Origin of the sequence: Muricoccus pecuniae (genome assembly GCF_014199205.1) — a bacterium.
In the GTDB taxonomy this organism is placed as follows: domain Bacteria; phylum Pseudomonadota; class Alphaproteobacteria; order Acetobacterales; family Acetobacteraceae; genus Roseomonas; species Roseomonas pecuniae.
Genome location: NZ_JACIJD010000022.1, coordinates 1 through 55,523, shown reverse-complemented (window position 1 = coordinate 55,523; position 55,523 = coordinate 1). Strand labels below are relative to the sequence as shown.

Here is a 55,523-nt window from a genome sequence, read left to right as displayed (position 1 = left end):
TCCGCACCAACTCGACGAAGACGTAGGTCAGGCCGAAGGTGAGCAGCAGCGGATCGTCGATATGACGCCCATAGAGGCGGCGCACGAGGAAGCGTTCGACGAACAACCCCACGGCACCGACCAGGAGCGGCACGCCCACGAGGCAGACCCAGAAGTTGCCGCCAGCCGCCAGCAGGAAGACGCCGGCATAGGCGCCGAGCATGAAGAAGGCGCCGTGGGCGAAGTTCACCACCGTCAGCATGCCGAAGATGAGCGAGAGGCCCACGGCCAGCAGCACGTAGACGGCGCCTAGCGCCAGGCCGGTGAAGGCTTGAAGAACGAGGAGGTCCGGCGGGAAGCCGAGAATGGTCATCCGTGCCCGAGCTCCGAGCAGGAGCGCAGGTTCTCCTCGTCCGGGTTCTCGGTATGGACGATGTCAAAGACGTCCACATCGTCCCGCGCCGTCGTCTTGCTTTCCACCACCAGCACGGACTGCACGGACTGGTGGTCGCAGCCGCGGTAATACTGGGGACCCTTGTAGTAGTCGTAGCGCAGGGCGCGCATCGCCTCGACGACCTTGTCCGTCTCGGTGGTTCCGGCTGTCTTGGCGGCTTCAAGGACCGTCCGCACGCCACCATAGCCGAGGGCGCCGTAGTCGCTCGGCACCCGTCCGCCATGCTGGGCGCGGAAGCGGTCGTTGAAGCGCTTGGCGGAGGGCACGCTGTCCTCCAGCTTCCAGTAGTAGGAGGTGCCGCCGATCACGCCCTGGAAGGGGGCGGAGCCGCCTGCCAGCCGCGAGGTGTAAAGCAGCAGGGGCGCGACGAGCTTCGTATTGCGCTTCAGCCCGAAATCGGTGGTCTGCCGCACCGCAATCTGCAGATCCCGGCCGAAATTGCACAGGAACAGCACGTCCGGCCGCAGCGCCTGGAGGCGGGGGAGGAAGGCGGAGAAGTCCGTGGCGCCGATCGGATGGCGGATATCGGCTACCGTCTCGATCCCGAAGGCGCGGCCGGCACGTTGGAAACCGCGCACCATCTCGTGCCCATAGGCGTAGTCGGCGGTCAGGAACGCCACGCGCTTGCCGAGGCGGGAGAAGGCGTAGCGCCCGACGGCACCGGCCGTCATATGCGGGTTCAACGCCTCGTGGAAGGTGGTGCGGGACCAGTCGCTCCGTTCGTTGATCGCGTCCGACTGGCTGATCGAGTTGAAGATCACCCCGCGCTGCTTCGTGACGTTGTTGATCGCGAGCTGCACGGCGGCGGAGAGGCCGCCGACGACGAAATTGACCTTGTCGCTCTCCACCAGCTCCAGCGTGCGGGTCGCGGCCTCGCCGGGGTTCAGGCGGTCGTCTCGCACCAGCAACTCGGCCATGCGGCCGCCCAGCCCGCCGCTCTCGTTGAATTCGCGGATCGCGACCTCGGCGGCGCGGACCTGGTCCTGCGCCTCTGCCCCGTAGGCACCGGTGAGCGGAACTGGGAAGCCCACCTTGATCGTTCCCGCGCCCTGGGCACGCAGGATGGCCGGCGCGGCGAGGAGCCCCGCGGTGCCGAGGAGGATATGACGACGCTGCATGACGTTCCCCTACCCTGGCCTATACCTTGCCGAGCGCGCGAAGGATGCGCTCGGGTGTGGCCGGTTGCTGCTGGATCTTCGCCGCGCCGAGCGGCCGCAGGGCATCGTTGATCGCGTTCATCACCGCGGCCGGCGCCCCCGCCGTCCCGGCCTCGCCGGCACCCTTGGCGCCGAGCACGCTCTCCTTCGTGGGCGTCTCGACATGGCCGACGGCGATGTCGGGCATCTCGCCCATCATCGGGACGAGGTAGTCGGCCATGCTGCCCGTCAGCAGGTTGTCGCGCTCGTCGTAGAGGCACTCTTCCAGCAGGGCGGCGCCGATGCCCTGCACCACGCCGCCGCGGACCTGCTCGTCCACCAGCAGCGGGTTGATGACGGTGCCGCAATCCTCCACCACCCAGTGGCCGAGCAGCTTCACGAAGCCGGTGTCCGGATCGACCTCAAGGTAGGAGGCCTGCGCGCCGTTTGTGAAGGCGAAGGGGTACTGGCGCGGAAGCCAGTGGCGGATGACCGAGAACTCCGGCTGGAACCCCGGCGGCAGCAGGTCCACGCGGAAATAGCCGAGGCGCCCGACCTCGGCCATGGCCATGCGCGGCGCTCCGGCGGCGTCCACCACCTGGCCATCGCGCAGGTCCAGATCCGACGGATCCGCCTGCATCACCGCGCCGGCCAGGGCGAGGATGTTTGCCTTCAGCGCGCGCGCGGCCTGGAGCGCGCTCTCGCCACCGATGCCGGCGCCGCGACTGGCCCAGGTGCCGCCGCCATAGGGCGTGCGCTCCGTATCGCCGGTGACGACGCGCACATCCTTGACCGGGATGGAGAGCTGATGCGCGACCACCTGGGCCAGCACGGCCTCCGTCCCCTGCCCCTGCTCCGTCACGCTGCTGCTCACGGTCACGCTGCCGCCGGGATCGAGGCGGACCATCGTACCGTCCTGTGCCGAGATCGGCGCGCCGCCGATGCCGTAGAAGGCAGGGCCGGGATTGGTCAGCTCGACGAAGCTGGCGAGGCCAATGCCGCGATAGACGCCGCGCGACCGCGCCTCCGCCTGATCCCGGCGCAGCGCGTCGTAGTCCATCATCGCCAGTAGCTTGTCGAAGGACTTCTGCAGGGAGAGCGCCTCGAAGCGCAATCCGGCCGGCGAGGTGTGTGGATAAGCGTCGTCCGGGATCAGGTTCAGGCGGCGCAGTGCGGCGGGGTCCATGCCCAGCCGCTCGGCCGCGAGATCCATCAGCCCCTCGGTCACGGCCACGGCTACCGGGTGCCCCACGGCGCGGTACTGGCAGGTGGGGGTGCGGGTCTGGAACGCCACGCGCAGCCGCGCCTTGTAGGCCGGGAGCGCGTACCAGGACCCCGTGAGGTTGACGACCTGGTTCCCCTCCACCGCGGAGGTGCGGGGGTAGACGGAGTACGGGCCGATCCCCGTCACGTCATCCATCTCCAGCGCCCGCAGCCTTCCATCCGGCCCCACGGCGAGCCGCGCCGCCACTTCGTGGTCGCGACAATGGATGTCGCTGGTGAAGCTCTCCAACCGGTCCGCGATGAACTTCACGGGGCGGCCGAGTAGGCGAGATGCCACGCAGGTCGCGATCTCGTCGGGGTAGATATGGACCTTGATGCCGAAGGAGCCGCCGACATCGCCGCAGACGACTCGCACGGCCGCCTCCGGCAGGGCGAGGTGCTTGGACAGCACCTCCCGCATCATGTGCGGGGCCTGGAAGGAGTGGTGGACGGTCAGCTTCTCCTCGCCAGGCTGCCAGTCCGCCAGGATGGCACGCGGCTCCAGGGTCACGCCGGTGTGGCGGCCCGTGCGGAAGGCGGCCTCCACGACCACGCTGTCCTCCAGTGCGAAAGCCGAATCCGCGCCGCCCACGTCGACGGCGCGGGTGAAGGCGAGGTTGTCCCGCAGCTCCGGATGAAGCGGCGCCGCCTCCAGGGCCGCGGCGAGGGGAGGAAGCGGTTCCAGTTCTTCCCATTCGATGTCGATGAGGGCCGCCGCGTCCTCCGCCTCCGCACGGCTGCGGGCGCAGACGATCGCGACCGGCTCCCCCTGCCAGGTCGCCCGCTCCCCCGCGAGTGGCCCTTGGGGCGCCGATTTCAGCCCGGTGAAATGCGCCAGCGTGCCGACCCATGGGGTGCAGACGCCGTCCATGTCGGCGCGGGTGAAAACCCCGGCCACCCCCTGCATGGCACGCGCCGCCGCCGTATCCACCGAGACGATCCGGGCATGGGCAAAGGGAGAGCGCAGGAAGGCCGCGTGCAGCATTCGCGGCAGCCGCAGATCGTCCACGTAGCGGCCCTGGCCGGCCAGGAGCCGGGCCGCGTTCGGGCGGGGAACGCTGCGGCCGATATAGGAGTTCGGGCGGTCGAGATCGGAGAGGGGGTTGTCCATTAGGCCCGGCTCGCCGTCTCGATGGCGTCCACGATGGCATGGTAGCCGGTGCAGCGGCAGTAATTGCCGCTCATGTGGTCGCGGATCTCCTCCCGCGTCGGGGATTTCACGTCGCGCAGCAGCTCTGCTGCCGCCACGATCATGCCGGGCGTGCAGAAGCCGCATTGCAGCGCGTTCCGCTCGCGGAAAGCCTCCTGCAACGCCGCCACCTCGCCGGTCGCGGTCAGCCCCTCGATGGTCCAGACTTCCGCCCCCTCGCAGGCAGCGGCGAGGACGAGGCAGCCGCGCACGGCATCGCCGTTCACCCGAACGGTACAGGCGCCGCAGACGCCGTGCTCGCATCCGGCATGGCTGCCGGTCAGCTCCAGGCGCTCCCGGAGGAAGTCGATCAGGTGCGTCCGAGCGGGCGCCGTGGCTTCGACCGCCTCCCCGTTCACGGTCAGGCGAAGGATTGTCTCGCTCATGCCGCGCTCCCGATCGAGTGGATGGCGCGCCGCGTCAGGACGCGCGCGAGATGCAGCCGCATGGCGGCGGAGGCGTGATGGTCGCCGGGAGGGTCGAGGTCGCGATCCAACGCCGCAGCGGCGGCCTCGGCGGCTTCGGCCGGGGGGAGGCCCTCGGCGGCGGCGGCGGCCGAGGTGGCCAGCACCGGACGCAGGCCGCCATTGACGAAGGCGGCGCGCAGGTTGCGCACCAGCCCGTCCCTCAGCCCGGCACGCAAGGCGATCCCCACCAGGGCATAGTCGCCGTGCCGGCGCGAGAGCTCGTCGAAGGCGTGGCGCGCATCGGCGGGCGGGGGCGGGAAAGTCACGGCCTCCAGCAACTCCGTCTCGCCTAGCGCGGTCTCGTAGAGGCCACGGAAGAAGGCCTCGGCCGGCACGTCCCGCCGGCCATCCGGGCCGTGAAGATGCATCACCGCACCGCAGGCCAGCGCGACGGCCGGATACTCCGCAGCCGGGTCCGACAAGGCGAGGCTGCCGCCGATCGTGCCGCGGTTGCGGATGGCGGCGTGCGCGACGTGCGGCACGGCCTGGGCGAGGAGAGGCGCGTGCCGAGCGACCTCAGCGGAGCGCAGGATCTCCACATGGCGCGTCAGTGCGCCGATCCGCAGCCCTGCCGGCGTGACGACGATGCCGCGCAGCTCCGACAGCCCCGTGATGTCCACGAGAAGCCGGGGCTCACTGAGGCGGAGGTTGAGAGCGGCGATGAGGCTCTGCCCGCCAGCCAACACGCGAGCATCCGAACCATGCTCGGCCAGCGCCGCGAAGACCTCGCCGATGTTGCGGGCGCGAAGATACGCGAAGGCTGCGGCTTTCACCTTGACCCCATTCCTCCCTGGCGCAACACACTTCGTGGCGTGCCGCTTGTTTCCCGACGGTAAGCAAGCGATCAACAAAGTCAACAAGGTTGTCGGCGCTTGGCAAGAATGACGTCCGAGGCCCGCGAGGCGGCCATCGTGGCCGCCGCGGTCGCCTATTTCGCGGAGGCGGGATTCGGCGGCACGACGCGGGAACTCGCTCGCCGGCTCGGCGTGAGCCAGGGCCTGCTGTTCCGCTACTTCCCCACCAAAGAGTCGCTGGTGGACCGCGTGTACGAGGAGGTGTTCGGCCGAAGCTGGCGCCCCGAATGGGACGCGATCCTGGACGGCGAGGGCGAGGTCGAGGAGCGTATCGTGGCCTTCTACGCCGACTACGCCCGCGTCGTGCTGGAGCCCCGCTGGATCCGGCTCTTCCTGCTCTCGGGACTGCGTGGCTACGACATCCCCGCGCGATGGGTTCGCATGCTGCGCGCCCGCGTCTTCCGCCGCGTGACAGGTTTGCTGCGGCGCGACATGGGCTTACCCGAGGAGCCGCCGAGCGACGCAGAGATCGAGGCGGTCTGGGGCCTGCACGGCAGCCTCGTCTATCTCGGCGTTCGTCGCTCCATCTTCATGATGCGGCCGTCTCTGCCGGTGGATGCGCTGGTGGAGCAGCAGGTGCGGATGTTCGTCGCGGGATTCCGCGCGATGCTCACCGCGCGCTTGACTGACGCCGAAGCGGCCGAATAGCCTTCATCCCAAATGATCGTGCGATCAGCACGAAGAACTGAGGAAACGCCGTGCCGCTCACCCGCCTCGACCACTATTCCATCCGCACGAAGCGCCTCGACGAGACACGGCGCTTCTACACCGAGGTGATGGAGTTGAGCGAGGGCGCACGCCCTGCCTTTCCCTTCCCCGGCGCCTGGATGTACCGCGGCGACCAAGCCGTCGTGCACATCGTCGGCATCGATCCGGACGACCAGGAAGGGCTGAAGGGCTATCTCGGCGACAAGGGCGGCGCGGAGAATGGGACGGGGACGATCGACCATGTCGCTTTCGCCGCCACCGGGCTTGAGGCAATGCACGCCCGGCTGCGCAGCCGCAACCTCGCCTGGCGAGATCGCAAGGTTCCGAACCTTGGCCTCCACCAGGTCTTCGTGGAAGACCCGAACGGCGTCACGATCGAGCTGAACTTTCCCATCGAGGAGAGCCCCGGCACGGCCGGCTGAGATGCGCCGCGCGCTCGTCGTCGGCGGCTCCATCGGCGGCCTCTTCGCCGGCAATCTCCTGGCGAAGTCGGGCTGGGACGTCACTGTGGCCGAACGGACGCGCGGCCCCCTCTCCGGTCGCGGGGCGGGCATCGTGACCCATCCCGCGTTGCTGGACGCCCTGGGGCGGGCGGGCGTTCCGGCCGGCACCCCGCTCGGCGTTTCCGTTGCGGGACGCCGCGTGCTCGCGCGGGACGGCAGCATCCTCGGGGAGCATCCCTACCCGCAGATCCTGACGAGCTGGGCGCGGCTCCATTCCTTGCTGGAGGATGCCTTCGATCCTGCCCGTATCGAGCGCGGGCGGGTGGCCACCGTGGTCCGGCAAGGTACGGCGTCGGCGACTGTCCACTTCGCCGATGGCGGGATGATCGAAGCTGATCTCGTCGTTGCGGCCGACGGCATCCGCTCCGTGCTTCGTGCGCAGTTGTTGCCCGAGGTGCGGGCGACCTATGCGGGCTATGTCGCTTGGCGCGGCCTGGCAGAGGAAGCAGCGCTGTCACCCGCGGCGCGAGAGGCCATCTTCGGGCACTTCGCCTTTGGGCTGCCGGAGGGTGAGCAGATGCTCGGCTACCCTGTCGCCGGGGCGGGGGAAGCAATCTCGGCGGGGCACCGCCGCTACAACTTCGTCTGGTACCGGCCCGCTCCCCCCGAAGAGCTCGGACGCCTTCAAACCGATGGCTTCGGACGCCAGCATCCGAATGGCATCCCGCCCCATCTGCTGCGCCCCGAAATCGTGGCGGAGATGCGGGCGGCCGCGGAGAGCCTTCTACCCGCCGCCTTTGCCGAAGTAGTAGCCATCACTGCGCAGCCCTTTGTGCAGCCGATCATGGACCTCGAGGTTCCGGAAGTCGCCCACGGCCGTGTCGCGCTCATCGGCGATGCAGCTTACGTCGCGCGCCCCCACTGCGGCATGGGCGTGACGAAAGCGGCGATGGACGCGATGTCACTATCGGACGCGCTCCAAGGCGCTGACGTGCCCGCGGCTCTGACACGCTGGGCCCCGGAGCGCGTGGCGACGGGACGCGCCCTCGTGCAGCACGCGCGGCACCTCGGCGCGTACATGCAAGCCAGCCGCATCACGGCCGAGGAGGCGGCCATGGCGGAGCGTTACCGCAGCCCCGTCTCCGTCATGCGCGAGACGGCAGTGCCTCCCATCTTGGAGCTGTAACGGCCGGGGATGCCCGTCCTCCTCCTTGCTTGATCCGCATCACCGGGCTACCGCCCGCATCGCCGCGGCCGTCGCCTCATTTTCTGGGAAGAACACTTCGATCGTCACCTCGGCCAGGGTCACGTCTACGGCGGTGCCGAACACCGTCGTCGTGCTGAGGAAGCTGAGCGGTCCGTCGGCCGCTGCGAGCCGCAGCGGAACGCGATGCCGGCATGCTCCGGCACCGCGGAGCGGGTGCCGCGGGATTGCGCAGGCATCGGAAGGGTCCTCAGTTCCTCGAGAAGATCCACCAGCACGGCGTCAGCACTGGCCTGCGCGTCGTGGGCCAGCCGCGCCAGGAGATGCGCGCGCCATTGCGGGAAGTTCAGGATGCGGGGCGCCAGCCCGTCGGGGTGCAGGCCGAGGCGGAGCACGTTCACCGGGGCCGCATCAAATTCCTTCGACCGTTCGCGTCATTCGATGCGCAGCCGTTCGATCAGCTGGCGGAACACCTCGCGGTCGTGGTTGGCGAGAGCTTTGAAAGCGTCGGTATCGGCATAGGCGAAGGTCAGGTTGGCCCGGGCCAGGGCGTCGCGGAAGGCCGGGTCCTCGGCGGTCCTTCGCGCCACTTCCGTCAGCGTGGCGACTACCGGGGCGGGGGTGTTGCGGTGCACAGCCAGCCCGCGCCACACGCCGACCGACACGTCGAAGCCGCGCTCCTTCAGGGTCGGGATTTCCGGGAAGCCCGGGGCGCGCTCCTCGGCCATCACCGCCAGGACGCGCATCTTCCCCCCATGCACATAGGCGGAGGCCTCCCCGGGGCTCGTCGTCACCGCCTCCACATGGTTGCCCAGCAGCGCCGCCAGGGCCGGCGCCGAGCCGGTGAACGGGACGTGGAGGAACTCGGCGCCGACCTTCTCCTCCATCGCCGCCGACGCCATATGCCAGATCGAGCCGGCCCCGCTGTTGCCGAGCTTCACGGTTCCCGGCCGGCGCTTCGCCTCGGCGACCAGGTCCTCGATGCTTCGCCACGGCGAGTCCGCCGGCACCACCACGGAGCCCGGGTCGGCGTTGAGCAGGGCGATCATGTGGAAGTCGTCGGAGGAGAAGCGGATCCGCTTGAGCCCGGGCAGGATCGCGAGGTCGGAATAGACCAGCCCGACCTTGTAGCCGTCCGGGCGGGCGTTCAGCACCTCTTGCATTCCGATCGCACCACTCGCGCCCGGACGGTTCAGCACCAACACCGGCTGCGGCAGGTACTTCTGGGCGGCCTCGGCGAAGGCGCGCGCCACGATGTCCGTGCCGCCGCCCGGCGCCACCGGCACCACGATCTCGATCGGGCGGGACGGGAAGCTCTGGGCCGCGGCACCGGAGGCGAAGGCCGCGCAGGCTGCTGCCGAGGCGAGAGCCAGGAATTCCGAACGGCGCATGGACATCATCATGAACGTTCCCTGTTTTGTTTTCTCGTTGAGACAGTCGTTCGGGCCGCTAACCGCGGCCGAGGCATCAGAGCGACGCTTGCAGCATCGCGCGATAGTCCCGCGCATCGGCCTCGCGTGGGTTGGTCCTGTGACTGTGGTCCGCTAGCGCGCCTGTGATGATGCGATCGAACACCTCCTCCCCGACACCCAGCTCGGACAGCCGCGTCGGCAGGCCGATCGCGACCGTCATGGCGCGGACCGCGTCCTCCAGCCGATCGGACGGGGCGAGCCCCATGGCGGCACCCATTCGCGCGTACTTGTCCTGCTCCATCGACGCGGGGGCGTCGCGGTTGAAGAGGATCACCGCAGGCAGGAAGATCGCGTTCAGGGTTCCATGGTGCAGCTTCGGATTGATCCCGCCCAGAGCGTGGCTCAGGCTGTGCACGCATCCCAGGCCCTTCTGGAAGGCCATGGCGCCCATGGTCGCCGCCATGGCCATGTCGGCGCGGGCGGCGCGGTTTTGTGGTTCCCGCGTCGCGACGGGCAGACTGGCCCAGCCGCGCCGCAGCCCTTCCAGGGCGATGCCGTCCGCGGGCGGGTTGAAGGAGGGGGCGAGAAAGGTCTCGACGCAGTGCGAGATCGCGTCCATGCCGGTCGCTGCGGTCAGCATAGGCGGCAAGGTGAGCGTGAGCTGGGGGTCCACGATCGCGGCCCGCGGCACCAGGTGCGGCGACAGCAGCCCCACCTTGCGGCCGTCGTCGAGAATGATAATGGCGCCGCGCCCCACCTCGCTGCCGGTGCCCGCGGTGGTGGGGATCGCGATGGTGGGCCAGGTCTTCCCGGTGATCCGCTCCACCCCGCCCTCGATCGCGGCGTAGGACTTCAGCGCGCCGCCATGCGCCGCGAGGATGGCGACACCCTTGGCGAGGTCGAGTGCCGATCCCCCACCGATGGCCACGATCCCGTCCGCGCCTTCGGCGTGGAACATATCCGTGGCGGCGCGCACCGCCGCCTCGTTCGGGTTGCCGGGCGTGTCGTCGAACACGCCGGCCGGAGCCGCGTCCAGCAGCGCTTCGACACGCTCCAGCACGCCAAGCTGCCGGACACCCTTGTCGGTGACGATCAGCGGCCGCGCGATGCCGGCGAGCCGCAGCTCGGCGCCGAGCTGCGCGATCTCCCCGAAGCCGAAATGCACGCGCGTCACGTAGTTGATCAGGCCCATGCTGCCTCCCCCGAAATCTTGGCCGCGATTTTCCGCGGCCCCGACGGGGCTCCGCGGGGAACCGCCGGCGATGGAATCAGCGCAGGATACGCCAGTTTCGTAAATCGGGAGATTGTGGACAGCGTTATCACAATAAGAGAATCTGCCCTTGCGCTCGACATCCCTGGTCTGGTTGCTGCTGCGCCCGAGACAGCCGATGTCGACGATCAATGACGACGGCTCGCGCGAACGCGCAACGGAGGTCGTGGTAGCGTGCCGGTTTCGCGCAACATAGGCGCTTCACGAGGTGGACGGGTCTGGTGCAGCGTACGCACTTGGCGGCGCCCTGCCATGGCTTGGTGGGACCGCAGCGGCCGTGCCAGATCAGGGAGGTGCTAGCCTGGAAGGGATGGCGCTGCCTGCCACGATCTCTTTCCGCAGCCGCGCCGTGTAGCGCATCTTGGATCTCGCGCGGCGATGCGTGGCACGCGGGCACGAGGCCGCCGCCCATGGCTGGCGCTGGCGTCCCCACGCCGACTATGCCGCCCCGCAGGCGGAGGCCGCGCGTGGCCTGCCCCGCCTGCTGAACATCGGCGTCCGCCTCGGGATCTGCGACCGCCCAGCCCGCTTCCCGGCCTTCCGCAATACGCTGCGGGCGTTGGCGGCGCGTGGTAAGCGGAGCTGGGTGGCGTGGCGGGACGCGATTGCCCGCGCCTTCGCCTCAGCAATGCCGGCCGTTCACCCGTGCGAGATGCGGCGCGCCAGCGAGGGCGGTAGGCCGAGGGAGGGCTTGGGGGCGGGACGCCGATAACTGCCAGCAGTCGCCTTGCGTGACCGCAGGGAGACTAGCGCCTCTGCCTGCTTTACTGCCGCCTGCACGCCGTCCACCAACGGCACCGGAACCCGGTCCGCGACGCGTGCGGCCAAGCCCGCCAGGGGCGCGCCGGCCAGGATCACCACGTCGGCCCTGTCCTCCGCCACCGTCCGGGCGGCGAGGTCGACCAGCAGGGCTTCCTTTTCCTCCTGCACCTCGGCAATGTCCCGGAAGGCGCCATCCAGGCAGCGGATGGCGGCGCAGCGGCCGGACAAGCCGTTCCACTCCACCGCTTCCGCGTACCAGGGCTCCAGCGCCTGGGCGAAGGTCACGATGGAGAAGCGTCGTCCCAGCATGCAGGCGGTGAGCATCGCTGCCTCCGCCATACCGACCACGGGGAAATCGAACAGTTCCCGCGCGCCGCCCAGGCCGGGGTCGCCGAAAGCGGCGACGATGGCGCCATCGAGGCCCTCCGCCTCTGCCAGCATTTCCAGGGCCACGGCGCCGCCCAGCACGGCCTCCGCCCGGGTGGCGATATAGGGCACGCCGCGCGGGGCGGTGGCGGGTATCAACTCTGTCCCCGGCGCGGCGACGGTCCGGGCCGCGGCCAGCAGCAGATCAGTGACGGCCGCCGTAGTATTGGGATTCAGTAGCAGCAGGCGCATCGGGCTTCACTTCAGGTCGAGAAGGTGGATAGCGGCGCGGCGGGCGCCCATGCCGGAAGGCCCACGCCTGCGCGCCACGCATGGGCGATCTCGTCCCGCCGGGCGAACCAGACACCGTCCCGTTTTGACACATGGGCCAGGAACGCCTCGAGCCCCGCGATGCGGCCAGGCTTGCCGATGATGCGGAGATGCAGGCCGACGGACATCATCCGCGGCGCCTCCGCCCCTTCCGCATAGAGCTGCTCGAAGGCCGCAATGCAGTAACGGGCGAAGTCCTCGCCCTGCACGAAGCCGCCGCCGTTGGAGAAGCGCATGTCGTTGGTGTCGAAGGCGTAGGGCAGCACCACCATCGGGCGTCCGGCAGCCGGCACGACATAGGGCAGGTCGTCGTCATAGGCGTTACAGTCATAGAGAAAGCCGCCATGCTCCCCCAGCAGCCGCCGCGTGTTGGGAGAGGTGGCGGAGCGGGTGTGCCAGCCGACGGGGGCGGTGCCGGAAGCCGCACGGATCGCCTCCACTGCGCGGGCGATGACGGCACGCTCGCGCTCCTCCGGCATGTTGCAGTGCCGCTCCCAGCGCCAGCCGTGGCACATGATCTCGTGCCCGTCCTCCACCGCCTCCCGTGCCAGCCAGGGGGAGAGGGCGAGGGCACGGCCGCAGGCGTTCAGCGTGGCGCGCACGCCGTAGCGCGCCAGGATCTTCCGGATGCGCGGCCAGGCGGCGCGGGTGCCATAGGCGAAGTGACTCTCCATGCAGAGGTCGCGCACGCCCTCCACCCGCTCCACCGCCTCGTAGACGTGCTCATTGGCCTCGTCCCCCATGCCGAGGGAGAGCTCCGCCCCCTCCTCGACATTGACCACGACCGAGAGGGCGAGCCGCGCCCCACCGGGCCATCGCACCGGCGGCGGCGCGCCACGATAGCCGGCCAGGTCGCGGTCGCTCGCCAGCGGAAGGGCGTCCATCAGAAATCCGCCAGTCGCTTGAGGCCCACCAGCCGGTCGCCGATCACCAGCGCCAGCACGGCAAGGAGGATCAGCCCCGTGGAGATCGCGGCGATGCGCGGATCGGGGCTCTCCTCCACGTATTGCAGCATCTGGATGGGCAAGGTCTTGGTCCAGGCATCGGTGAAGAAGATGGACACGGGGTAGTTGTCCATCGAGGCGAGGAAGGCGAAGACGCCGGAGGTGAGAAAGGCCGGCAGCAGTGCCGGCGCCAGCACCCGCAGCAGCGCGCCGCCATAGGAGCGGCCGAGGGTGCGCGCCGCGTCGATCAGCGTGAAGTCGAAGAGCGAGAGCGCGCCGAGAACGGTGCGGACCACGTAGGGCAGGGTAAGGACCACGTGCGCGAGGATGAGGCTGGCGAAGGCGTCGCGCAGCCCCAAGGCGCGGAAGGCCTGCAGCATGGCGATGCCGATGACGAGCCCCGGCAGCATGAGCGGCGAGACAAGGAAGGTGGCAATGACCTCCCGCCCCGGGATGCGGCTCCGCACGAGCGCGATGGCGCAGAGCGTGCCCAGGACGAGCGAGACGGCGGTGGATAGGGCCGCCACCTGCACGGAGGTGCCGAGCGCCGACCAGAGCCCCCGCGTGGTCCAGAGCCGCTCGTACCAGCGCAGCGACCATTCCGGCGGCGGAAGGGTGAAAACAGAGGAGGAACCGAAGGAGACGGCGACGGTGACCACCAGCGGCGTCATGAGGAAGACAACGCCGATCGCCGCCATGGCCCAGACGAGGCCTCGCACGAGGCGTTCGGTCGCGGTCATGCTGCGCGCCCGAGACGGCGGGCGAACCAGGTGGAACCGACCACCACCGCCACGGCGAGCGCCAGCAGCAGCACCGCCGTGGCCGATCCCAGCGCCTCGTTCCGCATCAGCAGGAAGGAACGGCCGGTGAGGGTCGCGAGCGTCTGGAAGCGGTCGCCGATCAGCAGAGAGGGAATGACGTACATGGAGACCGAGAGGGAGAAGGTGAAGGCGATGCCGGAGATGACGCCCGGCAGGGTCAGGGGCCAGGTAATGCGGGCGAAGCGCTTCCAGGGCGTAGCGCCGAGCGTGGCGCCGGCCTCCGTCAACCGAGGGTCCACCAGCTTCGCGACCGAGTAGATCGGAAGGATCATGAAGGGCAGGAAGACGTTGGCTGCGCCAAGCACCAGCCCTGTCTCGGTGAAGAGCAGGCGTGGCGGCTCCTCGAACAGGCCGGTGGCCATCAGCGCGGCGGTCACTACGCCGTCCCGCTTCAGCACGATCTGCCAGGCGAAGGCCTTCACCACGACGCCCACGGAGAGCGGCAGGATAATGGAGAGGAGCAGTACCGCCTGCGCCAAGCCGCGCGCCCAGGAGAGGGCGAACGCCACCGGGTATCCGATGACAAGGCAGGTCAGAGTCACCAGCCCGGCGACGCGCAGCGTGTTGGCGATGATCTGCCAGTTGAAGGCGTCGGACAGGAATGCCGTATAGGGCGCCAGCGTCAGTCCTTCCGCCCCCGTGACGCTGCGGGTGAGCAGCATCAGAAGCGGGACAGCGTAGATCACCAGCAGGTAAAGCACCGCCGGAAGGGCCGACAACGCGAAGAGATCGACACGCTTGGTCATGCCACCGCGGCCCGGTCCGGCGCAGGATAGACGAGCATGTCGCGAACCGCCCAATGCAGCGGCAGCTCCGCGCCGGGGCGCAGATGGCCTGAAGGCAACTCGGAGACTTCCGCCAGTAAGGGCAGACCGTCCGCGCCCGCGAAGTGCATCTGCACCCGCGCGCCCTGGAAGACGACATCGGTCAGCGGCGCGAGAACGGCATTGCCCTCTCCCGTCCCCCCGACCCGAATGCGCTCTGGCCGCACGGCGAGCAGGACGGGGGAGCCGGGGAGGAAGCTGCCGGGCGCCCGCAGGCGGCCGAGTGGCGTCTCCACCATCAGCAAGCCGTTCATGCTCTCCACCACCCGGCCAGGGAGGCGGGAGGAGAGACCGACGAATTCCAGCGCGAAGGGAGTGGCCGGACGACTATACACCTCCTCGGGCGTGCCGAGGTGCTCGATGGCGCCGCCATGCATCACCGCGATGCGGTCCGACATGGTCAACGCCTCCTCCTGGTCGTGTGTGACGAAGATGGCGGTGGTGCCGAGTTCCCGCAGCAGGCGGCGCAACTCGATCTGCATCCCCTCGCGCAGCTTGCGGTCCAGGGCGGAGAAGGGTTCGTCCAGCAGGAGAAGCTTCGGCCGAACGGCGAGGGCACGGGCGACCGCGACGCGCTGCTGCTGCCCTCCGGAAAGCGCGGAAACCGGGCGATCGGCGAGGTGGCCGAGCTGCACGAGGGTCAGGAAGCGGTCCACCGCCGCTGCGCTCTCCGCCTTCCCGGTACCCTGCGCGCGCAGCCCGAAGGCGACGTTCTCCGCCACGTTGAGGTGCGGGAAGAGCGCGTAGCTCTGGAATACCACCCCGACGTCCCGCTTGTGGGGCGGGCGGCGGGTGATGTCCTCGCCATCCAGCCGCACGTGGCCCCGGTCCGGCCGCAGCAGCCCAGCCACGATCCGCAGCAAGGTGGTCTTGCCGCAGCCCGAAGGGCCGAGCAGCGAAACGAATTCGCCTCGCGCCACAGCCAGGTCCACCCCGCCTAGCACGCGGGTGGCGCCGAAGCCCTTTTCGGCGCCTGCGATGTCGAGGAAGGCGGTCATCGTGGCTAGAGCGCCATCTCGCGATCCCAGCGCTGCACCCAGGCATTGCGCTGCGCCGCGACGTTGGCCCAGTCGATCGAGTGCACGGGCACCTGCGGCATATCGGCCGGAACAGGCAGACCGGTGTTGGTGGGGAGGGAGAAGGTGGGACCCGCCAGCTTGGCCTGGAGTTCCGCGCCCAGCATCTCGTTCACATAGGCCATCGCCAGTTCCTGGTTCGGCCCACCGCGCACCGCGCAGATTCCGGAGGGACTGGCGTAGATCCCCTCCTGCGGCGCGGCGAGAGCGATCGGTGCGCCCTGTGCCTTCCGCTCCAGCGCGAAGGAGGAGAGAGCACCGGCAATGGCCCAGGCCTCGCCCTGCTCCAGCAGATTGAACGCCTGCGGCATCTGCGTGTAGATCGTCAGCAGGTTGGGCTTCAGCGCCCGCAGCTTGCGGAAGCCCGCATCGGCATCCGCCTGCGCCTCGGCCGGCGGCTTGCCCGTCTCCAGCGAGGCGGCGACGAAGAGGTTGGCCAGGCCTTCCGTGTTCTGCAGCGAGGGCAGGACGACACGCCCCTTGAAGCGCGGCTCCCACAGCTCCGCCCAGGAGGCGATGCCGTTGGGGAGCGCGCGGGTGTTGTAGGCGATGCCCTGCCAGGGCTGCAGGTAGTTGGCCCACATCCCGTCCATATGGATCGTGCCGGGCTTCAGCGCGTTGAGGTTCGGCACCCTTTCCGGCGTCAGCCGCTCCAGCAAGTTCTCCCGTGCAGCAAGGATCATCACCGGATCATCCATCTGGACGACGGAGAGGTAGGGCCGGCTCCGGTTGGTCTGCATCTTCTCGAGGTTCACGAGGGAGCGGGTGCCCTCGTAGGTGATGCGGCAGTTGTACTTGCGCTCGAAGAACGGGATGACCGTGGCGTCCATCCAGGGCTTGTGGCTCGCGGCGCCGCCCACGACGAGTTCGCGAGTTTGAGCCCGCAGGAGGCCGGGCATGGCGAGGGTGCCGGCCAAGGAAGCACCGGCCGCCAGCAGCGCGCGGCGAGGCAGGGTAGCGGAAGGCGGCGGGACGCAAATCTTCATGGCAGCGCTCCAAAGGCCACGGGGCCGAACCGCTCATGCAAGCCGCGGGCCATAAATGTGCACAATGCCGAGGACTGTACTATGCCGCCCGAGTTGCCTTGCCTGGTCTGCAAAATCGAATAGAGAGAAAGAATGTGCACATTTCTTCAGCCCGCAGATAATCGATGAGGCAGGCCACCTGTAAGATCAAGGCGAACCCGCGGGCCGATGAAGCCATTCATTGCGCCATCGAGGCCGCGATCCTGCATGGGCGCCTTCCCCCGGGATTGCGGCTCCGCGAGCATCGGTTGGCCGCCATCTTTGGGGTGTCGCGGGAACGCATCCGCAAGGTGCTGCACCGGCTGGCGGCCGAGCGGCGGCTGGAAATCGTGCCCAACCGCGGCGCCCGCGTCCCCTGCCCTTCCGAGGCCGAGGTCCGCGCCATCTACGAGGCGCACCGCGTGCTGGAAGCCGGCGTGCTGGCCCAGCTCAGCCGGCTGGCCAGCCCTGTCCTCCTCGACCGGCTGGACACACACCTGGTTGAGGAGCGCGCAGCAGCGCAGCGCGGCGACCGCGCAGCCTCCATCCGCCTCTCCGGTGACTTCCACCGTCACCTCGTGGACGCCCTCGGCAATGCCGAGCTGTCACGCATGCTGCGGGACCTACTCGGCCGTTCCTCCGTCATGGTCACGGTGTACGAGCCCGCGCACCACTCGCCCTGCGCGGTGGACGAGCACGGCACCATCGTGGCGGCGCTGCGGGCCGGCGATCTTGCGGGTGCCCTTCATGCCTCCCGCCATCACTTCCTGCATGTGGAGGAGCGGTTGCGACTAATACCCCCCGCGCAGGAAGCCACGGTGGACCTAGAAGCTGCCTTGTTAACCCGCTGAAGCGTGTCAGACCGCCGAGTTGCGGTGATCGAAAGGACGATGCGCGGCGGAGTCGCAGTACCCCTCATAGAAGCGACGAACATGGGGGAGCAGCGCCTTCGCCAGCCCCCGCCGCTCCACCTCGTCGTTGGCCAGGGCGCGAGACAGGTCCTCGTGCAACGCGCGCAGCACCGAATCCCGGTCCAGGCGAGTGAAGTGACCGTCCTGATACAGGACTTCCCCGGCCACCATGGTGGCGCGCACACTGCCAGACTTGGCCCGCTGTATCGCAGCATCCAGCACTGGGGTCTCAACGTCCAGGAAGGGCCATGCCAAGTGGTGCCAATCGATCATCACGAGGTCGGCGGCCCGACCCACTTCCAGCGTGCCGATGCAGCCGTCGAAACCGGTGGTGCGGGCACCACCCGCTGTAGCCATGCGCAGAACCTGCTGCATCGTCGGTACCTCGTCCCCCATCCCCGGCGTACGGTGGGCTCGAAGCACCATGCGCATTTCCTGCAGCATGTCGCGGTCGTCGTTGATCCCGGCCTCATCGATGCCGATGGCAGTGGCGATGCCTCGGGCCTCCAACCGGTTCAGCGGCGCGATGCCGCTGCGCAGGCGAAAGTTGGAGGAGCAGTTGTGACAGACACATGCGCCGGCCTCGGCCAGCCGGTCGATGTCGGCCTCGCTTAGCCAGGTTCCGTGGCCGATCGTCAGGTGGTGCGTCAGCAGACCGAAGCGATCGAGGTACTCCACCGCAGACCCACCACCGCGCCGACGGGCGTACTCCTTCTGATAGGCCGTCTCCAGGAGGTGCATGTGCATCGGCACGTTGCCGGCCGCGCTCACCTCCGCGATACGGGCGAGCATGGCGTCCGAACACCAGTGCAGGTTGGCCGGGGCGAGCTGCACTCGTACCCGCTCCTTGCCCGCATGGGTCGCGCGAAGTGCGGCGAAGACGTCGAAGTTGTCTTCCAGCCGCAGGCGGAAACGCCCGAGGTGGCTTGAGAGCGGGCCGCGCAGCCCTTCCGGAAGGCTGTCCAGCAGGGCCTGATCCGATTGGTAGGTCAGGCGGTTCTGGTCCCTTAGCGCGAAACAGTAGGAGACGCGCTGCCCGATTTCCTCATAGGCACGGATCACGGTATCGGCGGCGCGCTCCACCTCCACCGGCCCGCCGGGGATCCAGCCATGGATGTGCTGCACGGTGGTAATTCCGGTCGCCAGCATCTCGAAGGCGGAGTACAGCGTGTCCAGCCGCAAGTCGGGGCTGCGGCAGACCAGACGGGTGATGAACCACAGTTCCAGCGGCATGTCCGGGCTGCCAAGCTGAACCGGCGTCAGCCCGACATGGTGGTGGGCATTGACGAAGCCGGGCAGCACCACCTGCCCGCCATCCCCCAGCACGGCCATATCCGGGAAACGCTGCCTCAAGTCGGCGAATGCCCCGATCTCGGTGATCACGCCGTCCTCCTGGACCAGGGCGGCGTCGTCGAGCTGTTCGTGGCGGTGCCGGCCCAGCGTGCGGGTGATGAGGTGGCGCGCGCGCACCATCGTGGCTGGCAAAACAATCCTCCTTCTGAGTGCGTGCTTATCGGTAGAACAGCCTCAGACCACTCTCTTGATCGCCTGCCGAGCATGTTGTCCCTCGAACGCACCGGAAGCGGCAGAGCCCAGCCATCACAGCACTACGCGGTGGGCGACGGAAGGCTCGATCCCTGAACCCGCCATGAGAACAACGCCTCCGCGAATTGTGCTCAGCCGTGTCGCGGGCGCAGGACAACCGAGCGATCATCAGCATTGGCGGGGGTGACGTGCAGCGCCAGGAGGTGGCCGAGCGTGTCGACGGCCAGATGCAGCTTGGAGCCCCTGACGCGCTTGTGCCCGTCCCAGGCGGCTCTGGCGCCGCTCTCGGGCGTGGAGCGCAGGGTGCGGCTGTCGAGCACAGCGGCCGAGGGTTCCTCAGGGCGGCGATCGGCAAGGCAAAGCACCGCCCTGAGGTTCTGGGCCAGCATCTCGAAGCAGCCTGCCCGCAACCAGCGCTGGGCTTGGTCATAGGCTGCGTGCCAGGGCGGAAGATCGTTAGGCATGGCTCGCCAGGCCACGCCATAGCGAACCAGATAGCGCAGGCCGTTGAACACCTCGCGCAGCGGGTGCTCACGCTGCCCGGCATCCTCGGGCAGCAGCGTCAGGCAGGGCGCGACCAGCGCCCATTCCTCATCGGACACATCGGACGGGTACGGCTTGCGAAAGGGCATTCACCCAAAACGAGGGCCTCCCAAGGCCCGTAACACCCTCTGGGCGGCCACCGCGGCCTTTGACCATTACAAAAGCTTCAAGGCTCTTCCCGGAACGTCCCGCTTTCTCGGATGGGGTCCGCTCTCAATAGCCGCTGCCCCGAAAGCGGTCGGGCCGGTAACGGCCAGGCTTAGCCATTAGGATCGCCCGACACGGTGCTCGGGACCTGCGCAGCCCACACGACGAGCCGAAAGGTCTTCAGCGCTGCGCCAAAGCCCAGATGCCGCCTCGCGCCCTGAACTGCCGATCCCCCGAGGGATCTGCCGGGCCGGCGGAACGAAGGCGCACACGACACGTTGTCGTCTTCGGGTGCGCAACAGTCTCGCGTGGCCGTGAGAGGAGACAGATCGGGTGGTCCTGCAACGCGACATAGGGCTGGTCGGCTGTGGCGAGATCACACGCACTCAGCATGGCCCCTTCCTGCTCGGCCCGGCAAACGATACGGGGCTCCGCCTGGTCGCCACTGCGGACCCGCGTCAGGGTCTCGGCACCGGGCTTCGACATTACCCTGATCACTGCGCCATGCTGGACGGTGAGCCGGCGCTGGCTGCCGTCTCCATTGCCTCGCCGACCGGCACCCATTTCGGGGTGGCTAGGGACGCGCTGCTTGCCGGCCGCCACGTCCTGCTCGAGAAACCGCCCACCACGACCCTCGCCGAACTCGAGGAACTCGCGGCCATCGCTACCAAACAAGGCCGCGTTCTCGTCACCTCCTACCACGCGCGACACAATGAAGCTGTCGAACGGCTGCGAGAGAGGCTGGCCGGCCGGCTGCCGCCCCGCCGCATCGCCATCGAATGGCGCGAGGATTTCCACCGATGGCACGCTGGCCAGACTTGGCCCTGGCGCGCCGGAGGCCTCGGGGTGTTCGATCCCGGGATAAATGCGCTCTCTATCCTCTGCCATGTGCTGCCGGGCCTTCCCTTCCATGTCCAGCGGGCAAGATTCCGCGTTCCCCCGGGCGCGGAGACGCCGGCCTTCGTGGACATGCGCCTCACATGGCAAGGCGGCGATGGCCAGGCCGTATTCGAGTGGCGTAGGGGCGGCGAGGATGTCTGGGACATCTCGATCGACAGCGTGGACCAGGACGGGCGCACGGAGGCGCTGCTGCTACGAGGCGTACGTACGCTGCTCGTGGACGGTGCGGCCGTGGTTACCGGCGGGGAGGACGCCGAGTATGCCGGCGTGTATCGCGCGTTCCACGATGCGCTGGAGCGCAACGAATCCTCGATCAGCACGCAGGAAATGCGCTTGGTCGAGGATGCCACTGCAGCAGCCGAGGTAGAGCGCACGATGGACGCCATCTGAGGCGCCAGGATTTTGTCGCAGGGTTTGCCCGGCCCCGGAAGCAGACCGTTCCGAGCCATGTCGTGGCCATCGATTGGGCCAGCGGACGATGTCAGGCACCGCCATCATGCCCCGAAGCAGACATGCTTATTGTGTCGTCCGACGTCAGCGGCGAGGACGTTCATGAGCGAGGAGCCGACGCTTCTCTCACTCCTGCCATGAGCGGACGGTTGCCTCTATCGCTCCTGAGCCGGGTGCAATGGAGCAAGAGGAAGTCGCAGGCAAAGGCTCCGGGCAGGGAGCACCTCGCTCCATTGCTCGATCAGGCGCTTGAATGCTTTGCCGACACGTCTTGGCTTACGATCGAGGTCGTAGAGCCCGACCGGATGCACGTGACCGGAATGCTCCCGCAAGGCCCTGTCCCAGTCGATTTGGTCAGTCAAAGAATACCAGGTGAAGCCCAGTACCGGGATGGGAGTTTCCCAAAGCAGGAGCAAGTTGGCCCACTGCTTCCAAAGCCAGTCCGTGGAGTCGCTTTCGGGGGCGTCCACAAGGTTGGTTTCGGTGTGCATGAGAGGAAGGTGATAGCGGCTGTAATATTGCTGGATGATCGTCGCGTAGCCGTAGACCTCTCCGGATGCACGGGTGCTTCCATCATCCAGAACCAGATGTTCGTTGGTTTGATAGTAGTCGGTCCCGAGGACACAGTGCCGCTTAAGATCGGTGCTCCGAAAAGCCGCATACTCCTGGCGCGTCATCCCGTTGTCCATCAGGTACTCGTACATCGGGGCGTCCACGGCATGCCCGTAGTTCAGGTCCAAGGACAGGAAGCGCTCGGCGTTGCGATGGCGGGCTTCGGCCCAGGCCGCAGGCGATGCCGCGTGGTATTGCTCCGTGGACTCGCTCTGGATGAAGATCGCGTCAGCCCGCACGGTAAGGATGGCCCTCATGGCCGCGAGATTGGCTCCCACAAGGTGCTTCATGGCGGTCACGAAGCCAAGCTCGCTGCTCAGCTGCTCGTTCCACCATCCATAGCGGCCAGAGAACAGGGCACAGACATACATCTCGTTCACGGGCGTGTAGAGCTGCACCCAGGGGAAGCGCCTGGCGAAAGCTTCTGCGTAGCCCGCGAACAATCGTGGGAAGTCAGGGTTCTGGAAGTTGCCAAGCCAGTCAGGCACCCCGAAATGGCAGAGGTCCACGATCGGGTAGGTGCCCTGCTCTCTCAGGGCGGCGAGGGTCTCGTCCGCGAAAGTCCAGTCGTATCGCCCTTCGCCGAGCCACGTGGTGTGTAGGGGTGGTCCGTAGCGCAGGAAGCCGCAGCCGAGTTCCTTCACCAGCGAAAAGTCCTCAGCCCAGCGACGCGTATGCCCGCTGGCAGCCATTTGGTCGACCCGTCGTCCGTTTACCGTGGGGATGCTGCTCTCTATGCCGGTTGCAAACATGAAGAACGGCACTGAAGGGCCAAAACATGGCTGTTGGGGGAGAGCCGGACGTGTGGACATGATCCCTCCTCATTCCGACAAGCTCTGTCGTTTCCGATAGGATTGCAGAGCGGGCACGGGAAAGCGAAGAAAACGGCAGATCTCCGCGCTTGTCGCTCAAGAGCCGCCAATCCGCTCTCAGCCACACCCGGCCATGACGGCTCTGTACCCACCTAGGCCGTTGCGCAGCCTGCTTGCGATTCCCGCAAGCAGCCACCGCAGTCCCGAGGGTTCTAATCAGGAAACTCGCTCCACCTGGAACGACGAGAGCCCGGCCTGCATGACGCTAGCCCCGGTGGTGGTGCTCACCTCTCCTTCACAGCCCACTCTCCTCAATCCGAGCGCGCCGGAGAGCCAGTCACGAGCCTCTCGGCTGCACTGACCAAGCTCTGTCTCGTCACGGGCTTCTCGAGACGCAGGCGCTTCAGGTGCTCGGGATCACCGACAATGCGCCCATCCCCGGCCGCGAACAGGTGGGGCAAACCGTGCTCGTTCAGCCTGTCAGCGATGGAGGTAGGCGGTTTCGCCACGACCGAGATCCACATCCAGCGGCCTTCACGGCTCCTCGATGAGTTCGCGGTGCCCGCTCAACGCTGGGCACGGGTCCGATAAGCTCCGCACCCGCTCCGCTCAGCCACTCCTCCATGACCTCGGCAATGAGGAACTCATCCTCCACCATCGGAGGGCGGCGCAGGAAACGCCGGATCCCGCGGGTCACGGGAGGCACGTGGAAAGACGCCGCCGCCCGTCGTTACCCCTGGCTACAGAAATGCAGCGATGCAGGGCTGTATTGAAAACAGTGGCGGATTTACTTGCATTTTATGCACGACTTTGTGATCTTCAACGCAGAAGCCTGTCTACTTGTGACGCGATGTGAACATTCCCCCGGCGGCTTCGTGCAAGGAGGGCATTGGCATGCGGGGCGCGTTCCTTCCTGCGACCAGCATCGCTCGTCGTCACGCCTCCCCGGCAGCCTGCGGGGCTGTCTTGGAGGCTCATCCCTCGTATGCGCCAGGCAGTTAAGGAGATGGTACCGGCAGCCCCTCAGCCCGATCTGATACGCGGGCGCAGGCTCCTGCCAGCACTGCGCCCCCAGGCGCCCATGGTCCTAGTCCTCGGCCTGGCCCTGGCCCTGGCAGCGCTGGGCTTCTTCGTCTCCGCCGTACTGGTCCCCGCTGCCCTGCTCGGCTTGGCAGCCGGCCTGGTTCTGGGCACCGGCCTCTTCGGTGGCGCGCGCACCAAAGGGGGGCAGGCGCAGCCCAGCCCCTCCGAGCGCATGGCGCTCGACCTCGCCGCCGTCCTCATCCGCACCCCAGAGGGCGTGATCCGCTACTGGTCGCCGGGAGCCGAGCGCCTGTTCGGCTACTCGGCGGCCGAGGCGGTGGGCCGCGTGTCCCACGAGCTGCTCGGCACGCGCTTCATGGATGGCGGCCGCCGTTCCGCGATGGCCGAGCTGATGCGGGCCGGGCACTGGCACGGCGAGCTGCGCCACCGCCGGCCCGACGGGGTGCAGACCACCGTTGCCACGAGTTGGGACCTGCGCAGCGACGGCACCGAGATCCTTGTCGTGGAGGCGAGCACCGAGGCCTCGGCCCTGAAGGCTGCGGAGGAGGAGCTGCGCGCCTCGGAGGGGCGACTGCGCCTCGCGCAGGAAGTGGCGGAGATCGGGACTTTCGAGTGGCCCCCGGGCACGGAGGAGCAGGACTGGTCACCCGAGCAGCACGCCCTCTTCGGCACGAGCCCGGATGCCGGGAAGCGCCCTACGGTGGAGAGCCTCGTCGCCCTGGCCGTGCCCGAGGACCAGGCCTCGCTCCGCGCCGCCCTCGCCCGCGCGGAGGAGACCGGCGAGTACGAGGCAGAGTTCCGGATCCGTCGCCGTGGCCGCGATGCCGGGGAGGAGACGCGCTGGCTCTATGGCCGCGGCCGGCGCATGCCGGGCCATGTGGGCAGCCGCGGCGCGATCGTCGGGATGCATGTGGACACCACGGCCCGCAAGGATTCCGAGATACGCCAGACGCTCCTGATCCGCGAGGTCGACCATCGCGCGAAGAACGCCCTGACCGTCGTGCAGGCCATCCTCCGCCTGACGCGCGCGCCCGACCAGGAAACCTATGTGCGGACGGTTGAGGGCAGGGTCGCTGCCCTGGCCCGCGCGCAGACCCTGCTGACCCAGAGTGGCTGGTCCGGCGCCGATCTCCGCACGCTGCTCGAGGGCGAGCTGGCCCCTTTCCTCGCGGCCGAGGGCCTGGGCCCCACGGCGGTGATCTCCGGCCCGACGGTGATGGTGCCGCCCGTCGTCGCCCAGCCCCTCTCGATGGCGGTGCATGAGCTGGCGACCAATGCGGTGAAGCATGGCGCCCTGTCCGTGCTGGGCGGGGTGGTGCGCATCGAATGGGCGGTGACCTACGGCACCGGCCGCAGACTGGCACTGCACTGGCAGGAGACGGGCGGCCCCTCCCCGCTCGCCAACCCCGCCCATTCCGGCTTCGGCACGCGCGTCCTCCAGACCACGGTGCGGAGCCAGCTCGGCGGCAGTCTCGCCCAGCAATGGCTGGAAACGGGGCTCGACTGCCGCATCGACATCCCGCTACCCAGCACGGCGCAGCCCTAGTTATGGCACAGAAGCGAGCGTCATGCCCCTGATCCTCATCCTCGACGACCGAGCGACCAACCGTGCGATCTTCGCGCGGCTGGCGGCGCTCATCGCGGACGAGGTGACGGTGGAGAGCTTCGCCAACCCGCTCGACGCGCTCGAATGGCTGGAGAGCAACAGCGTCGACCTCATCATCACCGACTACTCGATGCCGGAGATGAACGCGGCGGAGTTCACGCGGCGGCTCCGGGCCCTGCGCACCGGCGCCACCGTCCCGGTGCTGGTCGTCACCGCCCATGACGACCGCGGCTTCCGCCAGGCGGCGATGGAGGCCGGCGCGACCGACTTCCTGCAGAGCCCCGTGGACCACTTCGAGTTCGTGGCCCGGTCGCGCAACCTGCTGGCCCTGCAGCCCGCCGCGCTTCCGAGGCCCGTGCCGGACCCGGTCATCGACGACTTGCCGGCGCTCGTCGCCGCGACGGATCGCGAGGGGCGGTTCCTCTTCGTGAACACCCGCATGGCGCAGCACCTCGGGCGGCCCGCGGCCGACCTGGTGGGACAGGGCGTCTCCCAGGTCCTGGATGCGAGGCGGGCGGCGCTCAGCCTTTCCAAGGACCGCGCCGTGCTCGATGCCGGCCAGGGCATCGCCTCCTTCTGGGAGGTGGCCGAGGACCGGTCGATGCTTCTGACCACGAAGGCGCCGCTCCGCGCGGCGGACGGCACGGTGGTGGGCGTCCTCAGCACCTCGATCGAGGTCCATCCCTCCTGCGAGATGCCCCAACCCGGCAGTTCCGGGGACTAGCGCGCATGCTCGGCCTGCGGGAGGGTTTGGCCCGCCTGCGGGGCCGCCCGGACTCCGAGCACGAGATGAGCCTCAACCGGCTCGGCTTCGCGGTCCTCCTGCTGATCTGCCAGTACCTCTTCCCCAGCCCTGACCCACAGGCCGCGCTGCTCGCGGTCGGTGTCTGGTGCGCGGCCGCCGCTGCTGTCTTCGCCCACATCCTCGCCTTCCCCGGCATCTCCACGCCCCGACGCGGGGCGGCGCTCCTGCTCGATGTCGGCTGCCTCTCCTGGTACCTGCAGATCGGCGGGGAGGATCACTCGGCCTTCGTGGCCATCTATCTCTGGATCATCTTCGGCAACGGCTTCCGCTTCGGCCTCCCTTGGCTCCGGGCGGCGACGGCGGTTGGGGTGGCGGGCTTCGCCGTCGTTACCGTCCTGACACCCTTCTGGCGGAGTCAGCCGCATCTCGCGGCCGGCCTGCTCGGCGGCTTCGTGGTCCTGCCGCTCTATGCGGGCTCGCTCATCCGCAAGCTGTCGGACGCGCGCAGCGCGGCTGAGGCGGCGAATCGGGCGAAAAGCCTGTTCCTCGCCTCCGTCAGCCACGAGCTCCGCACGCCCCTGAACGCGATCGTCGGGATGGGCGACCTCCTGCACCAGTCACGGCTGGACACGGATCAGCGCGACATGGCGGCCACGATCCTCGCCGCCGCGCGCGCGCAGCTCGCCCTCGTCGACGACCTGCTCGACCTCTCGCGCATCGAAACCGGGCGGATGAGGGTCGATCTGGAGCCCTTCAGCGTGGCGGAGCTGCTGCTCGACCTCAGGCGGCTCTTCGCTTCCCAGGCCGAGGAGCGCGGCCTCGCCTTCGGGCTGCACTGGGCGGCAGGCACGCCCGAGATGGTTCGCGCGGACCGCCGGCACCTGCGCGAGATCCTCATCAATCTAGGCGCCAACGCGCTCAAATTCACCGAAGCGGGCGGCGTATCGGTCGGCGTCCGGGGCGACCCCGTCGGGCCAGGGCAGGTGCGGCTGCGCTTCGAGGTGTCCGACACCGGGATCGGCATCGCCCCGGAAGCCCAGGGCCGGATCTTCGAGAGCTTCACCCAGGCTGACGCGAGCATCATCAACCGCTTCGGCGGAACGGGGCTGGGTCTTGCGATCTGCCGGCGGCTGGTCACGCTGCTCGGCGGCGAGATGGGGGTTGAGAGCGCGCCCGGCCAAGGCTCGACTTTCTGGTTCACGATCGACGCCGCGCGCATTGATGCCCCGGCCGGCAGCGCCGCCCCGGGCGGCCGGGTGGCGCTGCTGGCCTCGGAGGCGGTCGCGGCGCGCCTCGCCACGGCGCTGGAGAGGGCCGGCATCACCACGAGCCGCGTGACGGAGCCGGCCCAGGCGGAGTCCCTCCCCCTGCTGGCGGAGGCCGGGCTCCTACCCTTGCAGCCCGCGCCGGACGGGCCCGGCCTGGCCCCGCCCGCATGGGGGAAGCGCCCGGTCGTGCTGATCGGTCCGCCGGGGGACACCGGCCTGCCGCGCGGCGCGGCGCGCTGGGCCGGCGGGGTCGTGCCGCTGGATGGCACGGCGCAGGACTTGGTCCGAACCCTCCACATGGCGGGTGCAACGCTGGAGACCGCGCGGCCGGAACCCGTGCGCGAGGCGGCGGGGCCCCGGCTGCGCCTCCTCGTCGCTGACGACAACCAGGTGAACCGCAAGGTCGTCGCGCGCATCCTCGAGCGCGCCGGTCACGATGCCGTGCTGGTGAATGACGGAGAGGCGGCGCTGGACGCCCTGGCGGATGCCGAGCGCCCCTACGACCTCGTCCTGATCGATGTGAACATGCCGGTGATGGACGGGATCGAGGCCACCAAGCTTCACCGCTTCAGCGAGGTCGGCGACGGGCCCCGGCTACCGATCCTCGGCCTTACGGCGGACGCGACGCCGGAGACACGCGCGCGCTGCCTCGATGTCGGGATGGATGGGGTGATCACGAAGCCGGTCGAGCCCGAGGCGTTGTTGGAGGCGATCCGTCGCTTCGTTTCCGACGCGCCCGCCTCCCCCGAGGCCCCCGCGCCGGCCAGACCGCCGCCCTCCCCGGTCCTGGACCCCGAGGTGACCGCACGCCTCGTCAGCCTCGGCGGCGAGACTTTCGTGGCGGAGGTTGCCGAGGATTTCCTCTCGGAGGGCATGCAGATCCTGGAAGAACTGTCGGCCGCGGCCGGCACTCTCGATGGCGTTGCCTTCCGCCGCCAGGCGCACGCGCTCTGCAGCATCTCTGCCAACATCGGCGCGGTGCGCCTCCACGCGCTCTGCCGCGAGGCGCAGCGCCTCTCCGGCGTGGATCTGCGGGCAAGGGCACGGGGAGACGCGGCCGCCATCGCCGACGAGTTCGATCGTGTCCGGGCGGCGCTTGAGGAGGCGCGGGCCGGGTAGGGCTGCCTCAGCGGGCCGGGGAACCCGCCACGCGACGGTCCTGCGCGCCGGCGAGACGCAACATCTTGCGGAGATCGGCCTCGCCGAGCTTCAGCGCCGCCTCAGCCCAGCCATCCACGACATGGCGCAGCTCATCGAGGGTCACGGGCTCCACGCGCCGACGGGTCTCGAAGAGCGCGCGATGGGCGTTGAAGCGGCGCCCCGTGCGCTCGACATACTCTCGCACTGCCTCCTCGCCCTCGCCGTCCTCGGCCAGCACGTCAACGAGCCCCATCCCGTGCAGCTCCGCGGCGCCGTACATCTTGCCCGAGAGGATCATGCGCTCGGCCGCCACACGGCCGATCCGGCGGGAGAGAAACGAGTACGCGCCCATGCCGGGGAAGAGGTTGAACAGCACCTCCGGCAGGCCGAACTTCGCGCTCCGCTCGGCGACGATCACGTCATGGGCGAGCGCGCACTCGAAACCCCCACCGAGGGCGTCGCCCTGAACGAGGGCGATGGTGGTCACGGGCAGGCCAAAGGCGGTGTGGTTGCGGTGGATCGCCTCGACCGCGACATGCCCGTAGTGGCGCAGTCCATCGAGGTCTCCCGCACGGATAAGCTGTGCGAAAAGAGCGAGGTCGCCCCCGAGATTATAAATGCCGTGGACGGAGGAGCCGAGCACCACGTGCCGCACGGCATCCGGCGCGGCCCGCATGACGTTCGTCAGGTCGGCATGCATCCTGTCAATGTCGCGCAGCAGGCCGTTGGTGAAGCTGGGTCGGCCGAGCGGGGCCATGCGCGCCCACCAGATTGCGCTCTCCGCATCCAGCTCACCCCGAAGATTCTCGTAGTTCAAGGAAACCGGGATAGGCGTGGTGGCTCTGACGGGCGTCAGTTCGCACGCCGAGAAGCGCGCCGTTTCAGCAGCGACATGCGCGATATAGGCCATCAACTTCCCCCATTTCTCGCCCGTTTGACGGCGAGCCCTCGCGACTGAACCGCAGTAACTCTCGCAATTGTGATGTTATAAGGCATCAAATTTTCGAGATCAATCGACTAATAGGATATTTATTTTAAGCAAAATAATATCAAAAATATCTCGACATCGATGAATTAATATTTTTTTTGATGAATGCACTAAAATAGGATTTCCAGAGGAGGGGTCAGTGAGGTAGGTTCTCACCGCTCCGACTAACAAGCCCCACGAGGTGCTCCGCGCCAGATGTTCATGGCGCATCGGCAGGGGTTGGGCTGAGGCAGAGACGCTTTGGCTGGCTGGTGATCGTTCGAGGTGCGTTCGGTACGGTCTCAGGCGCGGGCGGACGATATTGTAATGCCGACTCCACCCCTCGATCAGAACCTTGGCCTCGGTGAGCGTGTTGAACACCTCCGTGTTGAGCAGCCCATCGCGGAGCTTGCCGTTGACGCTCTCGAAATAGCCGTTCCCCCAGGGGCTACCGGGCTCGACGATTGCCGTGCTCGCGCCCACCCCGCCGATCCAGCCCCTCACGGCCGTGGCTGCGAAGTCAGGCCCGTTGTCCGAACAAATATTGCCCGGTAGGTCGCCCAGGATGAACAGGTCGGACAGCACGTCGGTGACGTTGGCGTCCTTGAACTGGCGGCCCACGCGGATGGCCAGGCACTCGCGGGTGAACTCGTCCACCACGTTCAGCATGCGGAACTTGCGCCCGTCCCGCGTGCGGTCCTCCAAGAAGTCATAGGCCGCGACATGGTTCGGCCGCTCTGGCCGCAAACGCTGGCAGGATCCATTTTAAGCCAGCGCCGTCCCCGTTTGGGCTGGCGGCCGGTACAGGAGCCGAAAGGTTCTCTGGGTCATGCTACGGCAGCGGAAGACGAAGCAGCCGCTCCGGGTGTCGCTTCACCCGCCCCTGAAGGCGGAGATCGCCACCGCTTGCATGGCAAGAGCAACCTCATCGCGCCCTCGCCTACGGGTCGGGCCTGGGGCCTGCACAACTTTGCCCGGGCCTTCAGCTCCGCCCGGATCGAGGCGGGCTTGCCGGACAACCTGCAGTTCCGGGACCTCAGCCGGACGTCGATGGTCCGCCTCGCTGAGGCCGGAGCCACCGTGCCCCAGATCGCGGCCATCTCGGGCCATTCGATCGAGCAGACGCAGAAGATCCTGGAGCACTACCTGCCGCGGAACCGTCAAATGGCGCTCGGCGCCATGGATCTGCTCGTAGAGCGAAGCGGCTCTATCCGCCGCGGCTTCGTGCTGCTGCAGGGTGGGCAGGCGAATGGAGAAGGGGCGCCCGCGGCTACCGGGACTGACGCCGCAACTGAACTGTAAAATAGCCTGTAAAAATCGCGGCGTCGGAAGGACCACCCGCTCTCGTAAACCGCTGAGATCGCTAGCAAAAAAATGGTCGGAGCGGCGGGATTCGAACCCACGACCCCCAGTCCCCCAGACTGGTGCGCTACCAGACTGCGCTACGCTCCGTTGCCGCGGGGTCTAGCACCCGCCCGCAGGCGCCTCAACCCCGCTCCACAGGATTTTGCCGGAAGAGGTGAAATCCGCGCTCAGCGCGCGGCCAGGGCGCGCAGGGCAGCGGCGATGCTCTCCAGCTCGTCCAGGCAGGCGCGCAGCTCGGCGGCCTCGGACGGGATTTCGGGGACGGGGCTCTCCTCTCCCTCGGCCGCGCTCTCGACGCCCTCAAGGCCACCCTCGCGCAGGAGGCGCTGCACGCCCTTGATCGTGTAGCCCTGGGTGTAGAGCAGGTCGCCGATCCGGCGCAGCAGGTTGATGTCCTCCGGCCGGTAGTAGCGGCGCCCCCCTCCCCGCTTCAGCGGCTTGAGCTGAGGGAACTTCGTCTCCCAAAAGCGTAGCACGTGCTGCGGGATGTGGAGGTCCTCCGCCACCTCGCTGATCGTGCGGAAGGCATTGGGGGACTTGCGACGAGTCGTCGCGTCGGCCCCGCCCTCGCTCATGGCCTCGGGCTGGTTCGGAGTGAACTCGCCAAGCACGCTCATGCCGCTCATCGCCCTCCTGCTCAGTCCTCGCCCCGGGGCGGCGTCTCGCCGTTGATCCGGGCCTTCAGCACCTGGCTGGCGCGGAAGGAGAGGACGCGACGCGGGGTGATCGGCACCTCCACGCCCGTCTTAGGGTTACGCCCGATCCGCTGGGCCTTCTGGCGCACCGAGAAGGTGCCGAAGGCCGAGAGCTTCACCGCCTCGCCACTCTCCAGCGTGGTGGAGATACGGTTCAGCACGTCCTCGAGCAGGGCCGCGCTCTCGTTCCGGGAGAGGCCGACCTGCATGTAGATCGCCTCGGCCAGCTGCGCGCGGGTGATGGTGTTCAAGCGGCCATGCCCCCTCTCGCCGACAGGGGGGATTGGACCGCCGGGAGAGGGGGGCCGTCAATCGACTCACCGGCTAACTGTGGACTCCGGCACGCAGTGTTGCCGAAATGCCGAGGTGAGTCGGGGGGGCTAGAAGCGCGCCAGCGCCGCGCCCCAGGTCAGCCCGCCACCGATGGCTTCCATCAGCACGAGGTCGCCGGCGCCGATGCGCCCGTCCCGCGTGGCATCGGCCAGGGCGAGCGGGATGGAGGCGGCGGAGGTGTTCGCGTGGCGGTCCACCGTCACCACCACCCGCTCCGGCGGTAGGCCCAGCTTGCGGCCCATCGCGTCGATGATCCGGGCATTCGCCTGGTGCGGGACGAGCCACTGCACGTCGGTCTGGTCGAGCCCGTTCGCCTTGAGCGCCTCATCCACCGCGGAGGCGAGCTTGGAGACGGCGTGCCGGAAGACTTCGCGCCCGGCCATGCGGACGAGGCCGCCCTCGACCTGCAGGATGTCGCCGTGCCGGCCATCCGAGTGGAGATGGGTGGAGAGGATGCCCGAATCGGTCCCCTCCCCGGCCACCTCGGTGGCGCGCAGCAGCACCGCGCCGGCACCGTCCCCGAAGAGGACGCAGGTGCCGCGGTCCGACCAGTCGAGGATGCGGGTGAAGGCCTCGGCCCCCACCACCAGGGCGGAGCGGCAGGCGCCCGTGCGGATCATCGAGTCGGCCACGCCCAGGGCGTAGATGAACCCCGTGCAGGCCGCCGAGATGTCGAAGGAGAAGCCCTGCCGGATGCCCAGCTTCTCCTGCACCCGCGTCGCGGTGGAGGGGAAGGCGGAGTCGGGCGTCGCGGTGGCGAGGATGATCGCATCGACCTCGGAAGCGTCCGCCCCCGCCCGCGCCAGGGCCTCGCGGCAGGCGGCCGCCCCCATGTCGGCGGTGGTCTCGCCCGGGGCGGCCATATGGCGGCGGCGGATGCCCGTGCGCTCGCTGATCCAGGCATCGGAGGTGTCGAGGTTGTATTCGGCCGCCAGCTCGTCGTTGGAGAGGCTGCGCGCGGGCAGGTAGCCGCCCGTGCCGGCGATGACGGAACGGATCATCAGCCGGCCACGACCTGCGAAGGCTGCTTCTGGCTCAGCAGGGCGACGCCCGTGCGGATGCGGTCCGTGAAGCCGTGCGTCACCATGTCCATTGCCACGTCCACGGCGTGGGCGAAGCCGAGCGCGTCGGTCCCGCCATGGCTCTTCACCACCACGCCGTTCAATCCGATGAGGACGGCGCCGTTGTAGCGCCGGGGATCCATCCACTGCCGCAGCCGGTCGAGCGCCGGGCGGGCCAGGAGGTAGCCGAGCCGCGCGGGAATGGAGGAGTTGAAGACCTGGCGGAGCAGGCTGCCGACGAGCTTCAGCGCCCCCTCCCCCGTCTTCAGCGCGACATTGCCGGTGAAGCCGTCCGTCACCACCACGTCCACCGTGCCGGCGGTGATGTCGTGGCCCTCCACGAAGCCGTGGAAGTTCGCGCCGACATGGCTCTCGCGCAGGATCTCGGCCGCCTGCCGGATGCGCTCGTCCCCCTTCAGCTCCTCAGAGCCGACATTGAGGAGGCCGATGGTCGGCGCCGTCAGGCCGAGCACGGCGCGGGCGAAGGCGTCGCCCATCACCGCGAACTCGACGAGGTTCCGCACCTCGTAGGAGATGTTCGCGCCGAGATCGAGCAGCACGACATCGCCCCGCGCCGAAGGGCCGATCGCGGCGAGCGCCGGCCGGTCGATCTCGGGCATGGTGCGGAGCACGATCTTGGCGAGCGCCATCAGCGCGCCGGTATTGCCGGCGGAGACGACTCCGTCCGCCTCGCCCGCCGCCACCGCGTCGATCGCCAGGCGCATGGAGGCCCGGCGCAGGCGCAGCGCGGCCGTAGGCTTCATGTCGCCGGGGATGTGGTCCGGCGTGTGGCGGATCGTGCAGGCAGCGGCCGCGCGCGGGCGCGTGGCGAGCCCGGCCCTCAGCCGGGGCTCGTCACCCACCAGCAGGAAGCGGGCGCCCTTGTGACGCTCCGCGGCCTGCTCCAACCCGTCCAGCACGGCGTCGGGGGCATGGTCGCCCCCCATCGCGTCGACGGCGAGCGCGAAACGCTCCGCCGGCCCTGCGGCCCCGGATGCGGCCACTCTCGGCGCTCCCCCAGCTATGTCGGACGGGTGGTAGTCGTCGCTCAGGCGCGAACGGCGGCCTTCAGCGGCTTGCCGGCGGCCACGACCTCGCGGCCGTCATAGAAGCCGCAGGAGGAGCAGACGTTGTGCGGGCGGCGCAGCTCGCCGCAGTTCGGGCAGTCCGCATGGGCCTCGCGGGAGAGCGCATGGTGGCTGCGGCGCATCCCACGGCGGGACGGCGAAACTTTTCTCTTCGGAACGGCCATCGGTGCCGGGCCTTTCTATGATGCAACACGTCACGCGAACGGACGGGATTCTCGGGAGGCGCGCGCCTTACCATCCGTGCCCCCGCGGGGCAAGGGTTACGGCGCATTCCCCCCCTTCAGGCCACGCAGGGCAGCGAAGGGAGAGGCGCTCTCGTCGGTCGCTTCCTCGGGCAGGGAGGCCCCGGGGGCGCGGGGATAGGGGTCGAGGGCCAGGGCTAGGCTCTGGGCCAGCGCCTCGCCGAGATCCACCGTGCCGTCGGGCTCGGATTCGATCTCGTCGGGCCCCTCGTCCAGCTCCTCCCCGGGCTCCTCGCCGGGGGGCAGGATGCGCCAGTCGATCTCCTCCTCCACCCGCTGCGGCACGGGGTCGAGGGTGACGACGCAGGCCTGCACCACCTCCGCGCGCATCGTCCCCCGCGCGCGGAGGGCGCCGCCGGGGGCGGGTGCGAGCCGCAAATCCGCCGAGAGCGAGTCGAGCCCGATGATGCCGAGCCGCGCGGCCAGCGCCTCGCGCTCGGCCGGGCCGGCCTCGAGGCGCTCGGTCCGGCCCTCGGCGCCGATGACGGCGGGACGGATGAGGTGGCTGAACTCGCGCTTCATGCGGCGCTCCCCAAATCGGTCCCCTTGAAGTCGGCGCGGCCGGCCACGAAGCCCTCGAAGGGCTGGGCCGCGAGGGAGGTGTCAAGCGCCAGGGCGTGGCGCGCCAGTCGCCCGGCCGCTCCCTCCGGCGCGGCGCCGGACCATACGTTGCGCGCCAGCGCCGCCTCCAGCGCCGCCCCATCCTCCGCCTCCAGCGCGGATTCATAAGCTAGCGCGCGGCCGTGGAAGGCCTCCCACATGGCGCGCACGCGCTTGCCGATGGACATGTCGCCCACCCCCATCTCGCGCAGGTTCATATCCATGTCGGCGAACATCGCGTCGAACACGGCCTGGGCGAGGGCGGGGCCGCGAGGATCGGGGTCGCGGTGGAGCCGGCGGACGAGCAGGGCGGCGTAGAGGGCGATGATGTCGAAGCGACCCTCCAGCGTATCGGGCACGGCCTCCTCGCCGAAAAGCGCGGGGTCGCGCGCTGCCGAGACGGCCGCGGTGTAGAGGGCAAAGCCGGCCCGCTCATGCGTGCGGCGGCGGAGAAGGCCGAAAAGGGCCATGGGAGGCGGTTCCTCACGCCGGCCCTCTCCCCCTGCGGGGCACCGCCCTCTGTTGACCGGGCGGCGGGGCGGTGGCAATCGAACCCGCGAGATGGCCCCCATGTCCTCCCCCGTCAATCCGTCCGCCCCCCGCCGGCCCCGCCCGGTGGCCGGATGGCGCGCCGCCCTGCTCGCCGCGCTGGCCATGGTGCCCCTGGCCGCGCCGCTCGGCGGCTGCGCGCTGTTCGGCGCGCCGGATGAGCCGCGGGGCAACCGGGTGGATGCGGAGCTTCTGCGGGACATCACCCCCGGCGTCTCCAGCCGGGCCGATGTCTCCGCCCTGCTCGGCTCGCCCAGCGCCACCTCCACCTTCGACGCGCGCGAGTGGTACTACATCAGCGCCACCACCCATCTCCGCCCCGCCCGCGTGCCGGGGATCGACAACCAGCGCGTGGTGGTCGTCCGCTTCAACGAGCGCGGCATCGTCGAGGGCGTGGAGCAGAAGGGCGAGACGGAGATGCGCAACGTCGCCGTGGTCGAGCGCACGACGCCGGTGCCGGGCAACGACCGCTCGGTCCTGCAAGCCCTGTTCGGCAATATCGGCCGCTTCGGCCCGGCCCCGACCCAGCCCGTCACGCCCGGCGCCGGCGCCCCGGCGCCCTGAGGGCGGGCAGATAGCCCTCCCGCATCCCTGCCCGCGCCCGGTCGTTCATCCCGCATCCGATGAGGGGATGCGAGAGGACGCGCCGATGGTCGACACCACCTTGATCCGTGAGCACATGCCCGTGGTGGACTGCCACGGCGAGCCGATCGGCACCGTCGACACGCTGGATGCCGGACGGATCAAGCTCACCCGCAGCGGCAGCCCGGACGGCCAGCACCACTTCATCCCGCTCGCCCAGGTCTCGATGGTCGACGACGACAAGGTCACGACCCAGACGACGCGGGAGGAGACCTTCGCCCTCATGCGGTCCGGCCAGGAGGCGCAGCGGGAGGAAAGCTGAACCCCGCCCCGGCCCCGCGGCTTCAGGCCGCGGGAAGCCGCGCCTTCAGGCCAGGCGCGCGGGGCGGCGCGAGACGCGCCAGAGGGCGAAGGCCAGCGCCGGCAGCACCAGGAGGTTCAGCACGAACCAGCCGCCGGCCGCGTGCAGCAGGCCCGAGCCGAAGGCGGTGCAGGCGACGGTCCCGAAGACGATGAAGTCGTTCGCCGTCTGGGCGCGCACGCGCTCGGCGGGGCTGTGCGCCTCGGCGAGCAGGGTGGTCGCCCCGGTGAACATGAGGTTCCAGCCGAGGCCGAGCGCCACCAGCGCGGCGGTGAAGTGGTGGAACTCCTTGCCCATCAGCGCCAGCCCGACGCAGGCCGCGTTCAGCACCACCCCGGCCATGATGACGGGCCGGGTGCCGAAGCGGCCGATCAGCCGCCCCGTGACGAAGCCGGGCGCGAACATCGAGACGGCATGGGCCTGGATCACGGTCGCGCTCGCGGGCACGCCGAAGCCACAGAGCATCATCTCCAGCGGCGTCGAGGTCATCAGCAGGTTCATCACGCCATAGGCCACCGCGCCCGCCAGCGCCGCGGTGAGGAAGGCCGGACGGGCCACGATCTCCATCACCGGCGTCGCATTCGCCGCGCGCGGCGGGGCGGGCGGCAGGGCAACGACCGAGAGCAGCGCCATGCAGACCAGCGGCATCACGGCGAGGATCAGGTATGTGCCGAGGAAGAGAAAGGGCGCGAAGAGGTCCTTGCTGTGCTTCACCAGCTCCGGCCCCAGCGCCGCGGCCATGACGCCGCCCGCCATGACCAGCGCGATGGCGCGGGGCCGGTAGTCCGGCGTGGCCACCTCGGCGGCGGCGAAGCGGTAGTGCTGGGCGATGCCGAAGCCCAGGCCCGCCGGGATCGCGCCGAGGCAGTAGATCAGGAAGCTCGCCTCCCAGATGCCGAAGGCGAAGGTGAGGCTGCCGAGAAAGCTCCCGGTCGCCCCCAGCAGGAACCCCGCCCGCCGCCCGAGCCGCGCGAAGACCATGCCGGCGGGGATGGAGGCCGCCATGGTCGCCGCCATCTGCAGCGCCATGGGAAGGGTGGCGAGGGCCTTGTTCTCCACGAGGCTGTAGCCGATCAGCGCCCCCATCGTGGCCTGGCCGACGACGGCCGAGTTCATCAGCGCCTGACAGAAGAAGAGGAGGCGGACGTTGCGGCGCATGGCGGCACCGGTGGCGGGAACCGCTGTGGTCGCTGACATCAGAAGTGGCTCCATCCCCCCCGGGGCAGGTCGATCGCCTGCCCGTCCGTTCCCAGTACCCTGGCCTCCGGCGGCCCCGGCGTGAAATGCCCGATGCGCGTGGCCGGGGTGCCCGTGGCGCGGGCGGCGGCCAGGATGCCCGGCGCATCCGCGGGATCGGCGGCGAAGAGCAGCTCGTAGTCGTCTCCCCCGGTGGCGAGGCGGGGCAGCCAGGCCGATTCCGCCTCCACCACCGCGGCGGCGGCCGGGGAGAGCGGCAGGGCGGCGAGGTCCAGCACGGCCCCCAGCCCGCCGGCGCGCAGCAGGTGGCCGAGATCCTGGGCCAGCCCGTCCGACACGTCCATCGCCGCCCGCGCCAGCCCGCGCACTGCGGTGCCGAGGGCGAGCCGCGGCTCGGGCAGGCGGTAGCGGCGGGCGAGATGCCCCCCGGCATCGCCCGGCAGGCGCCCCTGCAGCACGGCGAGGCCGAGTGCCCCGTCCCCGATCGTGCCGGAAACCCAGAGGTCGTCCCCCGGCCGTGCCCCGCCCCGCCGCAGCGCCGAGCCCGGCGGCACCGTGCCGATGATGGTGAGGGAGAGGCAGGCCGGGCCGGGGGTGGAAACCGTGTCCCCGCCCAGCACATGCAGCCCGAAGAGCCGCTGGTCCTCCGCCAGCCCCGCCGCGAAGCCCTCCAGCCACCCCGGCGTAGTGCCGCGCGGCAGGGCCGTGGTCATGAGATAGGCGAGCGGCTCCGCCCCCATGGCGGCGAGGTCCGAGAGGTTCACCCGGAGCAGCTTGCGCCCGATCGTCTCCGGCGGGTCGTCCGGGAGGTAGTGGACCCCTTCCACCATGGCATCGGCCGCCAGCACCAGCTCCCGCCCCGGGGGCGGCGCGAGGAGGGCGGCGTCGTCGGAGAGGTCGAGCGCCCCCTCCCCCGCCAGCCCGCGGAAATGGCGGGCGATGAGGGCGAATTCGGGGGGCAGGCTCACCGGATCAGCCGCGCGGCTGGAACTCGCCCCCGCGCATCTGCCGCGCCAGGGCGTCGAGCACGCCATTGGCGAAGCGGGGCTCCTCGCCGTCGAAGAAGCCGTGGGCGATGTCCATGTACTCGTTGATGACCACCTTGGCCGGGGTATCGGCCGCGTCCCAGAACTCGGCGGCGGCGGCGCGCAGGAGGGCGCGCAGCACGGGGTCCAGCCGGTCCAGCGTCCAGGTGCCGGAGAGGTGGCCGGAGATGGCGGCGTCGATCGTCTCGGAGTTGGTCGCCGCGCCGCGCACGATCTTGCTGAAGAGCGGCACGTCGGCCTGCGGCACGCGCCCGTCCTCGAAGCCGGCATCGCTGCCCAGCGTCCCGATGCGGTGGCGCACGAACTGGTCGATCACCGTCTCCGCGCTCTCCCCGCCCGCCTCGGACTGGAAGAGGGCCTGCACGGCGGCCACCCGCGCGCCCGTACGGGGGCGGCCGGCATTGGGGCGGGGGTTGCGCTTCGGGCCCTGGCTCATGCGACGGTCTCCGCGAGGCGTCGGGCGAGGGCGATCTGCCCGATCATGGCGTTGGCCGCCTCCACCCCCTTGTTGTGCCGGTCCGCCGATGAGCGGGCGATGGCCTGCTGGATCGTGTGGACGGTGAGCAGCCCGAAGCCGATGGGCGCCGCCGTCTCCACGGAGATGTCCATCACCCCCCGGCAGGCCTCCCGGCAGATATGGTCGTAATGGTCCGTCTCGCCCTTCACCACGCAGCCGAAGAGGAGATAGCCGTCGTAGCGCCCGCTGCGGACGGCCATGCGAAGGGCGGCGGGCAGCTCGAAGGCGCCGGCGACCTCCACCACCTCGGCCTCCGCGCCGATCCCGGCCAGCACGGCGAGGGCGCCGTCCACCATGCCGCCGACCACGTCGGCGTAGTAGGGCGCCTGGATGACGAGGACACGCGGGGCCGGGCCTTCCAGCTCGGGGGGTGCGCGGAGGGGGGCGTCGGCGGTGCTCAAGAGGCGGCTCCGATCGGGCGGATGTCGGTGATGGTCAGGCCGTAGCCTTCGAGGCCGACCACGGGGCGGGGGTGGTTGGAGAGGAGGATCATCTCCCGCACGCCGAGATCCGCGAGGATCTGGGCGCCGATGCCGTAGTCCCGCAGCTCCGGGGCGCGCTTCTCGCGGCCGGCGCGCACCCGCTCGGACAGCGCGTCCGGCTTCACGTCGCGGATGAGGACGACGACGCCGCGGCCCTCGCGCCCGATATGCTCCATCGCCTGGTGCAGGTCCTGCGGCCCGTTGCGGCCGGTGATGTCGGCCAGGAGGTTCACGGCGTGCACGCGCACGGGGACCGGCCCGGGGCGGGAGAGGTCGCCGCGGACCAGGGCGACGTGCTCCCCGTATTCGAGCGTGTTGGCATAGATCACGACCCGCCAGGGGCCGCCCGGCGCGTCCTCCATCATTCCCTCCTCCACGCGCCGCACCAGCCGCTCGGTCCGGCGGCGATGGGCGATGAGGTCGGCGATGGTGCCGAGCTTGAGGTTGTGGTGCTGGGCGAAGGCGACGAGGTCGGGCATCCGCGCCATGCTCCCGTCCTCATTCATGATCTCGCAGATCACGCCGGAGGGGTTGAGGCCGGCCAGCCGGGCGAAGTCCACCGCAGCCTCGGTATGCCCGGCGCGCACCAGCGTGCCGCCCTCCCGCGCCACCAGTGGGAAGACATGGCCGGGGGTGACGATGTGCTCGCGCCCCAGCTCGGGATTGATGGCGACCGCCACGGTGCGGGCGCGGTCGGCGGCGGAGATGCCCGTCGTCACCCCGTCCCGCGCCTCGATGGAGACGGTGAAGGCGGTCTGGTGGCGGGTGCCGTTGCTCTGCGCCATCAGCGGCAGGCCGAGCTGCTCCACCCGGTGCCGCGTCATCGCCAGGCAGATCAGGCCGCGGGCGTGGCGGGCCATGAAGTTCACGGCATCGGGGGTGGCGAACTGGGCGGGGATGACGAGGTCGCCCTCGTTCTCCCGGTCCTCGTCGTCCACCAGGATGAACATGCGGCCGCGCCGCGCCTCTTCCAGCAGCTCCTCGGTGGGGCTGATGAAGTCGGCGAAGCTCGTCACCTGCGGCTGGGCGCTCATGCGCTGAACTCCCTCAGGCGGGCGACGTAGCGCGCCAGCATGTCGATCTCGATGTTCACCCGCGCGCCCGGGGCCAGCGCCCCGAGCGCCGTCACCTCCGTGGTGTGGGGGATGAGGTTCACCCCGAAGGTATCCCCCTCCACCGCGTTCCCCCCAACCTGGTTCACGGTGAGGGACACGCCGTCGATCGTGATGCTCCCCTTCTCCGCCACGAAGCGGGCGAGGCCCGGCGGGAGGCGGAAGGTGAAGCGGTTCGAGCCGTTCTCGGGCGTGACGGAGACCACCTCCGCCACCCCGTCCACATGGCCGGAGACGACGTGGCCGCCCATCTCGTCCCCCATGCGGAGGGAGCGCTCCAGGTTGATGCGCGCGCCTTCCACCCAGGTGCCCAGGGTGGTGCGGGAGAGGCTCTCGGCCGAGATCTCCACCTCGAACGCGTCCCCGTCCAGCGAGACGACGGTGAGGCAGCAGCCGGAGCAGCAGATGGAGGCGCCGATCGCCACGCCGCCGAGCCAGCCCGGCGGGGTGGCGATGCTCACGCGCATGTCCCGCCCCGACCCGATCGGGGTCAGGCGGCGGATCGTGCCGATGGCGGTGACGATTCCGGTGAACACGGGGGCTGTTCCCATCAGAGGGTGGGCGGATGGCGGGTGCGGAGAGGGGATTGGCGCGCGGGACGCCCCGTGACAAGGGGGCGGCCGCGCGGGTCAGCCCGGCGGGGCCGGGGCTGGAAGGAAGTCGCCCTCCACCAGCCAGCAATCCCCCGCCGGCCGCTGCCCGGTGACGCGGAGCCGCGGCATCCCGGCGAGCCCGTCCACGCCGAGGGAGGCGAGGCCCGAAAGCCCGTCCCCGCCCATCAGCGCGGGGGCGGTGAAGAGGGCGAGCCGGTCCACCAGCCCGGCGCGGAGAAGGGAGGCGGCGAGCATCGCCCCGCCCTCCACCATCAGCCGGGTGATCCCCCTGGTGGCGAGGGCGCGCAGCAGCGCCTCCGGCTCCAGCCCCCCGTCGGGCGCGGGAGGGACATCGAGGAACTCGGCGCCCCGCGCCTCCAGCGCCGCCAGGGCAGCGGGGTCATGGCCCGGCGCGGTGGCGATCCAGGCCGGGGCCGCGGCGGAGAAGAGCCGGGCGCCCAGGGGGGTGCGGAGCCGGGCGTCCGCGATCACGCGCACGGTCGGCACGGGGGCGTAGCCGGGCAGGCGGCAGGTCAGCTCGGGGTCGTCGGCGAGGAGGGTGCCGCTGCCGGCCATCACCGCGTCGTGGCAGCCACGGAGGGCGTGGGCGAGCCGCCGCGCCTCCGGCCCGGTGATCCACTGGCTCTCCCCCGTCCGGGTCGCGATGCGGCCGTCGAGGGTGGTGGCGAGCTTCAGCGTCACCATCGGCAGCCCGCGCGCCAGCCGCTTCACGAAGCCGGCACTGACCGCCCGCGCCTCCGTTTCCAGCAGACCCGTCTCGACCTCGATGCCGGCGTCCCGGAGGCGCTGGAGCCCTACCCCGTCCACCCGGGGGTCGGGGTCGCGCAGGGCGACCACAACCCGCGAGACGCCGGCCGCGATCAGCGCGTCCGTGCAGGGCGGGGTGCGTCCCCAGTGGCAGCAGGGCTCGAGGGTGACATAGGCCGTGGCGCCGCGGGCCGCCTCCCCCGCCGCGCGCAGGGCCTCGGTCTCGGCATGGGGGCGGCCACCCGGGCGGGTATGGCCGCGCCCGACCACCCGCCCGTCCCGCACGATGACGCAGCCGACGGAGGGGTTGGGCCAGGTGTTCCCCAGCCCCCGCGCCGCGAGGGCGAGGGCCGCCCGCATATGCTCTAGATCCGACACGGCGGGCGGTTTGCGCGCGGCCTCCCCGCTTGTCCAGGGCACGCGGGATCAGCTGTTGTCGAGCGATCCGAGGAAGGCGTTGAAGTCCTCGGCGTCGCGGAAGTTCTGGTAGACGCTGGCGAAGCGCACATAGGCCACGGGGTCGAGCTCCCGCAGCACCTCCATCACGCGCTGGCCGATGGCCTTGGAGGTCAGCTCCTCCGCGCCCTCCGACTCCAGGCGGCGCTGGATGCCGGTGACGATGCGCTCCACCTTCTCCTCGTCCACCGGCCGCTTGCGCAGCGCGACGCGGATGGAGCGGGCGAGCTTCTCACGGTCGAAGGCGACGCGGCGGCCGTCGCTCTTCACCACGGTCAGCTCGCGCAGCTGCGCCCGCTCGAAGGTGGTGAAGCGGGCACCGCAGGCGTTGCAGGAACGGCGGCGACGGATCGCCGAGCCGTCCTCCGCCGGACGGCTGTCCTTCACCTGCGTGTCCTCGGACTGGCAGAAGGGGCAGCGCATCCGGCGGGCTTAGACTAGCCCCGGTAGATGGGGAAGCGGGCGCAGAGGGCGTGAACCGCATCCCCCGCCGCCTTTTCAGCCGCCCCGTTGCCCTCGGGCGAGTTGGAGCGGGAGAGGCCGTCCAGCACCTGCCCGATCAGGCGGCCCACCTCGCGGAACTCCGCCTCCCCGAATCCGCGGGAGGTGGCGGCCGGCGAGCCCAGCCGCACGCCGGAGGTGACGAAGGGCTTCTCGGGGTCGAAGGGGATGGCGTTCTTGTTCACCGTGAGGTGCGCGCGGCCCAGCGCGGCCTCGGCGGCCTTACCCGTCAGGTTCTTCGGGCGGAGGTCCACCAGCACGAGGTGATTGTCCGTGCCGCCGGTGACGAGGCCGAAGCCCCCCTCCCGCAGCTCGTCGGCGAGCGCTCGCGCATTGTCCACCACGGCGCGGGCGTAGGAGCGGAACTCCGGCCGCAGCGCCTCGCCGAAGGCCACCGCCTTGGCGGCGATGACATGCATCAGCGGCCCGCCCTGGGTGCCGGGGAAGACGGCCGAGTTGAGCTTCTTCGCCAGCGCCTCGTCATTCGTGAGGATCATGCCGCCGCGCGGCCCGCGCAGCGTCTTGTGGGTGGTGGTGGTCACCACATGGGCGTGGGGGAAGGGCGAGGAGTGCGCGCCGCCGGCGACCAGCCCCGCGAAATGGGCGATGTCCACCATGAAGAGGGCGCCCACCTCGTCCGCGATCTCGCGGAAGCGGGGGAAGTCCCACTCGCGGGCATAGGCCGAGCCGCCAGCCAGGATCAGCTTCGGGCGGGACTCGCGGGCGATGCGCGCGACCTCGTCCATGTCGATCCGCTGGTCCTCCTGCCGCACGGTATAGGGCGCGACCTTGAACCACTTGCCCGAGAGGTTGACGGGCGAGCCGTGGGAGAGGTGCCCGCCGGCCGCGAGATCGAGGCCCATGAAGGTGTCGCCGGGCTGGAGCAGGGCGAAGAAGACGGCCGCATTGGCCTGGGCGCCCGAATGGGGCTGGACGTTGGCGTAGCCGCAGCCGAACAGCTTCTTCGCGCGCTCGATCGCCAGCGTCTCGGCGACGTCCACCACCTCGCAGCCGCCGTAGTAGCGCTTGCCCGGCAGGCCCTCGGCGTACTTGTTCGTCAGCACCGAGCCCTGCGCCTCCAGCACGGCGCGGGAGACGATGTTCTCGGAGGCGATCAGCTCGATCCCGTCCTGCTGGCGCACCAGCTCGCGGGAGAGGACGTCCGCGATCTCGGGATCGACCTCGGCGAGGGGTGCGTTGAAGAAGCGGTCGGTGCTGGCGGCGGGGAGGAGATCGTTCATGGGGTACGGGTCCAGTCCGGCGAGAGCTTCAGGACCCGGCGGTCATGGCGGCCGCCGGCATAGGGGGTGGCGAGGAAGGCCTGCAGGGCCTCGAGCGCCGGTTCCGGGCCGGTCATGCGGGCCCCGAAGGCGATCACATTGGCATCGTTGTGCTCGCGCGAAAGGCGTGCGCCCGTGACGTCGTGCACCAGGGCGCAGCGGATGCCGGGCAGCCGGTTGGCCGCGATGGAGATGCCGATGCCCGTGCCGCAGACGAGGACGCCGAAGCGCGCCCGGCCGGCATGGACGGCCTCGGCCACGGCCTGGCCGAAATCGGGGTAGTCCACGCTCTCCGTCCCATGGGTGCCCATGTCGAGGACGGAATGGCCGGCCGCCTCCAGCGCCTGGCGGAGGGTGGCCTTGAGCGCGAGGCCGGCGTGGTCCGCGCCGACGGCGATCGTGAGGGGGGAGGACATGCGGCCCTGTACCACGGGTCGCGCCGGGGGTGGAACGGCGGGGCTAGTCCCTGCGGGCAGATCCGCCATGCGCCGCTCCGAGGTCCCCCGCCACGGAGGCGCCGTGCGTTTCCAGGAAAGCCGGCACGCGGCGGAGCGCGTCGGCCCTGGCCGAGGGGTCGGTGCCCATCCTGGCCGTGCCATCCCCCCGCGCTGTCATATCAAGTCCTGACAGCACTCTCTGGCCACCGCCGGGCTGGTCGAAGCCGTGGGGCGCCCCGGGATACTCCACCACCTCCACCGGCGCCGGGCGGGCCCGCTCCGCCGCGAGGCGGCAGGGAGCCGGCGGGGTCCAGTCATCGGCGCCGCCGAGCAGCATCAGCACAGGCGCGGCCGGGCGCCAGGGCGGAGGCGGCTGCCCCGGCCTGGAGCAGCCGGGATAGAGGGCCACCGCGCCGCGGAGCAGGCCGTGCGGCACGGGCTCGCCGATTGCGGCCAGCGCCGTGCTGCCCCCGTGCGACCACCCCAGCAGGAAGGACCCGCCCGGCAGGGCCCAGGTCTGGGAAGCGGCCCAGACCGCCGCCGCATGGGCATCGGCCCGGCGGGTGGTCTCGGGCATGATCCCGCGCTCCCCGCCCGAGCAGACCTGCGCGACGCCCCGGCTGCCGAAGCTGTCGGGGAAGAGGACGGGATGCCCGCGCGCCGCCAGCCGGGCCGCCCAGTCCGTCTCCCTCGCGGACAGGGACGGCGCCCCGCCCGGCCCGCCGATCCCACCGCAGCCGTGCAGCGCGATGACGGGAACCCCCGGCGTGCCGGCGGCGGGCCGGACCAGCAGCCCGCGCAGGGAGACGCCGCCCGGACCGGGAATGACCACCGGTTCCGCCCCGAGGGCGGGCGCCGAGGCCAGGAGAGCGAGGGAGAGGAGCCGCTTCATCCCGGAGCAGCGCCGCGGCGCCCGGCCGGTTGCCCTTCCCGGCCCGCCATTCGGCGCCTCCGATCCGGGCGCCGCCGGCGCCCTCGTTCCCCACGCCGTTGCCCGCTTGGCTCCGCGCGCCATCGGCCGCTTGGCTCCGCGCGCCGTTGGCGCGACAAGACCCCATGCGCCACCACGCCCCCTTCCCCATCGGACGCCCCCGCCGCAACCGCCTGGACGACGCCACGCGCCGCCTCGTGGCGGAGAACCGCCTCTCCGTGGACGACCTCATCTGGCCGGTCTTCGTCACCGAGGGGCAGAGCCGGCGGGAGGCGGTGGCGTCCATGCCCGGGGTGGACCGCGTGTCCCTCGACCTCCTCTCCGACCATGTCGGAACCGCGGTGGAGCTGGGCATCCCCGCCGTCGCCCTCTTCCCCGTGACCCCGGCGAGCAGGAAGGACGCCGAGGGGAGCGAGGCGAAGAACCCGGAGAACCTGATGTGCCGCGCCGCGCGGCAACTCGCGCGGGACTTCCCCGGCCTCGCCCTGGTCGGGGACGTCGCGCTCGACCCCTACACCGACCACGGCCATGACGGCGTGATCCGCGACGGCTACGTCCACAACGACGAGTCCGTCGAGGTGCTATCCGCCCAGGCGGTGGTCCAGGCCGAGGCCGGGATCGGCATCATCGCCCCCTCCGACATGATGGACGGGCGCGTGGGCGCGATCCGCCGCGCGCTCGACGGGCGCGGGCTGATCGACACGCGGATCATGGCTTATTCGGCGAAATACGCCTCGGCCTTCTACGGCCCGTTCCGCGACGCGCTGGGCTCGGGCGGCGCGCTGAAGGGCGACAAGAAGACCTACCAGATGAACCCCGCCAATTCCGAGGAGGCGCTGCGCGAGGTGGCCGCCGACCTGGCTGAGGGCGCGGACATGGTGATGGTCAAGCCGGGCATGCCGTATCTCGACATCATCCGGCGCGTGAAGGACGAGTTCTCCGTGCCGACCTTCGCCTACCAGGTCAGCGGCGAGTACGCGATGATCATGGCCGCCGCCGGCCATGGCTGGATCGACCGCGAGCGGGCGATGATGGAGAGCCTCATGGCCTTCCGCCGCGCCGGCGCGGACGGCGTGCTCACCTATTTCGCGATCGAGGCCGCGAAGCGCCTGCGCGCCGGCTGAACCGGCGCGCAGGACGGCTCGTCAGGCGCCCTGGCGCCGGACCGGGCGGCGGCCCTGCGGCTGCGGCGCGGGGACCGGGGCGTCGAAGGCGCTGCGCAACTCGGCGCCCACGAACTCCTGCGCCTGCCGCGCCTTGGTCAGCACGGCGTCGGCGCCGAAGAACTCGTGCGTCACGCCGGGATAGACCATGTGCTTCACGGGCACGTTGGCGGCGCGCAGCTTGTCGGCGAGCAGCGTGCCGTCGGACTGCAGCGGGTCGATCTCCGCATTCACCAGCGTCACCGGCGGCAGCCCGGCGAGGTTCGCCTTGCCGATCAGGTCGAGCCGAGGGTCCTGCAGGTCCTGCGGGCCGCGGGTGTAGTTCCGCACGAACCACTCGATCATCGCGCGGTTCAGCGGCTTCGCCGCCGCGAACTGCTCGTAGGAGGGCGTGTTCAGGTTCACGCCGCCGACGGGATAGATGGCGGCGACGGCGCGCGGCGCCGGGAGGCGGGTGTCCCGCGCGTAGATCGCGGCGTTGAGGGCGAGGTTGCCGCCCGCGCTCTCGCCGGCGATGGCGATCCTGTTCGGGTCCGCGCCGATCGTCGCCGCGTTCCGCACGGCCCAGACATAGGCGACATTCGCGTCGTCATGCGCGGTGGGGAAGCGGAACTCGGGGCCCTGGCGGTAGTGCACGGAGAGGACGAGTGCCTCGCTCAGCCGGCAGAGGGCGCGGGCGGAGGAGTCGTAGGTGTCGATGTTCGCGATCACCCAACCACCCCCGTGGAAGTAGACGATCAGCGGCAGCGGCCGGTTGTGCGTGACGATCGGGCGGTACAGCCGCGCCAGCAGCGGCGTCGGCGAGGTGGTGAGGGTCATGTCCTCCTGGCTGCCGATCACGCGCCCGGGATTCGTGTTCGCCAGCTCGACCGCGCGCGCCTTGACGGCATCGGCGTAGGAGGGCTGGCGCCGCGCCTCGGCCGCGCTCAGGGACTCGATCGGCCTCGGGTTCATCCCCGCCAGCGTCCGCAGCAGCGCGAGCTGCTCCGGGTCCGCGCGGCCGGACGGATCGGCCGGCATGCCCGTGGTCCCCGGCCCCGTGCCCGCGCAGGCCGAGGTGAGGGCCGCGAGGCCGAACGGAAGCATCAGCGTCCCGCGGCGGGAAAGTGTCGTCATATGTCGCGTCTCCAGCACTGCCTCTTCGGCATCGGGGGCTGGAACGTGATCAATCCGTTCGGGTTGCGGCACCACTTCCCGAGAGGAAATCGACAATCAGATCGGTCTGCACGGGATCGACGAGCCCGGGCGCGTGGCCGCAACCCGGGATGGTGGCGAGGGTGACGCCGGGGCGCTCGGCCATGCGCGCCGCCGTTCCCTCCTCCAGCAGGTCGCTCTCGGCGCCGCGCAGCACGAGCACGGGCGGCGAGACCGCCTCCCAGACCGGCCAGAGATCGACATCCGCGATCTCCCCGCCCAGCATCGGGCCGGCGATGGCGGGATCGTAGTGCAGCACGAGGCGCCCACCCGGCGCGCGGCGCGCGCTCGTCTCCGCCATCTGGCGCCAGGTCTCGTCGGAAAGCTGGCCGAAGCCGGCATGGACGAGGCGCAGATGCGTCTCCACCTCGTCCAGATCGGTGAAATCGGGACGCAGCGAGAGATAGGCCGCGATCCGCCGCAGCGCCGCCGCGGGCAGGAAGGGGCCGACATCGTTCAGCACCATTCGCCGCGGCGCGAACTCCGGCATCCCGGCCACCGCCATGCCGATCAGCCCGCCCATGGAGGTGCCGACCCAGTCATAGGGCCGGGGCAGCGCCTCCAGGAACTGCCGGAAGGCGAGGGCATAGACGGGAACGGCGTAGAGCGTGCCGTCCGGCAGCCAGTCGCTGTTGCCGCGCCCGAAGACGTCGGGGCAGATCACGCGCCGCCCGAGCGAGGCGAGGCGCTTCGCCAGGGCGTCGAAGTCGCGGCCCGTGCGCGTGAGGCCGTGGACGCAGACCACCGGCATGCCGTCCGGCGGCCCCCATTCCACCCAGCGCAGCACCGCCGTCGCCGGGCCGAGGGCGCAGCGGAAGGCGCCGGGAATGGGCCCCTCAGGCGACGCCATCGGCCCGCAGCTTCGCCATCTCCTCCGCGCTCAGGCCGAGGCGCGCCAGAACCTCCTCCGTGTGCTGGCCGAGCACGGGCGCCGCGCTGCGATAGGAGGGCGGCGTCGCCGAGAGCCGCACGGGGTTGGCGATGACCTGCACGGTCTCGCCGCTCGCGTGATCCATCTCCACAATCACCTCGCGCGCCTTCACATGCGGGTCCTCGAACACGTCGCGCAGCGTGTTGATCGGGCCGCAGCCGATCTTCGCCGCTTCCAGCGCCTCCACCCACTCCTTCGTGCTGCGCGTGCGCATGACGGGGGTGAGGGTGTCGGTGACGAGCTGGCGGTTCTCCACGCGCTTCGCATTCGTCGCGAAGCGCTCATCCGCCAGCAGGGCCTCCTGGCCCGTGAGCTTGCAGAAGCGCTCGAAGGTCGGGTCGTTGCCGACGGAGAGGACGATGTAGCCGTCCTGACTCGGGAAGACCTGGTAGGGGACGATGTTCGGGTGCTGGTTGCCCAGGCGCGGCGGGTTCTCGCCAGTGGCGAGATAGTTCATGCCCTGGTTCGCCAGCCAGGCGACATGGGTGTCGAGCATGCCGATATCGATCCGCTGCCCCTGCCCCGTGGCGTTGCGGTGGTTCACCGCCGCGAGCACGCCGATGCAGCCGTAGAGCCCGGCGAAGAGATCGGCGACGGGGATGCCGACCTTCTGCGGCTCGCCCTCGATCTCGCCCGTGAGCGACATGACGCCGCCCATGGCCTGGATCAGCGCGTCATAGCCCGGGCGCGGCGCGTAGGGGCCGGTCTGGCCGAAGCCGGTGATGGAGCAGTAGATCAGCCGGGGATACCGGTCCTTCAGGTCCTCCCAGCCCAGCCCGTACTTCGCCAGCGCGCCGACCTTGAAGTTCTCGACGAGGATGTCGCACTCGGCGAGCAGCCGGTGGATGATCTCCTGCCCCTCGGGCCTCGCGATGTCGAGCGTGACCGACTTCTTGTTGCGGTTCACGCCGACGAAATAGGCGCTCTCCGTCGTGCGCGGCACATAGGGCGGGGCGAAGCCGCGGGTGTCGTCGCCGGCCCCCGGGCGCTCGATCTTGATGATCTCGGCGCCGAGATCGCCGAGCATCTGCGTGCAGGTCGGCCCGGCGAGGACGCGGGTGAGGTCGAGCACCTTCAGCCCGGCGAGCGCGCCGGGCGCGATGGTATTAGACGCGCCGGAAGGCGCGGTCGATCCGGACATGCTCACGATGCTTTCTGCGCGCTGCGCGCCTTCTTCGGCGGTGCGAGCAGCGCGTCCACCGCGCCGGAGCGCACCACCGTGCCCCCGCGCGCGAAGGCCTCGTGGTTCCGCTCGATCTCTTCACGGTCGTAGAGGTAGTTCACCATCAGCCCGTATGATTCCTGGATTCCTCGCGGCGCGGTGTTGCCGAGCCAGTTGATTCGTTCAAGCCGCGCGCCGTTCCCGAGATGGAAGCGCGCCACGGGGTCCATCCGGTCCCCGGGGCTGGTGAGGTACTCGGCACAGAGGCGCAGCAGCGGCGCGCGGAGCGCCTCGGCGCGCGCCGGGTCCTTCCACCATTCCGCCTCGGCCAGCGCGGGAGCGAGATCCACCTCGCTGTTCCCGTCAGCGAGGCGCTTCTCCAGCCACCGGCGGAAGCCGGGGATGGGGGAGAGGGTGGAGAAGCGGGTGAGCTGCGGAAGCTCCGCCTTCAGGTCCTCCACCACCTGCTTGATAAGGAAGTTGCCGAAGGAGATGCCGCGCAGCCCCTCCTGGCAGTTGGAGATGGAGTAGAAGATCGCGGTGTCGGCCACCGCCGCCCGCGCCTCGGCCCCGGCCTCGTGCTCGGTGTCGAGAAGCGGCTGGACCGAGTCCGCGAGGCCCTCGACGAGCGCGACCTCGACGAAGATCAGCGGCTCGTCCGGCAGGGCGGGATGGAAGAAGCCGTAGCAGCGGCGGTCGGCGGCGAGGCGCCGGCGAAGGTCGTGCCAGCCGGCGATCTCGTGCACGGCCTCGTAGCGGATAATCTTCTCCAGCACGGCCGCCGGCGTCTGCCAGTCGATGCGGCGGAGCTGGAGGAAGCCGCGGTTGAACCAGGAGACGAAGAGGTGGTGCAGGTCCGATTCCAGCGGCTTCAGCGCCGGCTCGGCGCGCAGCTCGTGCAGGAGTTGCCGACGCAGCTCCACCAGCGCGGCCGTGCCGCCCGGGGACATGTTCATCCGACGCAGCAGCTCCTGCCGCGGCGGCTCGGAGGCGCGCGCCAGCCGGTCCGCGTTCCGCGGGGTGGGATCGGCCAGATAGGCCTCGGCGGCGGCGCGCAGCGGCTCGGGCTTCGGGTCGAAGCCGGTGGCCATGAAGAGGTGGAAGGCGGCGCGGTCCGCGGGGGCGAGGTCGCGCAGCGCGGCCATCACCTCCCGGGCCACGGCGGCGCCGGAGGCCTCGCCGCGCTCGGTCAGCAGCGCGCTGGCGAGGCTCTTGGCCCGCTCCAGAGGCGGGGTGGAGTCGCTCGGGACCGAGGCGAAGAGGCGGCCGCGGTCCGCGATGGAGGACCAGAGGCGCTCGATCCAGGAGCGGGCTGCGGCGGGGGCGGGCTCGGTATGGGCCTCAGCCTCCGTGGTGTCGCGCTCGAGGGTCGTCGCGGCTTCGGACATCGGGTCCTCCGTTGGGCGCTGCCGGGCGCCGGGTGGGGTCCGGCGCCATGCGCGCCGGGTTTGGCTCTCCCGCGCCGAACGGCGCCGGGACTGCGAGATTGACCGCCGCCGGGCCCGCCCGCAAGGCACGGTTGCGCCAGTGCCCGGCCGGGCGGCTTGCGGTGCCTCCCGGCTGGGAGCACCCTCCCCGCCCCTGCCGGGACAGAAGGAGGAAACAACGTGCTCGACCGCCCGCACCCCACGCCCGAGGCCCCGACGATGGACCCCTTCGTCCTCGCCAAGGCGCTGTCAGGCCAGCACTTCATCGGCGGCCGCTACGTGCCCGCGCGCTCGGGCAAGACCTTCCCCGTGGTGAATCCCGCGACCGGCGACGAGGTGGCCCGCGCGGCCGAGGGCGACGCGGCCGATGTGGAGGCCGCGGTGGAGGACGCCGCGCGCGCCCAGAAGGAATGGGCCAAGACCCCGGCCCGCAAGCGTGGCGCGCTGGTCGCGCAATGCGCCGCCATCCTGCGCGCCCATGTCGAGGAGCTCGGCCGGCTGATCGCGCTGGAGACGGGCAAGGCGCTGCGGACCGAGAGCCGGGTCGAGGCGAACACCGTCGCCGACATCCTGGAATTCTTCGGCGGCCTCGGCGGCGAGCTGAAGGGCGAGACGGTGCCCTTCGCGCCCGAGGTTCTCTCGGTGACGGTGCGCGAGCCGCTGGGCGTGGTCGGCGCGATCATCCCGTGGAACGTGCCGATGCTGCTGATGGCGCTGAAGGTCGCGCCCGCGCTGGTGGCCGGCAATTCCGTGGTGGTGAAGAGCGCCGAGGAGGCGCCGCTCGCGGTGCTGCGCATCTGCGAGCTGATGAACCGCGTGCTGCCGGCAGGCGTGTTCAACATGGTCTCAGGCTTCGGCCCGGAATGCGGGGCGCCGCTGGTGGCACATCCGAAGGTGCGGAAGGTCACCTTCACCGGCTCGGTCGAGACGGGGAAGATCGTGTACCGCACGGCGGCGGAGAAGCTCATCCCCGTCACGCTGGAGCTCGGCGGCAAGTCGCCGATGATCGTCTTCGCCGATTGCGACTTCGAGAAGACGCTGGCCGGCGCGCTCACCTCCATGCGCTTCACGCGCCAGGGGCAGAGCTGCACGGCCGCCAGCCGCATCTATGTCGAGCGCCCGATTTTCCAACGCTTCGTTGATGCCATGGCCGAGCGCGTGGACAAGATGGTGATGGGCGACCCGCTGGACGAGAAGACCGACATCGGCACCATCATCTCCGAGGGCCAGTTCGAGAAGGTCAGCGGCTTCATCGAGGAGGGCCGCGCGACCGCGGGCGCGAACGGCCGCGCCTGCTCCGCCATGCCCACCGATCCCGCGCTCCGGAAGGGCCTTTTCATCCAGCCGCACATCTTCACGGGCCTGGACAAGGAGAGCCGCCTGGTGCGCGAGGAGATCTTCGGCCCCGTCACCTGCATCTTCCCCTTCGACGACGCGGAGAGCGTGCTGGAGGAGGCGAATGACAGCGAGTACGGCCTGGCGGCGAGCCTCTGGACGAACAACCTGAAGGTCGCGCTCAACCTCGCGCACAAGCTGGAGGCCGGGCTGGTGCAGGTGAACCAGAACCTCGTCGTCCAGGCCAACCTCTCCTATGGCGGGGTGAAGTCCTCCGGCCTGGGCAAGGAGGCCTCGCTGGAGGCGATGCTGGAGCATTTCACCCACAAGAAGACAATCATGGTGAACATGGGCTGATGAAGTATAGTGTGCAGGGTTGGGGGAATTTGGAGAGCACAGAAAGCCAGCTTCTCCTTGGTTTTTCTTCGACTTAGGGGATGTTAAAGCAAGGGGGCGCAAGAGAACAAGCTTGTGTCCCCTCCCCCTTGCTGAATACTGTGCATAAATCTTGCAAATGCGCCTACGCTGGCGTCATTTCTGCTCCAGCAAACCTTGCAATACTTGCAACATAACAATAATGCGCGCCGTCACCTTGGCGTGCTATCATGACGTTGACAGCCCCTCACACATTCTCGACAGCTGCGCCGTTCCCAGGGGCCGTATATCGCGTGCCTACGTCCCCACGCATTGCGTCGCGCAGGCAAGGGCACCGAGCGACGATGAGATCGCATAGCAAGTGGCCCATCAGTAGATCGGAATCCGAAACATTTATTTTCCTTGCTCCGACGCGTGAATGAGTTAAATCGCGTCTTGGATCAGCTCCCAACATCGGGGGCAGGTTCGATGCTGGAAGGCCGCTGCCGGCGAAACAGCCGCGGTCAGTAACAACACCAACAGCCGAAAAGGCTGATTCGGTCACTGCTCCCAGAACCATGTCGTGCAGACATGTGTCGATAAGAGGCAGGGTCGGCGCGGTGACGTTGGGGTCTTGCGACCCCGAGCTGGCGTAGAGAGGCACAACGCCCGGCGGCAACTACATTTGCCGTCGATTCCAGCGACCACCGACCATACCCCTTGGGGCGTGGCGGGGTCGCTGTGGCCTGATGTACCCCGTCATCCCACGCGTCCTCCGTCCATGCTCCGCGACAGGAGCGAGCAATGGCAAGCGGAACGAAGCCGAACAAGCGCAGCACGGAACCTCAGGAGGACCGCAGGAAACGGCCGGCCAGTGCGTCGGCACCAAATCTCGACGGCGCCACAGAGGTCGCGGGCATCGAAAGCGGCGCAGTCGGTTTAGGGCCGCATCCTAGCGAGAAAACAGACCTCAGGCAGGACGACCTGCACGCGGACGAGCCGTCTACCGCCGCGCCGGCTGTTGAGCTGGGCGACCTGATCGGTGCGCCTCCATCTGCCCGTAGCGCGGAAGTTGCCCCGGTTACCTTCCCACTCAGGCTGACTTACGACGGACCAACACCGGCCGCGTCACCCGCCGAACCGGCGTCGGCGGACAGCACGCCGGCCGCCAAGATCGAGGAAGTTAGCGCCGCCGGAGACGGTGTTGGCCAGACGCGCGAGGCTTTGCCGACCGCGCTAAGCGGGGAGAACCAAGCACAGCAGCCTTCGGCTTCGACCAACTCAGCCGATCTGGATCGCCAGCACGGCGTTGCAGACGCAGCTCGAGCCACCGTGGAGCAGAAGGTTGTCCCGGTTAACATTGCGCGCCGGACGGAGGGCACGGCAGGGACCGGAGGCGGGGCGGAATCCCGCCTGACCGACCTGCTCGCCCCCGAGGCGAGCACCGGTGGCCACTCCAGCGATAAGATCGGCCCCGACAGCGCCCTCGATGCCAACATCGACCGCGACGAGGACCTCCCGGACCGGGACGAAGAAGAAACTGTAGAACTCCTGGACACTCTGCCGGTGCCGATGCAGGTCACTACTGTCTGTGTGCCCGGAGCACGGGCGGCGGGCGGGCTGTACGAAGAACTCTGGAAAGTCATCGGAGAGTGCCAGCAACTCCACCGTGGACACACCATCCAAAGCTACCGCGCGGAGTGGCAGCAGGTGGCAGTTGCAGCCATCGCGGGCCAGAACAACGGCGACTTCAAAGTTGTCCAACGCATCATCGAGCGGCGCGGCCTCAACCTGAATAAGTCGGCCAACCAAGACTGGCTGTTTCGTGCCTACGCGGCACGCGAGGACTGGGATAACCGACGTCCTGGAGACCGAGCCAAGGCTAGCGTCTGGGCACAAGCCACCAAGAACCTTGTCGAGATCATGCGCATAGAGGCTGCGGAGGCACGGGACGGGCGGCTCTTCACTGCTCGAGGCGCCGATGTGCGCGAGGTCATGCGGCTCATCAAGGAGATCGGCGGGATCAAGAAGCTGAAGGACTGGCAGCCCTTGGATGAGGGCGACACGGAGAAGAAGAAGGGAGGCGGGCGGAAGCTCAAGATTGTGCTCGACCCTGAGGCAGTGGCAAGCGAGCGCGAGCGTCGCGCGAACGCGGGGCTTGGCGCCGAGGACACAGCGACCCTGATCATATCCGGCCCAGACGGCCGCGAGAAGCTCCGCCTGGACGGGGACGCATTGCCGGCGAGCACGCGCAAGGAGCTCGCCAATCGCCAGCCGGGTAACCCCGAAATCGAGGCTTTAGGGACGGCGTTCGCGTTGGGTGCGGCGTGCGTAATACCGGAAGGAAAAGAGGCGCGCCGCCATCGCATCATCCGAGGCGCCTCGATTGTGATCACCACGACGAACATGGCGGCAAGCGTCGTAGTGAAGTTCAGGCCGACGCCGGACATCGCTGAGCTCCTCCTGATCGGTAAGCGGTGGTTTGAGGCCGTATTGTCCTGGAGCGTGCTGACGGCGAGGTAGCGTCACGGATGGTGAGGTGACGCGATGTTGGAGCGTGTGGCT

The 55,523-nt window shown here is 69.8% G+C and carries 52 protein-coding genes, 1 tRNA gene and 3 pseudogenes (1 of these 56 running past the window's edge); 14 read left to right on the top strand and 42 right to left on the bottom strand.

Features of this window, described 5'->3' with window-relative positions; all coding sequences use genetic code 11:
- The 5 genes in view from FHS87_RS18910 to FHS87_RS18890 are tightly spaced (at most 19 nt apart) and all read right to left on the bottom strand, a layout consistent with a single transcriptional unit that may run on beyond the window.
- Positions 1 to 352 carry the beginning of a branched-chain amino acid ABC transporter permease gene (locus FHS87_RS18910; RefSeq protein WP_184520947.1) on the bottom strand. The gene continues 539 nt to the left of window position 1, outside the view, so only the first 352 of its 891 coding nucleotides appear in the window; the start codon lies at positions 350 to 352; the stop codon falls past the left edge of the window.
- The gene (locus FHS87_RS18905; RefSeq protein WP_184520946.1) at positions 349 to 1,551 is read right to left on the bottom strand and encodes an ABC transporter substrate-binding protein; all 1,203 of its coding nucleotides are present in this window, start codon (positions 1,549 to 1,551) and stop codon (positions 349 to 351) included. Before FHS87_RS18905 ends, FHS87_RS18910 begins: the two co-directional genes overlap by 4 nt.
- A 19-nt stretch (positions 1,552 to 1,570) precedes the next feature.
- A complete protein-coding gene (locus tag FHS87_RS18900; RefSeq protein WP_184520945.1) occupies positions 1,571 to 3,943 on the bottom strand; it encodes a xanthine dehydrogenase family protein molybdopterin-binding subunit in 2,373 nt (790 codons plus the stop codon).
- Positions 3,943 to 4,407: a (2Fe-2S)-binding protein gene (locus tag FHS87_RS18895; RefSeq protein WP_184520944.1), complete on the bottom strand. Its 465-nt coding sequence runs from the start codon at positions 4,405 to 4,407 to the stop codon at positions 3,943 to 3,945. Before FHS87_RS18895 ends, FHS87_RS18900 begins: the two co-directional genes overlap by 1 nt.
- Positions 4,404 to 5,261: an FAD binding domain-containing protein gene (locus FHS87_RS18890; protein ID WP_184520943.1), complete on the bottom strand. Its 858-nt coding sequence runs from the start codon at positions 5,259 to 5,261 to the stop codon at positions 4,404 to 4,406. The genes FHS87_RS18895 and FHS87_RS18890 overlap by 4 nt, the downstream gene beginning before the upstream one ends.
- A gap of 108 nt (positions 5,262 to 5,369) precedes the next feature.
- Between FHS87_RS18890 and FHS87_RS18885 the strand changes: the two genes are divergently transcribed.
- The 3 genes from FHS87_RS18885 to FHS87_RS18875 are packed head-to-tail and all read left to right on the top strand — an operon-like array spanning position 5,370 to position 7,679.
- Positions 5,370 to 5,990: a TetR/AcrR family transcriptional regulator gene (locus FHS87_RS18885; protein WP_184520963.1), complete on the top strand. Its 621-nt coding sequence runs from the start codon at positions 5,370 to 5,372 to the stop codon at positions 5,988 to 5,990.
- Positions 5,991 to 6,040: 50 nt separating this feature from the next.
- Positions 6,041 to 6,472, top strand: coding sequence for a VOC family protein (locus FHS87_RS18880; RefSeq protein WP_184520942.1), 432 nt, complete (start codon positions 6,041 to 6,043; stop codon positions 6,470 to 6,472).
- Position 6,473: 1 nt separating this feature from the next.
- Complete coding sequence (locus FHS87_RS18875; protein ID WP_184520941.1) at positions 6,474 to 7,679, top strand: FAD binding domain-containing protein; 1,206 nt, start codon at positions 6,474 to 6,476, stop codon at positions 7,677 to 7,679.
- Between the two features lie 125 nt (positions 7,680 to 7,804).
- On the opposite strand, the pseudogene FHS87_RS18870 reads toward FHS87_RS18875, so the two are convergent.
- From FHS87_RS18870 to FHS87_RS18830, 9 genes and pseudogenes are all read right to left on the bottom strand, one after another.
- Positions 7,805 to 8,104 (bottom strand): annotated as a pseudogene (locus FHS87_RS18870) (MmyB family transcriptional regulator); the annotation flags it as partial.
- Between the two features lie 27 nt (positions 8,105 to 8,131).
- A complete protein-coding gene (locus tag FHS87_RS18865; RefSeq protein WP_221300129.1) occupies positions 8,132 to 9,088 on the bottom strand; it encodes a tripartite tricarboxylate transporter substrate binding protein in 957 nt (318 codons plus the stop codon).
- Between the two features lie 76 nt (positions 9,089 to 9,164).
- A complete protein-coding gene (locus tag FHS87_RS18860) occupies positions 9,165 to 10,511 on the bottom strand; it encodes an iron-containing alcohol dehydrogenase (RefSeq protein WP_246418530.1) in 1,347 nt (448 codons plus the stop codon).
- Between the two features lie 507 nt (positions 10,512 to 11,018).
- On the bottom strand, positions 11,019 to 11,759 hold the full coding sequence (locus FHS87_RS18855; RefSeq protein ID WP_184520940.1) for an aspartate/glutamate racemase family protein: 741 nt from the start codon (positions 11,757 to 11,759) through the stop codon (positions 11,019 to 11,021).
- 11 nt (positions 11,760 to 11,770) lie between these two features.
- The gene (locus tag FHS87_RS18850; protein WP_221300127.1) at positions 11,771 to 12,721 is read right to left on the bottom strand and encodes a polysaccharide deacetylase family protein; all 951 of its coding nucleotides are present in this window, start codon (positions 12,719 to 12,721) and stop codon (positions 11,771 to 11,773) included.
- Complete coding sequence (locus FHS87_RS18845) at positions 12,721 to 13,521, bottom strand: ABC transporter permease (RefSeq protein WP_184520939.1); 801 nt, start codon at positions 13,519 to 13,521, stop codon at positions 12,721 to 12,723. The genes FHS87_RS18850 and FHS87_RS18845 overlap by 1 nt, the downstream gene beginning before the upstream one ends.
- Entirely contained in the window at positions 13,518 to 14,348 is an 831-nt protein-coding gene (locus tag FHS87_RS18840) for an ABC transporter permease (protein ID WP_184520938.1), read from the bottom strand. Before FHS87_RS18840 ends, FHS87_RS18845 begins: the two co-directional genes overlap by 4 nt.
- A complete protein-coding gene (locus FHS87_RS18835; protein WP_184520937.1) occupies positions 14,345 to 15,424 on the bottom strand; it encodes an ABC transporter ATP-binding protein in 1,080 nt (359 codons plus the stop codon). Before FHS87_RS18835 ends, FHS87_RS18840 begins: the two co-directional genes overlap by 4 nt.
- Positions 15,425 to 15,429: 5 nt before the next feature.
- Positions 15,430 to 16,488: an ABC transporter substrate-binding protein gene (locus tag FHS87_RS18830; protein WP_184520936.1), complete on the bottom strand. Its 1,059-nt coding sequence runs from the start codon at positions 16,486 to 16,488 to the stop codon at positions 15,430 to 15,432.
- A gap of 164 nt (positions 16,489 to 16,652) precedes the next feature.
- Here FHS87_RS18830 and FHS87_RS18825 point away from each other — a divergent pair, with 164 nt between their 5' ends.
- A complete protein-coding gene (locus tag FHS87_RS18825) occupies positions 16,653 to 17,357 on the top strand; it encodes a GntR family transcriptional regulator (RefSeq protein WP_184520935.1) in 705 nt (234 codons plus the stop codon).
- 6 nt (positions 17,358 to 17,363) lie between these two features.
- Here FHS87_RS18825 and FHS87_RS18820 read toward each other — a convergent pair whose 3' ends face one another.
- Positions 17,364 to 18,902, bottom strand: coding sequence for an amidohydrolase family protein (locus FHS87_RS18820; RefSeq protein ID WP_184520934.1), 1,539 nt, complete (start codon positions 18,900 to 18,902; stop codon positions 17,364 to 17,366).
- 212 nt (positions 18,903 to 19,114) lie between these two features.
- Positions 19,115 to 19,594 (bottom strand): annotated as a pseudogene (locus tag FHS87_RS18815) (IS5 family transposase); the annotation flags it as partial.
- Positions 19,595 to 19,985: 391 nt separating this feature from the next.
- On the opposite strand from FHS87_RS18815, the gene FHS87_RS18810 reads away from it, so the two are divergent.
- Positions 19,986 to 20,942, top strand: a complete 957-nt coding sequence (locus FHS87_RS18810) for a Gfo/Idh/MocA family protein (RefSeq protein ID WP_184520933.1) — start codon at positions 19,986 to 19,988, stop codon at positions 20,940 to 20,942.
- Positions 20,943 to 21,157: 215 nt separating this feature from the next.
- Here the strand turns inward: FHS87_RS18810 and FHS87_RS18805 are convergent, their stop codons facing one another.
- A complete protein-coding gene (locus FHS87_RS18805; protein WP_221300125.1) occupies positions 21,158 to 22,426 on the bottom strand; it encodes a family 1 glycosylhydrolase in 1,269 nt (422 codons plus the stop codon).
- A gap of 1,081 nt (positions 22,427 to 23,507) precedes the next feature.
- Between FHS87_RS18805 and FHS87_RS18800 the strand changes: the two genes are divergently transcribed.
- From FHS87_RS18800 to FHS87_RS18790, 3 genes are read left to right on the top strand one after another with little or no spacing between them, the layout of a single operon-like run.
- Positions 23,508 to 25,016 (top strand): sensor histidine kinase, encoded by a 1,509-nt coding sequence (locus tag FHS87_RS18800; RefSeq protein ID WP_184520932.1) that lies wholly within the window; start codon positions 23,508 to 23,510, stop codon positions 25,014 to 25,016.
- A 22-nt stretch (positions 25,017 to 25,038) separates the two neighbouring features.
- Positions 25,039 to 25,800: a response regulator gene (locus FHS87_RS18795; RefSeq protein WP_184520931.1), complete on the top strand. Its 762-nt coding sequence runs from the start codon at positions 25,039 to 25,041 to the stop codon at positions 25,798 to 25,800.
- A gap of 5 nt (positions 25,801 to 25,805) precedes the next feature.
- Complete coding sequence (locus FHS87_RS18790) at positions 25,806 to 28,208, top strand: ATP-binding protein (RefSeq protein WP_184520930.1); 2,403 nt, start codon at positions 25,806 to 25,808, stop codon at positions 28,206 to 28,208.
- 7 nt (positions 28,209 to 28,215) lie between these two features.
- Here FHS87_RS18790 and FHS87_RS18785 read toward each other — a convergent pair whose 3' ends face one another.
- Positions 28,216 to 29,058 carry a crotonase/enoyl-CoA hydratase family protein gene (locus FHS87_RS18785; RefSeq protein WP_376766446.1) on the bottom strand — a complete coding sequence of 281 codons (843 nt, stop codon included), beginning with the start codon at positions 29,056 to 29,058 and terminating at the stop codon, positions 28,216 to 28,218.
- A gap of 447 nt (positions 29,059 to 29,505) precedes the next feature.
- Positions 29,506 to 29,993 (bottom strand): annotated as a pseudogene (locus FHS87_RS23915) (integrase core domain-containing protein); the annotation flags it as partial.
- 109 nt (positions 29,994 to 30,102) lie between these two features.
- Between FHS87_RS23915 and FHS87_RS18775 the strand changes: the two are divergent.
- The gene (locus FHS87_RS18775) at positions 30,103 to 30,498 is read left to right on the top strand and encodes a site-specific integrase (protein WP_184520927.1); all 396 of its coding nucleotides are present in this window, start codon (positions 30,103 to 30,105) and stop codon (positions 30,496 to 30,498) included.
- A gap of 73 nt (positions 30,499 to 30,571) precedes the next feature.
- Here FHS87_RS18775 and FHS87_RS18770 read toward each other — a convergent pair.
- From FHS87_RS18770 to FHS87_RS18735, 8 genes are all read right to left on the bottom strand, one after another.
- Positions 30,572 to 30,648: transfer RNA gene (locus FHS87_RS18770), tRNA-Pro, on the bottom strand.
- 80 nt (positions 30,649 to 30,728) lie between these two features.
- A complete protein-coding gene (locus FHS87_RS24645; RefSeq protein ID WP_221300123.1) occupies positions 30,729 to 31,178 on the bottom strand; it encodes a MerR family transcriptional regulator in 450 nt (149 codons plus the stop codon).
- Positions 31,179 to 31,198: 20 nt separating this feature from the next.
- Positions 31,199 to 31,507 carry an integration host factor subunit alpha gene (locus tag FHS87_RS18760; RefSeq protein ID WP_184520926.1) on the bottom strand — a complete coding sequence of 103 codons (309 nt, stop codon included), beginning with the start codon at positions 31,505 to 31,507 and terminating at the stop codon, positions 31,199 to 31,201.
- A 129-nt stretch (positions 31,508 to 31,636) separates the two neighbouring features.
- The gene (locus tag FHS87_RS18755; protein ID WP_221300122.1) at positions 31,637 to 32,590 is read right to left on the bottom strand and encodes a beta-ketoacyl-ACP synthase III; all 954 of its coding nucleotides are present in this window, start codon (positions 32,588 to 32,590) and stop codon (positions 31,637 to 31,639) included.
- Positions 32,590 to 33,654, bottom strand: a complete 1,065-nt coding sequence (plsX, locus tag FHS87_RS18750) for a phosphate acyltransferase PlsX (RefSeq protein ID WP_312862044.1) — start codon at positions 33,652 to 33,654, stop codon at positions 32,590 to 32,592. Before plsX ends, FHS87_RS18755 begins: the two co-directional genes overlap by 1 nt.
- A gap of 44 nt (positions 33,655 to 33,698) precedes the next feature.
- Entirely contained in the window at positions 33,699 to 33,902 is a 204-nt protein-coding gene (gene rpmF / locus FHS87_RS18745) for a 50S ribosomal protein L32 (RefSeq protein ID WP_184520925.1), read from the bottom strand.
- 96 nt (positions 33,903 to 33,998) lie between these two features.
- Positions 33,999 to 34,502, bottom strand: a complete 504-nt coding sequence (locus FHS87_RS18740; protein ID WP_184520924.1) for a YceD family protein — start codon at positions 34,500 to 34,502, stop codon at positions 33,999 to 34,001.
- Positions 34,499 to 35,050 carry a ubiquinol-cytochrome C chaperone family protein gene (locus FHS87_RS18735; protein WP_184520923.1) on the bottom strand — a complete coding sequence of 184 codons (552 nt, stop codon included), beginning with the start codon at positions 35,048 to 35,050 and terminating at the stop codon, positions 34,499 to 34,501. Before FHS87_RS18735 ends, FHS87_RS18740 begins: the two co-directional genes overlap by 4 nt.
- A gap of 100 nt (positions 35,051 to 35,150) precedes the next feature.
- On the opposite strand from FHS87_RS18735, the gene FHS87_RS18730 reads away from it, so the two are divergent.
- Both FHS87_RS18730 and FHS87_RS18725 read left to right on the top strand, forming a co-directional pair.
- A complete protein-coding gene (locus FHS87_RS18730; protein WP_184520922.1) occupies positions 35,151 to 35,693 on the top strand; it encodes an outer membrane protein assembly factor BamE in 543 nt (180 codons plus the stop codon).
- An 85-nt stretch (positions 35,694 to 35,778) separates the two neighbouring features.
- A complete protein-coding gene (locus tag FHS87_RS18725; RefSeq protein ID WP_184520921.1) occupies positions 35,779 to 36,033 on the top strand; it encodes a DUF2171 domain-containing protein in 255 nt (84 codons plus the stop codon).
- 45 nt (positions 36,034 to 36,078) lie between these two features.
- Here the strand turns inward: FHS87_RS18725 and FHS87_RS18720 are convergent, their stop codons facing one another.
- From FHS87_RS18720 to FHS87_RS18670, 11 genes are all read right to left on the bottom strand, one after another.
- Positions 36,079 to 37,269 carry an MFS transporter gene (locus tag FHS87_RS18720; protein ID WP_184520920.1) on the bottom strand — a complete coding sequence of 397 codons (1,191 nt, stop codon included), beginning with the start codon at positions 37,267 to 37,269 and terminating at the stop codon, positions 36,079 to 36,081.
- Entirely contained in the window at positions 37,269 to 38,237 is a 969-nt protein-coding gene (thiL, locus tag FHS87_RS18715) for a thiamine-phosphate kinase (protein WP_312862043.1), read from the bottom strand. The genes FHS87_RS18720 and thiL overlap by 1 nt, the downstream gene beginning before the upstream one ends.
- Positions 38,238 to 38,241: 4 nt before the next feature.
- Entirely contained in the window at positions 38,242 to 38,751 is a 510-nt protein-coding gene (nusB, locus tag FHS87_RS18710) for a transcription antitermination factor NusB (RefSeq protein ID WP_184520918.1), read from the bottom strand.
- Positions 38,748 to 39,233 carry a 6,7-dimethyl-8-ribityllumazine synthase gene (gene ribH, locus FHS87_RS18705; protein ID WP_184520917.1) on the bottom strand — a complete coding sequence of 162 codons (486 nt, stop codon included), beginning with the start codon at positions 39,231 to 39,233 and terminating at the stop codon, positions 38,748 to 38,750. The genes nusB and ribH overlap by 4 nt, the downstream gene beginning before the upstream one ends.
- A complete protein-coding gene (ribB, locus tag FHS87_RS18700; protein ID WP_184520916.1) occupies positions 39,230 to 40,348 on the bottom strand; it encodes a 3,4-dihydroxy-2-butanone-4-phosphate synthase in 1,119 nt (372 codons plus the stop codon). Before ribB ends, ribH begins: the two co-directional genes overlap by 4 nt.
- Positions 40,345 to 40,962 (bottom strand): riboflavin synthase, encoded by a 618-nt coding sequence (locus FHS87_RS18695; protein WP_184520915.1) that lies wholly within the window; start codon positions 40,960 to 40,962, stop codon positions 40,345 to 40,347. The genes ribB and FHS87_RS18695 overlap by 4 nt, the downstream gene beginning before the upstream one ends.
- Positions 40,963 to 41,055: 93 nt before the next feature.
- The gene (ribD, locus tag FHS87_RS18690) at positions 41,056 to 42,147 is read right to left on the bottom strand and encodes a bifunctional diaminohydroxyphosphoribosylaminopyrimidine deaminase/5-amino-6-(5-phosphoribosylamino)uracil reductase RibD (protein WP_184520914.1); all 1,092 of its coding nucleotides are present in this window, start codon (positions 42,145 to 42,147) and stop codon (positions 41,056 to 41,058) included.
- A gap of 66 nt (positions 42,148 to 42,213) precedes the next feature.
- Positions 42,214 to 42,666 carry a transcriptional regulator NrdR gene (gene nrdR / locus FHS87_RS18685; RefSeq protein WP_184520913.1) on the bottom strand — a complete coding sequence of 151 codons (453 nt, stop codon included), beginning with the start codon at positions 42,664 to 42,666 and terminating at the stop codon, positions 42,214 to 42,216.
- A gap of 14 nt (positions 42,667 to 42,680) precedes the next feature.
- Positions 42,681 to 43,985: a serine hydroxymethyltransferase gene (gene glyA / locus FHS87_RS18680; RefSeq protein ID WP_184520912.1), complete on the bottom strand. Its 1,305-nt coding sequence runs from the start codon at positions 43,983 to 43,985 to the stop codon at positions 42,681 to 42,683.
- Positions 43,982 to 44,440 (bottom strand): ribose 5-phosphate isomerase B, encoded by a 459-nt coding sequence (rpiB, locus tag FHS87_RS18675; RefSeq protein ID WP_184520911.1) that lies wholly within the window; start codon positions 44,438 to 44,440, stop codon positions 43,982 to 43,984. The genes glyA and rpiB overlap by 4 nt, the downstream gene beginning before the upstream one ends.
- Before the next feature lie 43 nt (positions 44,441 to 44,483).
- Entirely contained in the window at positions 44,484 to 45,353 is an 870-nt protein-coding gene (locus tag FHS87_RS18670) for a dienelactone hydrolase family protein (RefSeq protein ID WP_184520910.1), read from the bottom strand.
- Between the two features lie 164 nt (positions 45,354 to 45,517).
- On the opposite strand from FHS87_RS18670, the gene hemB reads away from it, so the two are divergent.
- The gene (gene hemB / locus FHS87_RS18665; protein WP_184520909.1) at positions 45,518 to 46,516 is read left to right on the top strand and encodes a porphobilinogen synthase; all 999 of its coding nucleotides are present in this window, start codon (positions 45,518 to 45,520) and stop codon (positions 46,514 to 46,516) included.
- Positions 46,517 to 46,537: 21 nt separating this feature from the next.
- Here hemB and FHS87_RS18660 read toward each other — a convergent pair whose 3' ends face one another.
- From FHS87_RS18660 to FHS87_RS18645, 4 genes are read right to left on the bottom strand one after another with little or no spacing between them, the layout of a single operon-like run.
- Positions 46,538 to 47,671 (bottom strand): alpha/beta hydrolase, encoded by a 1,134-nt coding sequence (locus tag FHS87_RS18660; protein WP_184520908.1) that lies wholly within the window; start codon positions 47,669 to 47,671, stop codon positions 46,538 to 46,540.
- Positions 47,672 to 47,720: 49 nt separating this feature from the next.
- Positions 47,721 to 48,599, bottom strand: coding sequence for an alpha/beta fold hydrolase (locus tag FHS87_RS18655; RefSeq protein WP_184520907.1), 879 nt, complete (start codon positions 48,597 to 48,599; stop codon positions 47,721 to 47,723).
- Positions 48,586 to 49,821: a CaiB/BaiF CoA transferase family protein gene (locus FHS87_RS18650; RefSeq protein ID WP_184520906.1), complete on the bottom strand. Its 1,236-nt coding sequence runs from the start codon at positions 49,819 to 49,821 to the stop codon at positions 48,586 to 48,588. Before FHS87_RS18650 ends, FHS87_RS18655 begins: the two co-directional genes overlap by 14 nt.
- A 2-nt stretch (positions 49,822 to 49,823) precedes the next feature.
- Positions 49,824 to 51,230 carry a malonyl-CoA decarboxylase gene (locus FHS87_RS18645; RefSeq protein ID WP_184520905.1) on the bottom strand — a complete coding sequence of 469 codons (1,407 nt, stop codon included), beginning with the start codon at positions 51,228 to 51,230 and terminating at the stop codon, positions 49,824 to 49,826.
- Between the two features lie 219 nt (positions 51,231 to 51,449).
- Here FHS87_RS18645 and FHS87_RS18640 point away from each other — a divergent pair, with 219 nt between their 5' ends.
- Positions 51,450 to 52,961, top strand: coding sequence for an aldehyde dehydrogenase family protein (locus FHS87_RS18640; protein WP_456306624.1), 1,512 nt, complete (start codon positions 51,450 to 51,452; stop codon positions 52,959 to 52,961).
- Positions 52,962 to 53,762: 801 nt separating this feature from the next.
- Complete coding sequence (locus tag FHS87_RS18635; protein ID WP_184520904.1) at positions 53,763 to 55,481, top strand: hypothetical protein; 1,719 nt, start codon at positions 53,763 to 53,765, stop codon at positions 55,479 to 55,481.
- The last annotated feature ends 42 nt before the right edge of the window (positions 55,482 to 55,523 follow it).

Bases quoted from the DNA above. Each gene is read 5' to 3' on its own strand.
- FHS87_RS18660 (WP_184520908.1), bottom strand. From the start codon at position 47,671: ATGACGACACTTTCCCGCCGCGGGACGCTGATGCTTCCGTTCGGCCTC.
- FHS87_RS18835 (WP_184520937.1), bottom strand. From the start codon at position 15,424: ATGACCGCCTTCCTCGACATCGCAGGCGCCGAAAAGGGCTTCGGCGCC.
- FHS87_RS18655 (WP_184520907.1), bottom strand. From the start codon at position 48,599: ATGGCGTCGCCTGAGGGGCCCATTCCCGGCGCCTTCCGCTGCGCCCTC.
- FHS87_RS18805 (WP_221300125.1), bottom strand. From the start codon at position 22,426: ATGTCCACACGTCCGGCTCTCCCCCAACAGCCATGTTTTGGCCCTTCA.
- FHS87_RS18830 (WP_184520936.1), bottom strand. From the start codon at position 16,488: ATGAAGATTTGCGTCCCGCCGCCTTCCGCTACCCTGCCTCGCCGCGCG.
- FHS87_RS18855 (WP_184520940.1), bottom strand. From the start codon at position 11,759: ATGCGCCTGCTGCTACTGAATCCCAATACTACGGCGGCCGTCACTGAT.
- FHS87_RS18740 (WP_184520924.1), bottom strand. From the start codon at position 34,502: ATGAAGCGCGAGTTCAGCCACCTCATCCGTCCCGCCGTCATCGGCGCC.
- FHS87_RS18865 (WP_221300129.1), bottom strand. From the start codon at position 9,088: ATGCGCCGTTCGGAATTCCTGGCTCTCGCCTCGGCAGCAGCCTGCGCG.
- FHS87_RS24645 (WP_221300123.1), bottom strand. From the start codon at position 31,178: ATGAGCGTGCTTGGCGAGTTCACTCCGAACCAGCCCGAGGCCATGAGC.
- ribD (WP_184520914.1), bottom strand. From the start codon at position 42,147: ATGCGGGCGGCCCTCGCCCTCGCGGCGCGGGGGCTGGGGAACACCTGG.
- FHS87_RS18900 (WP_184520945.1), bottom strand. From the start codon at position 3,943: ATGGACAACCCCCTCTCCGATCTCGACCGCCCGAACTCCTATATCGGC.
- hemB (WP_184520909.1), top strand. From the start codon at position 45,518: ATGCGCCACCACGCCCCCTTCCCCATCGGACGCCCCCGCCGCAACCGC.
- FHS87_RS18895 (WP_184520944.1), bottom strand. From the start codon at position 4,407: ATGAGCGAGACAATCCTTCGCCTGACCGTGAACGGGGAGGCGGTCGAA.
- glyA (WP_184520912.1), bottom strand. From the start codon at position 43,985: ATGAACGATCTCCTCCCCGCCGCCAGCACCGACCGCTTCTTCAACGCA.
- rpiB (WP_184520911.1), bottom strand. From the start codon at position 44,440: ATGTCCTCCCCCCTCACGATCGCCGTCGGCGCGGACCACGCCGGCCTC.
- FHS87_RS18720 (WP_184520920.1), bottom strand. From the start codon at position 37,269: ATGTCAGCGACCACAGCGGTTCCCGCCACCGGTGCCGCCATGCGCCGC.
- FHS87_RS18905 (WP_184520946.1), bottom strand. From the start codon at position 1,551: ATGCAGCGTCGTCATATCCTCCTCGGCACCGCGGGGCTCCTCGCCGCG.
- FHS87_RS18800 (WP_184520932.1), top strand. From the start codon at position 23,508: ATGGTCCTAGTCCTCGGCCTGGCCCTGGCCCTGGCAGCGCTGGGCTTC.
- FHS87_RS18730 (WP_184520922.1), top strand. From the start codon at position 35,151: ATGTCCTCCCCCGTCAATCCGTCCGCCCCCCGCCGGCCCCGCCCGGTG.
- FHS87_RS18645 (WP_184520905.1), bottom strand. From the start codon at position 51,230: ATGTCCGAAGCCGCGACGACCCTCGAGCGCGACACCACGGAGGCTGAG.
- FHS87_RS18650 (WP_184520906.1), bottom strand. From the start codon at position 49,821: ATGTCCGGATCGACCGCGCCTTCCGGCGCGTCTAATACCATCGCGCCC.
- FHS87_RS18755 (WP_221300122.1), bottom strand. From the start codon at position 32,590: ATGATCCGTTCCGTCATCGCCGGCACGGGCGGCTACCTGCCCGCGCGC.
- FHS87_RS18850 (WP_221300127.1), bottom strand. From the start codon at position 12,721: ATGGACGCCCTTCCGCTGGCGAGCGACCGCGACCTGGCCGGCTATCGT.
- FHS87_RS18735 (WP_184520923.1), bottom strand. From the start codon at position 35,050: ATGGCCCTTTTCGGCCTTCTCCGCCGCCGCACGCATGAGCGGGCCGGC.
- FHS87_RS18790 (WP_184520930.1), top strand. From the start codon at position 25,806: ATGCTCGGCCTGCGGGAGGGTTTGGCCCGCCTGCGGGGCCGCCCGGAC.
- rpmF (WP_184520925.1), bottom strand. From the start codon at position 33,902: ATGGCCGTTCCGAAGAGAAAAGTTTCGCCGTCCCGCCGTGGGATGCGC.
- ribB (WP_184520916.1), bottom strand. From the start codon at position 40,348: ATGAGCGCCCAGCCGCAGGTGACGAGCTTCGCCGACTTCATCAGCCCC.
- FHS87_RS18840 (WP_184520938.1), bottom strand. From the start codon at position 14,348: ATGACCAAGCGTGTCGATCTCTTCGCGTTGTCGGCCCTTCCGGCGGTG.
- FHS87_RS18725 (WP_184520921.1), top strand. From the start codon at position 35,779: ATGGTCGACACCACCTTGATCCGTGAGCACATGCCCGTGGTGGACTGC.
- FHS87_RS18795 (WP_184520931.1), top strand. From the start codon at position 25,039: ATGCCCCTGATCCTCATCCTCGACGACCGAGCGACCAACCGTGCGATC.
- FHS87_RS18825 (WP_184520935.1), top strand. From the start codon at position 16,653: ATGAGGCAGGCCACCTGTAAGATCAAGGCGAACCCGCGGGCCGATGAA.
- FHS87_RS18885 (WP_184520963.1), top strand. From the start codon at position 5,370: ATGACGTCCGAGGCCCGCGAGGCGGCCATCGTGGCCGCCGCGGTCGCC.
- FHS87_RS18670 (WP_184520910.1), bottom strand. From the start codon at position 45,353: ATGAAGCGGCTCCTCTCCCTCGCTCTCCTGGCCTCGGCGCCCGCCCTC.
- nusB (WP_184520918.1), bottom strand. From the start codon at position 38,751: ATGAGCCAGGGCCCGAAGCGCAACCCCCGCCCCAATGCCGGCCGCCCC.
- nrdR (WP_184520913.1), bottom strand. From the start codon at position 42,666: ATGCGCTGCCCCTTCTGCCAGTCCGAGGACACGCAGGTGAAGGACAGC.
- FHS87_RS18875 (WP_184520941.1), top strand. From the start codon at position 6,474: ATGCGCCGCGCGCTCGTCGTCGGCGGCTCCATCGGCGGCCTCTTCGCC.
- FHS87_RS18845 (WP_184520939.1), bottom strand. From the start codon at position 13,521: ATGACCGCGACCGAACGCCTCGTGCGAGGCCTCGTCTGGGCCATGGCG.
- FHS87_RS18635 (WP_184520904.1), top strand. From the start codon at position 53,763: ATGGCAAGCGGAACGAAGCCGAACAAGCGCAGCACGGAACCTCAGGAG.